The sequence below is a fragment of the Vibrio sp. SCSIO 43133 genome (assembly GCF_023716845.1).
Classification (GTDB): Bacteria; Pseudomonadota; Gammaproteobacteria; order Enterobacterales; family Vibrionaceae; genus Vibrio; species Vibrio mediterranei.
This window is the reverse complement of record NZ_CP068025.1, coordinates 517,488-575,158: the sequence shown is the minus strand read 5'-3', so window position 1 is coordinate 575,158 and position 57,671 is coordinate 517,488. Positions and strand designations below refer to the sequence as shown.

General features: G+C 42.5%; 44 protein-coding genes and 2 pseudogenes (2 of these 46 cut by a window edge). 35 read left to right on the top strand and 11 right to left on the bottom strand.

The window, feature by feature from the left end; translation table 11 throughout:
• The 6 genes from JKJ11_RS19405 to JKJ11_RS19380 all read left to right on the top strand — a co-directional run.
• Window positions 1-48, top strand: partial view of an ABC transporter permease gene (locus JKJ11_RS19405; RefSeq protein WP_124942139.1) — the end only. 2,385 nt of this gene lie to the left of the window's left edge; the window shows 48 of its 2,433 coding nt (coding positions 2,386-2,433); its start codon lies off the left edge, out of view; it ends in the stop codon at window positions 46-48.
• Between the two features lie 253 nt (window positions 49-301).
• Entirely contained in the window at window positions 302-1,717 is a 1,416-nt protein-coding gene (locus tag JKJ11_RS19400; RefSeq protein WP_252039815.1) for an FAD-dependent oxidoreductase, read from the top strand.
• 101 nt (window positions 1,718-1,818) lie between these two features.
• Window positions 1,819-2,832 (top strand): UDP-glucose 4-epimerase GalE, encoded by a 1,014-nt coding sequence (gene galE / locus JKJ11_RS19395; RefSeq protein ID WP_236111628.1) that lies wholly within the window; start codon window positions 1,819-1,821, stop codon window positions 2,830-2,832.
• A gap of 492 nt (window positions 2,833-3,324) precedes the next feature.
• Complete coding sequence (rimK, locus tag JKJ11_RS19390; RefSeq protein ID WP_038226968.1) at window positions 3,325-4,230, top strand: 30S ribosomal protein S6--L-glutamate ligase; 906 nt, start codon at window positions 3,325-3,327, stop codon at window positions 4,228-4,230.
• Complete coding sequence (locus JKJ11_RS19385) at window positions 4,231-5,250, top strand: succinylglutamate desuccinylase/aspartoacylase family protein (protein WP_038226967.1); 1,020 nt, start codon at window positions 4,231-4,233, stop codon at window positions 5,248-5,250.
• 4 nt (window positions 5,251-5,254) lie between these two features.
• Entirely contained in the window at window positions 5,255-5,692 is a 438-nt protein-coding gene (locus tag JKJ11_RS19380) for an ATP-dependent zinc protease family protein (RefSeq protein WP_031495458.1), read from the top strand.
• Between the two features lie 120 nt (window positions 5,693-5,812).
• Here the strand turns inward: JKJ11_RS19380 and JKJ11_RS19375 are convergent, their stop codons facing one another.
• Window positions 5,813-6,181, bottom strand: coding sequence for a MaoP family protein (locus JKJ11_RS19375; RefSeq protein WP_031495460.1), 369 nt, complete (start codon window positions 6,179-6,181; stop codon window positions 5,813-5,815).
• A gap of 258 nt (window positions 6,182-6,439) precedes the next feature.
• Here JKJ11_RS19375 and JKJ11_RS19370 point away from each other — a divergent pair, with 258 nt between their 5' ends.
• Window positions 6,440-7,327, top strand: a complete 888-nt coding sequence (locus tag JKJ11_RS19370; RefSeq protein WP_252039814.1) for a LysR family transcriptional regulator — start codon at window positions 6,440-6,442, stop codon at window positions 7,325-7,327.
• Between the two features lie 80 nt (window positions 7,328-7,407).
• Here the strand turns inward: JKJ11_RS19370 and JKJ11_RS19365 are convergent, their stop codons facing one another.
• Window positions 7,408-8,790 carry an MATE family efflux transporter gene (locus tag JKJ11_RS19365; protein ID WP_252039813.1) on the bottom strand — a complete coding sequence of 461 codons (1,383 nt, stop codon included), beginning with the start codon at window positions 8,788-8,790 and terminating at the stop codon, window positions 7,408-7,410.
• A 72-nt stretch (window positions 8,791-8,862) separates the two neighbouring features.
• Between JKJ11_RS19365 and JKJ11_RS19360 the strand changes: the two genes are divergently transcribed.
• Window positions 8,863-9,765: a helix-turn-helix transcriptional regulator gene (locus JKJ11_RS19360; RefSeq protein WP_171391159.1), complete on the top strand. Its 903-nt coding sequence runs from the start codon at window positions 8,863-8,865 to the stop codon at window positions 9,763-9,765.
• A gap of 23 nt (window positions 9,766-9,788) precedes the next feature.
• Here JKJ11_RS19360 and trxC read toward each other — a convergent pair whose 3' ends face one another.
• On the bottom strand, window positions 9,789-10,223 hold the full coding sequence (gene trxC / locus JKJ11_RS19355; protein ID WP_236111625.1) for a thioredoxin TrxC: 435 nt from the start codon (window positions 10,221-10,223) through the stop codon (window positions 9,789-9,791).
• 180 nt (window positions 10,224-10,403) lie between these two features.
• On the opposite strand from trxC, the gene JKJ11_RS19350 reads away from it, so the two are divergent.
• Window positions 10,404-11,492 (top strand): ketoacyl-ACP synthase III, encoded by a 1,089-nt coding sequence (locus JKJ11_RS19350; RefSeq protein WP_171392005.1) that lies wholly within the window; start codon window positions 10,404-10,406, stop codon window positions 11,490-11,492.
• Between the two features lie 87 nt (window positions 11,493-11,579).
• Here the strand turns inward: JKJ11_RS19350 and JKJ11_RS19345 are convergent, their stop codons facing one another.
• Window positions 11,580-12,782, bottom strand: coding sequence for a potassium/proton antiporter (locus JKJ11_RS19345; protein ID WP_252039812.1), 1,203 nt, complete (start codon window positions 12,780-12,782; stop codon window positions 11,580-11,582).
• A 184-nt stretch (window positions 12,783-12,966) separates the two neighbouring features.
• Between JKJ11_RS19345 and JKJ11_RS19340 the strand changes: the two genes are divergently transcribed.
• Window positions 12,967-13,308: a cupin domain-containing protein gene (locus JKJ11_RS19340; protein WP_252039811.1), complete on the top strand. Its 342-nt coding sequence runs from the start codon at window positions 12,967-12,969 to the stop codon at window positions 13,306-13,308.
• Window positions 13,309-13,470: 162 nt separating this feature from the next.
• Window positions 13,471-13,686 (top strand): DUF3820 family protein, encoded by a 216-nt coding sequence (locus JKJ11_RS19335; RefSeq protein WP_063603643.1) that lies wholly within the window; start codon window positions 13,471-13,473, stop codon window positions 13,684-13,686.
• Window positions 13,687-13,725: 39 nt separating this feature from the next.
• Here the strand turns inward: JKJ11_RS19335 and JKJ11_RS19330 are convergent, their stop codons facing one another.
• Window positions 13,726-14,373 carry a hypothetical protein gene (locus JKJ11_RS19330; protein ID WP_006073580.1) on the bottom strand — a complete coding sequence of 216 codons (648 nt, stop codon included), beginning with the start codon at window positions 14,371-14,373 and terminating at the stop codon, window positions 13,726-13,728.
• Window positions 14,374-14,635: 262 nt separating this feature from the next.
• Between JKJ11_RS19330 and JKJ11_RS19325 the strand changes: the two genes are divergently transcribed.
• From JKJ11_RS19325 to JKJ11_RS19300, 6 genes are read left to right on the top strand one after another with little or no spacing between them, the layout of a single operon-like run.
• Window positions 14,636-23,911, top strand: coding sequence for a T1SS-143 repeat domain-containing protein (locus JKJ11_RS19325; RefSeq protein ID WP_252039810.1), 9,276 nt, complete (start codon window positions 14,636-14,638; stop codon window positions 23,909-23,911).
• A gap of 26 nt (window positions 23,912-23,937) precedes the next feature.
• The gene (locus tag JKJ11_RS19320; RefSeq protein WP_031493106.1) at window positions 23,938-26,082 is read left to right on the top strand and encodes a type I secretion system permease/ATPase; all 2,145 of its coding nucleotides are present in this window, start codon (window positions 23,938-23,940) and stop codon (window positions 26,080-26,082) included.
• The gene (locus tag JKJ11_RS19315) at window positions 26,072-27,400 is read left to right on the top strand and encodes an HlyD family type I secretion periplasmic adaptor subunit (RefSeq protein WP_124942130.1); all 1,329 of its coding nucleotides are present in this window, start codon (window positions 26,072-26,074) and stop codon (window positions 27,398-27,400) included. Before JKJ11_RS19320 ends, JKJ11_RS19315 begins: the two co-directional genes overlap by 11 nt.
• Window positions 27,401-27,418: 18 nt before the next feature.
• A complete protein-coding gene (locus JKJ11_RS19310) occupies window positions 27,419-28,738 on the top strand; it encodes a TolC family outer membrane protein (RefSeq protein WP_006073589.1) in 1,320 nt (439 codons plus the stop codon).
• The gene (locus tag JKJ11_RS19305; RefSeq protein ID WP_252039809.1) at window positions 28,735-29,352 is read left to right on the top strand and encodes an OmpA family protein; all 618 of its coding nucleotides are present in this window, start codon (window positions 28,735-28,737) and stop codon (window positions 29,350-29,352) included. Before JKJ11_RS19310 ends, JKJ11_RS19305 begins: the two co-directional genes overlap by 4 nt.
• Window positions 29,345-30,259, top strand: coding sequence for a PstS family phosphate ABC transporter substrate-binding protein (locus JKJ11_RS19300; protein WP_252039807.1), 915 nt, complete (start codon window positions 29,345-29,347; stop codon window positions 30,257-30,259). Before JKJ11_RS19305 ends, JKJ11_RS19300 begins: the two co-directional genes overlap by 8 nt.
• A 49-nt stretch (window positions 30,260-30,308) precedes the next feature.
• Here the strand turns inward: JKJ11_RS19300 and JKJ11_RS19295 are convergent, their stop codons facing one another.
• Window positions 30,309-32,363 (bottom strand): alpha-amylase, encoded by a 2,055-nt coding sequence (locus tag JKJ11_RS19295; protein WP_252039806.1) that lies wholly within the window; start codon window positions 32,361-32,363, stop codon window positions 30,309-30,311.
• Between the two features lie 170 nt (window positions 32,364-32,533).
• On the opposite strand from JKJ11_RS19295, the gene JKJ11_RS19290 reads away from it, so the two are divergent.
• The 9 genes from JKJ11_RS19290 (at window position 32,534) to JKJ11_RS19250 (ending at window position 44,322) form a co-directional block, all read left to right on the top strand.
• On the top strand, window positions 32,534-33,109 hold the full coding sequence (locus JKJ11_RS19290; protein WP_031494935.1) for a hypothetical protein: 576 nt from the start codon (window positions 32,534-32,536) through the stop codon (window positions 33,107-33,109).
• A gap of 468 nt (window positions 33,110-33,577) precedes the next feature.
• A complete protein-coding gene (locus tag JKJ11_RS19285) occupies window positions 33,578-34,531 on the top strand; it encodes a TerC/Alx family metal homeostasis membrane protein (RefSeq protein WP_006073600.1) in 954 nt (317 codons plus the stop codon).
• Between the two features lie 286 nt (window positions 34,532-34,817).
• Complete coding sequence (locus JKJ11_RS19280; protein WP_006073603.1) at window positions 34,818-35,006, top strand: hypothetical protein; 189 nt, start codon at window positions 34,818-34,820, stop codon at window positions 35,004-35,006.
• 448 nt (window positions 35,007-35,454) lie between these two features.
• Window positions 35,455-36,684, top strand: coding sequence for a peptidase T (gene pepT / locus JKJ11_RS19275; RefSeq protein WP_006073607.1), 1,230 nt, complete (start codon window positions 35,455-35,457; stop codon window positions 36,682-36,684).
• Between the two features lie 28 nt (window positions 36,685-36,712).
• Window positions 36,713-37,567, top strand: a complete 855-nt coding sequence (locus JKJ11_RS19270) for a mechanosensitive ion channel family protein (RefSeq protein WP_006073609.1) — start codon at window positions 36,713-36,715, stop codon at window positions 37,565-37,567.
• Window positions 37,568-37,691: 124 nt separating this feature from the next.
• Window positions 37,692-38,825 carry an efflux RND transporter periplasmic adaptor subunit gene (locus JKJ11_RS19265; RefSeq protein ID WP_006073611.1) on the top strand — a complete coding sequence of 378 codons (1,134 nt, stop codon included), beginning with the start codon at window positions 37,692-37,694 and terminating at the stop codon, window positions 38,823-38,825.
• Between the two features lie 3 nt (window positions 38,826-38,828).
• Entirely contained in the window at window positions 38,829-41,984 is a 3,156-nt protein-coding gene (locus JKJ11_RS19260) for an efflux RND transporter permease subunit (protein ID WP_006073612.1), read from the top strand.
• Between the two features lie 326 nt (window positions 41,985-42,310).
• Window positions 42,311-43,018, top strand: a complete 708-nt coding sequence (locus tag JKJ11_RS19255; protein WP_503061275.1) for a response regulator — start codon at window positions 42,311-42,313, stop codon at window positions 43,016-43,018.
• Between the two features lie 11 nt (window positions 43,019-43,029).
• On the top strand, window positions 43,030-44,322 hold the full coding sequence (locus JKJ11_RS19250; RefSeq protein WP_006073615.1) for an ATP-binding protein: 1,293 nt from the start codon (window positions 43,030-43,032) through the stop codon (window positions 44,320-44,322).
• Window positions 44,323-44,352: 30 nt separating this feature from the next.
• Here JKJ11_RS19250 and JKJ11_RS19245 read toward each other — a convergent pair whose 3' ends face one another.
• A complete protein-coding gene (locus JKJ11_RS19245) occupies window positions 44,353-44,649 on the bottom strand; it encodes a hypothetical protein (protein ID WP_006073617.1) in 297 nt (98 codons plus the stop codon).
• 442 nt (window positions 44,650-45,091) lie between these two features.
• Between JKJ11_RS19245 and JKJ11_RS19240 the strand changes: the two genes are divergently transcribed.
• The 4 genes and pseudogenes from JKJ11_RS19240 to yqfB all read left to right on the top strand — a co-directional run bounded on the left by JKJ11_RS19240 (window position 45,092) and on the right by yqfB (window position 49,606).
• The gene (locus tag JKJ11_RS19240; RefSeq protein ID WP_006073619.1) at window positions 45,092-46,237 is read left to right on the top strand and encodes an exonuclease SbcCD subunit D; all 1,146 of its coding nucleotides are present in this window, start codon (window positions 45,092-45,094) and stop codon (window positions 46,235-46,237) included.
• A 6-nt stretch (window positions 46,238-46,243) separates the two neighbouring features.
• A pseudogene (locus JKJ11_RS26200) lies at window positions 46,244-46,966 on the top strand (AAA family ATPase); the annotation flags it as partial.
• 726 nt (window positions 46,967-47,692) lie between these two features.
• Window positions 47,693-49,288, top strand: a pseudogene (locus JKJ11_RS26195) (SbcC/MukB-like Walker B domain-containing protein); the annotation flags it as partial.
• Between the two features lie 9 nt (window positions 49,289-49,297).
• On the top strand, window positions 49,298-49,606 hold the full coding sequence (gene yqfB, locus JKJ11_RS19230) for a N(4)-acetylcytidine aminohydrolase (RefSeq protein WP_031494371.1): 309 nt from the start codon (window positions 49,298-49,300) through the stop codon (window positions 49,604-49,606).
• Window positions 49,607-49,640: 34 nt separating this feature from the next.
• Here yqfB and JKJ11_RS19225 read toward each other — a convergent pair whose 3' ends face one another.
• Window positions 49,641-50,510, bottom strand: a complete 870-nt coding sequence (locus JKJ11_RS19225) for a patatin-like phospholipase family protein (RefSeq protein ID WP_252039802.1) — start codon at window positions 50,508-50,510, stop codon at window positions 49,641-49,643.
• A 234-nt stretch (window positions 50,511-50,744) separates the two neighbouring features.
• Between JKJ11_RS19225 and JKJ11_RS19220 the strand changes: the two genes are divergently transcribed.
• The gene (locus JKJ11_RS19220) at window positions 50,745-52,013 is read left to right on the top strand and encodes an O-acetylhomoserine aminocarboxypropyltransferase/cysteine synthase family protein (RefSeq protein WP_006073626.1); all 1,269 of its coding nucleotides are present in this window, start codon (window positions 50,745-50,747) and stop codon (window positions 52,011-52,013) included.
• Between the two features lie 47 nt (window positions 52,014-52,060).
• On the opposite strand, the gene JKJ11_RS19215 is transcribed toward JKJ11_RS19220, so the two are convergent.
• From JKJ11_RS19215 to JKJ11_RS19205, 3 genes are all read right to left on the bottom strand, one after another.
• On the bottom strand, window positions 52,061-53,077 hold the full coding sequence (locus JKJ11_RS19215; RefSeq protein WP_124942119.1) for an OmpA family protein: 1,017 nt from the start codon (window positions 53,075-53,077) through the stop codon (window positions 52,061-52,063).
• A gap of 176 nt (window positions 53,078-53,253) precedes the next feature.
• On the bottom strand, window positions 53,254-54,072 hold the full coding sequence (locus JKJ11_RS19210; RefSeq protein WP_006073630.1) for a LysR family transcriptional regulator: 819 nt from the start codon (window positions 54,070-54,072) through the stop codon (window positions 53,254-53,256).
• A gap of 66 nt (window positions 54,073-54,138) precedes the next feature.
• Window positions 54,139-54,531, bottom strand: coding sequence for a glycine zipper family protein (locus JKJ11_RS19205; protein WP_006073632.1), 393 nt, complete (start codon window positions 54,529-54,531; stop codon window positions 54,139-54,141).
• Between the two features lie 494 nt (window positions 54,532-55,025).
• Between JKJ11_RS19205 and JKJ11_RS19200 the strand changes: the two genes are divergently transcribed.
• The 4 genes from JKJ11_RS19200 to JKJ11_RS19185 all read left to right on the top strand — a co-directional run.
• Window positions 55,026-56,012 (top strand): cytochrome-c peroxidase, encoded by a 987-nt coding sequence (locus tag JKJ11_RS19200; protein WP_252039801.1) that lies wholly within the window; start codon window positions 55,026-55,028, stop codon window positions 56,010-56,012.
• A gap of 108 nt (window positions 56,013-56,120) precedes the next feature.
• Window positions 56,121-57,017, top strand: coding sequence for a DUF6279 family lipoprotein (locus JKJ11_RS19195; protein ID WP_252039799.1), 897 nt, complete (start codon window positions 56,121-56,123; stop codon window positions 57,015-57,017).
• Window positions 57,018-57,053: 36 nt separating this feature from the next.
• Entirely contained in the window at window positions 57,054-57,296 is a 243-nt protein-coding gene (locus tag JKJ11_RS19190; protein ID WP_252039798.1) for a hypothetical protein, read from the top strand.
• Window positions 57,297-57,434: 138 nt separating this feature from the next.
• Window positions 57,435-57,671, top strand: partial view of an NAD(P)H-hydrate dehydratase gene (locus JKJ11_RS19185; protein WP_252039797.1) — the 5' end (the start) only. The gene runs 1,296 nt beyond the window's last position; only the first 237 of its 1,533 coding nucleotides appear in the window; the start codon lies at window positions 57,435-57,437; its stop codon lies beyond the right edge, outside the window.

Here is a 57,671-nt window from a genome sequence, read left to right as displayed (position 1 = left end):
TCATTGATACGACAAATGCTTACTACAAGTCAGAAGCAGTTTGCTTAATACTTAGCCACCGATTTTGATGAGTTATCCACAAAATCGGTGGATAAAGTCTTGGATAACTCGATAGTAAAATTACTGGCATAAAACTGTAACCATTGATTTATCGGTAATGGAAAGGAATTTCAATCAAAATCTACATTGGTTTGAGTTATGCACTGAATTACTGTCAAGAAAAACATCACAAAAATAGTGATTTTTTTTAATAAATTAAAAGGCTAAAATTGACCTCCTTTATAACGCCCATAACTAAGCGATGAACAGAGATTTAGCGGTGGCAACCAGCGGTAAAAGAGTTGCAATCATTGGTGGAGGTGTAGCTGGTTCTACGGTGGCACTTTATCTAGCAAAACAAGGGCTAAGCGTTTCGCTGTTTGAAAAAAACGACAATCTAGTTAGCGGCCCACCAATCTGTCATCTACATGCTGGCGGCAATCTGTATCGTGAGCTTTCCCAGCAACAATGTCTCGATTTGCTAGTACAGTCGATAGACTTCGTGAAGTTCTTTCCCGCTACCGTCAATAAGCGTCCCACCGTTATAGCCGTCCCGAAGAATGATGATGGTACACCGGAGTCCTTGTTACCTCGTTTAGAACTGCTCCGAGAAAGCTATCTACAATTAGTTAAAGCAAATCCAGCTAACCAAGTTTTGGGTAGTCCCGAAGACTATTTTCATGAGTTTAGCTTCGCACAATTGAAAGCCTTGGCATCACTTGAAGCCCCAACAAAACCTTCCACGATCGATGAGTGGTTAATACCTTTCGCAAAGCATGCTGATTTGAACAAGCTTAAGTATCCGGTTTACGTAGTACAGGAATACGGCCTAAGTCTATTTCGCGTGGCGGCGTCAGTAGAGCTCTCTTCTGATAATCTAGAAAACCTGGACATTCAAACGGGTCGCTGCATTCAGTGTGTTTCTCAATTGGGTGATGGGTATAGACTACAATTTGAAAATGGCCATGAAGCTCATTTTGATTTTGTCATCAATGCCTGCGGCTTTAGAACAGGTATAATTGATGATCAACTGAAATTATCACGAAAACGTCTTGTAGAGTTTAAAGCCGCCTATGTCACTCAATGGCAAAGTCATAAGAACGAAAAATGGCCAGAAATTATCTTTCATGGCAAGCGTGGTACGCCACAAGGCATGGCTCAGTTGACACCTTATCCCGGCGGTTACTTTCAGCTTCACGGTATGACTAAGAACATTACTTTATTTAATGAAGGGCTTGTTCAGTCGACCTCAGAGAGTGCGCAGCCTCAATTACCGCAAAACCTAATTAACAAAGTCGACAAAGGCTGGTCTTTGGAAGTTCAAACACAGCGAGCTTGCAACGCGATACAACACCTTAGTCAATATATTCCTTGCTTTGAGACAGCTCAGCCAGCTGGAACACCTTTGTACGGTGCGCAGCAAATTCCGGGCAACGACCCAAGCCTTCGAGCTGCAGATGTAAGCTTCGAAGGAGAACGTTACGCTCGACTAGAAATTGTGAAAGCTTCTTCTGCGCTACTTGCCGGTAAGAAGATCGCTGAAAAATGGTTTGGTATCCCAGCCGCTACAGGCAATGACGTGGACTCAATAATTGAGGACGTTGACGCTATTGAAGATCGGGCGAAACAAATCGCGATGAGTAGAGGGTACCCTGAAGAGTTGGCAATCGCCTATTAATCAATCAACTAAAGAAAAAATTGAGTAATTCTCACCATTGATAGTCGTAATTCAGTTTTGATTGCATATAATCCTTTGTAGATTAGACATGGAGTTGGCACATGAATGTTTTGGTTACTGGCGGCGCTGGTTACATAGGTAGCCACACCTGTGTACAGTTAATAAATGCAGGTATGACGCCTGTCATTTTCGATAACTTATACAATGCAAAAGCAGCTGTGTTAGACAGAATAGAAAAAGTGTCTGGTACACGACCTGCATTTATCCAAGGTGACGTACGCGATAAATCATCGCTATTGGAAGTTCTGAAAGCGCACAATATCAATTCAGTTATTCATTTTGCTGGATTAAAAGCGGTTGGTGAATCTGTTGAAAAGCCACTTGAGTATTACGACAACAACGTTAACGGAACGTTAGTTTTAGTAGACGCGATGAGAGAAGCCGGAGTTAAGCACTTAGTGTTCAGTTCATCTGCAACGGTTTATGGTGATCCAGCTTCTGTTCCTATTACAGAGAGTTTCCCAACAAGTGCTACTAACCCTTACGGCCGAAGTAAGTTAATGGTTGAAGAATGTTTAACAGACTTTCAGCAAGCCAACCCAGACTGGACGATAACTTTGCTACGTTATTTCAACCCAGTAGGGGCACATCCAACCGGAGAAATGGGTGAAGATCCTCAAGGGATCCCTAACAATTTAATGCCATTCGTCTCGCAGGTTGCTGTTGGACGTCGTGAATTTCTTTCGGTATTCGGCAATGACTATCCGACGCCAGATGGTACCGGTGTTCGTGACTACATTCATGTTATGGATTTAGCAGATGGCCATATTGCGGCTCTCAAGACGCTGAATAATCAAAAAGGCTTGCACGTCTATAACCTTGGGACGGGTAATGGTTCGAGTGTTTTAGATATGGTTAAGGCGTTTGAGTTAGCTTCAGGAAAACAAGTTCCTTACAAGATTGTAGAGCGTCGCCCTGGTGATATTGCGGAGTGCTGGGCAGACCCAAGTAAGGCTAATAAAGATTTAGGTTGGGTGGCTACACGATCATTGCAAGATATGACAACTGACGGTTGGAAGTGGCAATCGCAAAACCCAGAAGGGTATCCGGAATAATGTTTTATTAACATTTAATTACCATTAATAACAACTGAGCGCATAATGCGCTCTTTTTTGATCTAGATCTCCTTAAGCAGTGAATAAAAAGTATGAAATTGTTGTAATTTTGATAAAATGGTATCAGTACTTAATTTTATGTATGAAATAACTTTTTAATCTAAGGGGAACTCAATGGAGTTAGCACTCATCATTACTTTCGTAGTTGCAGCAGTAGTAATGGTTAAGAAAGAAATGGCTAATAAGTAATATTCATTCTAACACTTTGATTACATACCTTTTATCTGAATGAATTTATTAACAAAAACCGGCGAAAGCCGGTTTTTTTATGCCCAAAATTTGCGTAATTAACGATAAAAATAAATTGTCGTAACGGTCAAAAACAATCGTTGTATTTTTATCGACTAAACTCTTAAGGTGCACGCTCTTTCCGGTCGTCCGATACCGGGGTTTCACACTCATAAAACTAAACATCTATAAGAGGATACTGCCATGCGCATTGCGATTCTATCTCGCAACGAAAACTTGTACTCAACTCGCCGCCTAAAAGAAGCAGGGGAAGCGAGGGGACATCAAGTGGATATCATTGATACCCTGCATTGCTATATGGATATTACTAGTAGTAACTCTAAAGTCCGTTATATGGGTGAGGAATTACCTCAATACGATGCAGTCATTCCACGAATTGGGTCATCTATTACGTTCTATGGAACAGCAGTAGTACGTCAGTTTGAGATGATGGGTACATTTTGTGTAAACGAGTCGGTTGCGATAAGCCGCTCACGTGACAAGCTGCGCTCATTGCAACTGCTATCACGCAAAGGTATCGGTCTGCCAAGAACTGGTTTCGCTAGTAAGCCAGATGATATTCCAGATCTTATCAAGAATGTTGGTGGCGCACCGCTTGTCATTAAGCTGTTAGAGGGTACTCAAGGTATCGGTGTGGTGCTTGCAGAAACTCACAAAGCTGCTGAGAGTGTTATCGAAGCCTTCATGGGTCTTAAAGCTAACATCTTGGTACAAGAGTTCATTGAAGAAGCTAATGGCGCTGATATTCGTTGTTTTGTCGTTGGTGGCAAAGTGATTGCGGCGATGAAACGTCAAGCGGCAGAAGGTGAGTTTCGTTCAAATCTACATCGCGGTGGTAGTGCTCAGCTTATTAAGCTTTCTAAAGAGGAACGCGCAACTGCTGTAGCTGCGGCTAAAGCGATGGGACTGAACCTGTGTGGTGTTGATATTCTGCAATCAAAAAATGGTCCAGTAGTGATGGAAGTTAACTCATCACCAGGTCTTGAGGGAATTGAAAACGCGACAGGTAAAGATGTGGCGGGCTTAATTTACGAGTTTATCGAGAAAAATGCCAAGCCTAACAACAACAAAACAAAAGGACGTGGTTAAATGGCAAAAGAGCTTGTCATTGCGGGCGTAGAAATACGCCCGGGAGAGCGTAAAGAAATAGATATACCAGTAGCTAAGCTGTATACCGATGCAGAAGTATCAATACCAGTACAGGTCATTCGTTCTAAAAAAGAAGGCCCAGTGGTGTTTGTCAGTGCAGCGGTACATGGTGACGAGTTGAATGGTATTGAAATCATCAGTCGTCTTATCGCAGAGAACCTAAAACTCCAGAATGGTACGTTAATTTATGTACCTATGGTGAATGTCTACGGCGTATTAAACCAAAGCCGTTACATGCCAGATCGCAGAGACCTCAATCGCTGTTTTCCTGGCTCGAAGAAAGGTTCTCTTGCTGGTCGACTAGCTCATACTTTCTTAGAAAGCATTGTCGCACATTGTGATTATGGTATTGACTTACACACAGGCGCGATTCATCGATCTAATTTGCCACAAATTCGTGCCAACCTTGAAGATGAAGAAACTAAGCGTCTCGCGGAAGCATTTGCAGTACCAGTATTGTTGAATGCAAACATCCGTGATGGCTCTCTACGCGAAGCTGCTGTAAATCATGGTGCTCGAGTGTTGCTTTATGAAGCTGGTGAAGCGTTACGTTTTGACGAACTATCGATTCAGACTGGCGTTAAAGGCGTTTTGAGAGTGCTCAAAGCACTTGGCATGATTCGTAAGCGTGTTTCTAAAGCGAAAACTGAACCGTTTATCGCTAACCGCAGTGATTGGACTCGTGCAGATGCGAGTGGATTTGTTAAAGAGTACGTACAACTTGGTTCTATGGTTGAGAAAGGCGAAACATTGGCAGATATCAATGGCCCGCTAGGAAATAATATCAGCCAAGTAAAATCAAACCGTACGGGTATCATCATTGGTAAGCAGAACATTCCTTTAGTACAGGAAGGTGAGGCTATGTATCACATTGCGTATTTTGGAGATAGCGCAGAAGAGGTATTTGAACATATCGAAATCATGCAAGAGTCGATTGTTCCTGTAGAACCGAGCATGTAACACTATGCCAAACACATATAATGACAGAATGATAATTGGTAACTTGGAAGTGTGCAGTCTTCCTGAGTTGGGAATCTTCGATCTCGAAGTTCGTATTGATACTGGGGCTAAAACCTCATCTCTTCATGTGGACAACCTTGAACGCTTCAAACGTGACGGGCGCATGTACGTTCAATACGATCTTCATCCAGATATCTATCATTTGGAAGAAATCGTACACTGTGAGTCACTTATCCACGACTCAAGGCGCATCAAATCATCCAACGGTGACTCAGAGCAACGTTGTGTGATTCAAACGCTATTCCGATTGGGGGATAGAGAGTGGCCAATTGAAATTACATTAAGTAATCGTCAGGATATGTCATATATGATGTTATTAGGACGTGAAGCGATGGCCGACAAAGTCTATGTAGACCCAAGCAGAGCGTTTCTGATTGACTAATTAAACCGCCTTCGGGCGGTTTTTTGTGATTCGGTTAGGAAGAATATACGAGCTTTTTCTGGGCAAAAAAAAGTAGAGCACTTGGCTCTACTTTGCGTTTAGGAGGAAAGATCACAATACTTATGCTGGCTCTAGAACGTCATCGTTATCCATATCATAATCATAGTCTTTCGAAGCTTCGTGATACTTCGATTTACTATTTAAAGTGTGGAACGCTCGTCTTCCGCGTGCTAAGCGAACGTATTTAAGCCAAGTATGTTCCAGTTTAGATTTCGCCTTACTCGGGTTAACGATCACTTTAGTGAAGTGTTTCTCTTCAGCGTTCTCTGGTGAAATATCACCGCGCTCAAGCGCAAGCATAGTTTCACCATAAGTTACTAAGATGTCCTCTTCCAAAAGTGTAAAATCTCCCGATTTAGCGAATCCGCGTGGAAACTTTACTGCATCATAAAAACGTTTCTTGCCGTGGCGAAATTGAGTTTCAGTCATAGAGACCTCAAAGCAAATAGGTAGTAAAGCAAGGTAATTCAGGTGGCTCCGCAACAATCCAAAGAAAAGTCGACTAAACCGTTGAATCCCGTGTTGGTTCGATGCTGAAAATAGTGTGAAAACGGAAAGAAAGGAAACGAATTGTTTTTGTCGAAATCACAAAATTTCTTTATGCTTAATACAGCATAACTGTGTAAGAATACTGAGCTAACTTTTTCGTTAGCTCAACTACTTAGAATCTGTTTAAGAGTCATTTTTATGGACGTAAAAGTATTTCAAACTTTCCTCGAAGTCGCGAAGGAAAAGCACTTTGGCCGCGCATCAGAAAATCTCTATATAACTCAGGCCGCTGTGAGTGCTCGCATTAAACAACTAGAGGAATACTTTGATACTCGACTGTTTACAAGACACAGAAACAACATCCAACTAACGTCGGCTGGCCAAAGGCTAATAGGGTACGCAGAAGTAATGGTATCGACGCTCAAGCAAGCGACGTTTGACTTATCACTAGAGAGCAACAAAGCGTTGCAATTGACGATTGGTGGTACACCTAACATTTGGGATGCCTATCTGCAAAACTGTTTAAGTGTCGTCACTGACTCATTAACCGGCTATGGCTTTGTTGCTGAGTCTCTGGGTCGTGAGCAGCTAAATAGGAAACTACTTGAGCGCACATTAGATCTTGCATTCTCTTTCGACCCATTTAAAGTCGAGGAATTTAAAAGCCATCAGATTGCTGAATTGACACTAGTACTGGTTTCAACAGAGCAACGTGTGCTTGATGATGCTTTTAAAGATAAATATGTATACGTGGATTGGGGTACACAATTTGCTTTTGGGCATGCGGACAGACACCCAAATATTCCAGCACCATATCTACGTACTTCAACAGGTCGAATTGCGTTGGACTTTATTCTTGAGAAGGGTGGTTGTGCGTATTTGCCATCTTCACTTGTTGAGCCTTTCTTAGACTCTGGACAGCTCTATCAAGTCGACGAGTCTGAGGTTTGGTCTCGTCCTTTATTTATCAGTTACCGCAAAAACAGCACGTCTATAGAGGCGATACTCCAAGTAGAGAAACTGATTAATACTATTGAACCAACGACAAGTTATTTGATGCAGCAGGCTGGGGAAAATACGGATTAAGTAACAACTTTACGTACTCTAGTAACATATAGCAAAAGGCTTCACCTAAACAAGTGAAGCCTTTTTGATTTTGCAGATTACTATGCATTAACCACGGTTAAATTATTCATCCAATAACGTTTTAAATAGCGATGGAAACACAAAGCAAACTTAACGACTTCTTCAAAAAGCATACAGGCATAGACAACCTGAAATTCAAGTCCGAATACAAACGCTGCGGATGCGGTTAGCGGAAGTCCCACAGTCCACATTGCGATGAAGTCCATTCTTAAACAAAACTTATTATCTCCTCCGGCTCGCAGAATACCGTTGATGATAATAAGGTTCAGCATGCGTAACCATATCGCACAACACAGAATGAACATAGCGGGTGCAGCAAGCGGATAAAGTTCATTGGTGGTTAAGTTCAGCCACTCAAGAATGACTTCACGACCAAGTAGTAGAATTGCTCCTGTGACGATTCCAAACAAGAATACCGCTTTAATAAAGAATTTAGACATACTGAATGCCTGTTCAAATTCGTCTCTGCCTAAGGATTGACCAAGTAGCACAGAGCAGGCTACCGAAATACCAAAAAACAGCGAATAACACAGCGACTCAAATGGTCCCATCATGCTGAAAACAGCGAGCTCGGTAGTGCCCATATGACCAAATATCACTTGGTACATAAGTGTACCCATTGCCCATAAAATAGCGTTAAGCGTGGTCGGCACCGCGAGTTTTTTATAAGAACCCCAGAGTCGTTCGGTATTCTCAAGTTTCGCTTCTGTAAGAAGCCAATGGTTACGATAGTTGAGATATACCCAGATAAAAACCACTTGAAGTAATCTTGATATGGTTGTCGCTAATGCAGCGCCGGCTACGCCCATTGGAGGGACACCCATACCGCCTTTAATTAACCAGAAGTTGAGGGCAATGTTGATAAAGATTGTCATAGCCCCGAGAATTAAAGGTGTGACAGCGTCACCGGATGAGCGCATTGCTGATTCCGCTACAATCACTACGTGAGTCAATATAAGTACCGGAAACGCATACCATAAATAGGTTGCACCAAGCTCAATAACGGTAGCGTCGTTGGTTTGCAACATCATAATAAAACTGGAGAAGAGCGTGATGCCTAAAGTCACGGGTACTAGCAGTTTTGCTCCGAACTCCATCGACAGCTGAGTGATTGTTTTGGCACTACGTTTGTCGTTACGCCCCCAATACTGAGCAACGAGTACACCGTTGGCTGAAGCCATTCCGGCCATGATCATAATAGCGACAAAGTGCCATTTAGAGGCAATGCCCACTGCAGCAGTTGCTTCCTTACCAAAATCACTAACCATCAGTACGTCCGCCAGTGCCAAAATTGCAACAAGTGCACTTTGAATTGCGACGGGGAAACCAAGCTTTACCACAGAAGAGAGAAGATGGTTTTGAGAAGCCTTGTTAGATGACTTAAGATAGGTTTTAGTTGTCATAGCTGCCCTCCTGAAAGTGTGATTTGAATCATATAAACGGTGGTAATATAAGAAAATTGGGACATCAAAACCATGTTCAAAAATAGACAAAACCTGTGCGAATCCGTCATTGATGAATTTAACATCAAGTCTGAGTGGATAGATGAAGTCTTTTTATCGGAGGCATGTGAAGAACGCTTTCTTTCGTCTAATGATATCCCCGAGTTCATTCCTGAAGATATCTTCATGGCTGGAATGGCAAACTTGATTGAAGGCTACCATGTGGAGCGTAAGGGCATTGATGTACACACAGTCTTATTCACAATCGAAGGTGGTGGCGTGTTGATGACGGAGGATTTTGTTGCTCCTATCGAGCCGTACTCGATAGTCGTATTACCTGCACACACACCATATCGATTTGAGATCAACCCTCAATATAAACATTGGCGCATGATCTGGTTTCTACCTAAAGACCGACCACGTTGGCAAGCGTTATCTGATTTAGGACAGAAAGTACTGCCATTTCATGGTTGTGAACGGATTTGGGCCTTAATGACACTCCTGTATTTGGAAATTGGTGGCAGAGCAAGTTATCGAAAACTGCTAGTAGGGGAAGTGTGCCGTATTATTACTGGATTTGAGTCGCAACCTACTGACTCGACCGTTCGAGTACAAGCTTTGTTCAGTCAAATTGAAGGTCAGCTTCATCTACCATGGACTGTTAAGACGATGGCGAATAGAACATTTTTAAGCGAAGAGCAGCTCGCACGAATATGTAAGCGACTTTACAACGTGTCACCACGAGCAAGACTCATTAATCTACGTATGGAAAAAGCGTGTGATTTGCTAAGAAATAACGATTGGTCAATTGCCATGATTGCGGAGCGATTAGGATATCGTGATCCGTTCAATTTTACCCATAGGTTCACAAAACATATGGGTAGTTCGCCAAGTGCATATCGTAAACAAGTGATGCAATCGAATGAAGAAAGATAGAGCGCTCCTGCGCTCTATGGCGGTTATTTTGCAATAGCTTGCTCTAACCATTGGTCGAATTGACCTTTTGGCAGGGCGCCATTGATTACGTCTACGCGCTGACCATTTTTAAACACCATAATGGTCGGAATACTTCTGATTTGAAATTGAGCTGCCAGTTGTTGCTGTTGCTCTGTATCAATTTTCACGAATCGTACTTGTCCTTTGCGTTCTTCGGCGGTTTGTTGGAAGACGGGCGCAAAACCAACACAAGGATTGCACCACGTGGCCCAAAAATCGACAACAACAGGTTGGTTACTGTTCAAAAGTGCGGAGAAGTTGTCTACCGTCCCTTCAACTGGTTGGCCATCAAGAAGCGGTGCTTTACAACGACCACAATTAGGTGACTCGGTGATTCTTTCTGCGGGTAAACGATTAAGTCCATTGCATGATGGGCAACGGGTATTGATAGTCGACATGGTCTCTCCCAACCGTGTATTGAATTTATGAAATTAGGCTTCTGTGAGCCTTAGATTATGAGTATACTCGAAGCTCTTAGAGTCGGGATAGACAAGTTATTATTGAAACTTATCACAGTGAGCTGATTGATATTATTTGTCTATCTCGATTGACGAAAACTATAAAAAAATAGGTACAGAATGACAACATTTTACGCCGAAATTACTGGTTGGGGTAAGTGCCTTCCACCAGCGATCTTATCTAACCACGATCTTAGCACTGTAATGGAAACATCCGATGAGTGGATTAGAACCCGTACTGGTATAGAAAATCGTCGCATTAGCCATGTGAACACTTCTGAAATGGCAACCGTTGCTGCTAAACATGCAATGGCATGTGCTGGAATCACGGCAGATGAAGTTGATTTGATTATCGTTGCTACGTGTTCTCCAGATTCTTTGATTCCCAATACAGCATCACGAGTTCAGCAAAACTTAGGTGTTCCAGCAGCCGCTGCGTTTGATCTAAATGCGGCTTGTACAGGTTTCGTTTATGGGCTCGAAACGGCCACAAAACTGATTCAATCAGGCAATTATCGTAACGCCATCGTTATTGGTGCTGAGCGACTTTCGTTCTTTATTGACTGGAGTGAGCGTGATACCGCCGTACTATTTGGTGACGGGGCAGGTGCTGCAGTGCTCTCTCGTACTGAAAGTAAAGTCGGTCTTCAAGATGCACAAATTGGTTGTGATGCAAAAGGTCGCGATATTCTCGCTGTGCCAAAATTTGGCACTTCTATGGAGAGATTCGCAGCAGATAACGGTTACTTTGAGTTCAACTTCATTGGTAAAGAGATCTTCAAACGAGCGGTAAAAGGAATGGGGGCGGCAGCGAATACTGTTTTGACTCGTTCTAACCTTACTAAAGAAGATATTGATGTTGTGATTCCGCATCAGGCTAATATCCGTATCATTCAAACCTTGTGTGATTTATCTGGAATCGACCAAGATAAAGCATTCGTCAATATTCAAAAATATGGCAACACTTCCGCTGCGACTGTGCCAATCGCTCTTTGTGAAGCAATGGAGCAAGGAAGAGTTAAGCCAGGAGATAACTTGTTGCTAGCCGCATTTGGTGCGGGTCTGACGTGGGGCGCTAGCTACATCAAATGGGGCGAAAGAGTCGAGCCAATTGGCACTAGCGATGCTGCATTGCCACCGTGTGACAAGTCTGCGTTAGAGCTGATGAAAACGGCGATTGAGCATTGTCACAATAAACCGGCTAAATAAGGTTTTTGTGAACTAAAAGAGCCAGAGTTTCTCTGGCTCTTTTGTTTTATAGACTCTTAAACAATCGTGTGTATATAGAATAAGTGTTTAGTCCTCTGGTGTATTAACTTCTTTAAGGTTGAGTTTGTTTGCCAACACTTCAATCGCCCCACCTTGTACGAACACAGAAATGACAACAATAAAGAACACCATATGAACCATAGTAACCGCGTTTTCAACTCCTGCAGCCGCAGGAATTAGTGCAAATACAATAGGTGTTGCTCCTTTCAACCCGATAGAAGATATAAATAAACGCTTTTGCCAACTGGCTTTTCTGAAAGGTAGGTAACATAACTGTACTGCTATCGGTCTTGCTACAAGAATCAACAAGAAAGCAGGCAGCAAGGATTGCCAGAACACCTTAAAGAGTTCTTGAGGGAAGATCTGTAACCCTAAAGCAACAAACAATATTGCTTGAGCTAACCACGAAAGACTATTAAAAAAGTGGCGACTGACTTCCATACCACGTTTTACGCCGTTGCCAATGACCACTCCAACGACATAGGAAGCGAGTAGAATATTGCCACCGAGCAAATCACTTCCATACATTGCTAGCACTGCGGAAGCTAAAATGAAAACCGGGATTAGCCCATATTCTTCAAGTTTGATGCTGTTTAACAGGTGAGTACATAGCTTACCGATAGAAATGGCTATAGCTAGCGCGACAAAGATCTGTAGTAATAACTCGATTCCGATACTTGTAACTGAAGGAACCGTATCGGGAGTAAGTGCAAGATTGGTCAGCAATACGACTAGTATCAAAGCGACAGGGTCATTAGTTGCTGATTCGAATTCTAAGATAGTGTCAGTGTCTTCTTTGAGTTTTAGTTTCTTGGATTCAAGGATAGAGAAGACCGCAGCTGCATCTGTTGAGGAAACTATTGCCCCAAATAGTAAACAATGCACCGGCGGGAGGCCAAAGAGAACATAGATAATACCCGCGAAGACAACAGTGGAAAATACAACTCCAAGAGAGGAAAGTACGCCACCTTCTTTGTAAGCAACTTTGATGCTTTGTGTCGAAGTACTCAAACCTCCGACAAAGACAATAATATTTAATGCAATCGCCCCGATTGCAGAAGTAAGTGTAAAGTTGTCATAGACGAAACCAAATTCACCGTTACCTATGACCAGACCTACCGCCATAAAGATCAAAAGAGAAGGTAAGCCAAGAGTACGAGAAGGGTGATGTAACAGAATGCCTACGCAAATTAACGCCGCAAAACCTACGAGTCCAAACTCAAAGTTCATGTATGTCCTATTATCGTTGTTGTTCCAAATGACATAAATCAGAAACCAAAATGGAAAATGATTCGTAAACTCTATGTTTCTATTTGTTTAGATTATAGTATCTTATTAACGATAGAGCTTTAACTTACAAGCAAAAATTTTGTAAGTATTTTAGTTGGTTACATAACTAGAGTGAAATAGATAAATGGGATTGAAGAGAGGAAATATATTTGGTGAAATTCCAAAAGATTTAACCAATGAAGTATTTGAAGACATCATTGCTTCTGAGGGAGTGAGAATTGAACGTATCGTTTCAGATGGCCACTTTACACCAATTGGTGATTGGTATGATCAAACCGAAAATGAATGGGTGACTGTTTTGAAAGGAGAAGGTGTTATTGAGTACTATGACGGTACTTTTGTGACCTTAGGTGTTGGTGATTACATTGATATACCAGCACACGTCAAGCATCGAGTGAAGTCCACCTCAGAGTCCTCATTGACAATTTGGTTGGCTGTGTTCTATCCGAAAGATGAGAGTGAGTAGAAATTCCGAACTTAAACCCTAGAGAAGTGTTTGACCTTGAGGTCTGCGATTCGCTGCTTAGTTTTTAACTATTGTCTTCTTCCTCTTTGTTTATATTGCTATTTGGTTGAACATCTTTAAGATTACTCACCATAAAAGAACCTGATTAGTCCCAAGAATAAAATGTTAGATAAAGAAAATTTAGTAAAGCTCGCTAGGGTTCAAATGCCGTTCGGTAAGTATGCGGGCAGGGTATTGATCGATTTACCTGAAGAGTACTTATTGTGGTTTGACAAAAAAGGTTGGCCTAATGGTGAGTTGGGGGAGTTACTTAAGCTGTGCTTGGCACTGAAAATTGAAGGGCTAGATAGTGTTGTAAAACCATTAAAGCGAATGTAGTAAAAAGCGACGTTTTTTTGCGTCGCTTATTTGTATTCGTTAACCCGATAAAGACTCCCATTGAGTTGGGTTAAGAGCCTGAGGTTTTATCTGTACCCGACCATCTCTAGCCCTGCAAATACCCTGATTTACATCCCATGCTCCTTCGCGAATGTACTTGTGTATGCCTTGCGTACCCTGTTTATAGTACGAATCTAGTTTTCCTCTATAACCGTAGTAAGTACATTTGTCATAACCCCAGCCATACATGTAATCCGCCAGTGCTTGTGCGAAACTGCGTTTTCCGTTGAGCCACGAGCCACTATTGCAGTTATAGCACTTTATCTTTCCTCTAAAAGATTTGGGCAAACCGTTTTCTCTAAGTCTATCAACAACAAATCGGTGGCCTAGTTCCTTACCGCCTTTCGAGGTTTTAATATACTCGCTACCAGGTTCGCCGTGTCCTCTAATATAGATTTGGTCATCGTTAGAAATGGTTTTTAATTCGTTTATAACGGTTTTTGGTTCATACCAAATCTGGATAGCCTCTTTATTCTTGGTGTTTAGCAGGTATTCAATCCATTGATGGTTTTTTCGGTGACCAGCGAATGTAGATAAACCGCCGCTATCGGTGGGCTGATCACCATATTCTATGTATGACAATAAGTCTGTTGTTGGTGTTGGCATATACAATATTATTTTCGCCATGAAAATTCCTTTTTATCCATTTAAAACATGTGGTTAAAAGGTGATTTGACCACAAACATATCCTAGTAAATGACAGCAAATGTTCTGATCTTAGATTAAGAAATGCGACCTTGTACCCAAATCCTGATGTCAATATTGCAACGAATAAGCACTAATGCTGTTTAAAAACTGAGAACTGAATGCATTTTTAGCAACATTTCAAGCAGCGGTCTCAAGAAATACTAATCTTAATGAATAAGTTAGTGTGGTTTGGGGTTTGAGTATGGTACCAGTTCTTTACATGCAGCTAGGCGATGTTGTGTGGAAAGTATTTGCCGATGGATCGTGGGAACGCGTATCGAATGACGAAGTATTGTTAAAAGGGGTCCAGTTTGTAAAGCAAGAAGTTCAAGAACTCGGCGAAGATGTTCAATTGTCTGAGACACAAATTGCTGATACGGAGCGCGTGTTATCTCAGACGATAAATAACCTATCTAATAACATTACAAATGCAAATGGGACTGTTGATGAGACCAATTCAGGCTCTAGCGACAGTGCAGGGTTTGTCATTGCCTTAAAAGCAACTTTGGATGAAACGATCGCCCAAGCAGGATTTGATACCAGGCCAGGAATATTTGACTCTCAAGAAACTCGACCAGAGTTATTAGCACTCGATATCCTCTCAGAGCAAGCTCAAATCACGGTAGATATTTTAGATGGTGGGGATGGTTACGAGAACCAGTTCGAGGTACCAAATGTCACAATTGTCGGAACAACAACCGACGTTCGTGACGGCCGAATAGTTCAGATAACGATTTCCGATCAACAAGGTAATATTGTAGAAGCTCAAGCAATCACTCAGGACAATGCATACTCTGTCACTGGAGTTGTTCTAACAGAACTAATGGAAGGACCGTTGAGTGTTAATGCCGCTGTTTCTGACGACTTTGGTAATAGCATTTCTGCTAATGACGAAACGATAAAAGATACACTGGCGAACATTACCGTTGAAGCAGATGGTTTTGGTGACGACTACCTTAATGCCATAGAGGTTAGTACAAGTGCTTATTTGGGTAGCGTCGCAAATGTTGAATCTGGACAGCCTATCAATTGGGTAATTACCGATGAACAAGGTAACTCGATTACAGGCTCATCTACGGTTGATGAAGTCGGAGTGTGGAATGTCAACACTCTGGATGTAACGACTCTAGAAGATGGAGTCTTGACCATTGAAGCTTCCACCATCGATATTGCAGGTAATCCTGCAAACTCCACCGATACCATTATTAAAGATACTCAAGCCCTTATTACGGTATCGATCGATGACATGGATGGGGTCATCAATGAAAACGAGATAACTAACTCAACGATCTCAGGAACTGTGACTGATGTTGAAGACGGTCAGATCGTTGAGATTGTTATTACAGGCCAAAACGGATCGCCGCTTAATCTAAGTGCAACGGTAACGAATAGTGCTTGGAGCGTATCTGGTGTTGATCTATCTTCGTTTAGTAATGGACCACTAAATGTGGTTGCTTCCACCGTTGACGTAGCCGGAAACCCAGCGTCAGCGGCTGATACGTCTACGATTGATGTCGTAAAGCCAACTATTGATATTGATACTCTGCAAGGGTTCAATATCCTTTCGTTTCGTGCTGGCAACCTGACTACTCTGCAAGGAACGACAGGACTCGTAGAAGAAGGGTTACCTGTTACAGTCATTGTGAGTGATGGCGTAACGACATTGGAGTTTCAGGGTAATGTCGATAACTCTGGCAACTGGATGGTCAATGGTATAGACATTGGTTTACTCGATAAGGGTGTTGAGTGGACACTAGACGCAAAAGTTTCAAACGCGGTCGGGAACACTGCTATCGACGACATGCCGACCATTATATTACCGGAATCGCTGGCATTTTCTGACACCGTAGTGGGGATCTTTGGTTCCCAAGATAAAGAATCGGATATACGCATTCAAAATGCAGACTTTAAATTTTATGAAGAACAAGACTTAATTGATCAGCTCACGTCCAATGGTTTGAGCATAACGGTAACGGTGACAAATCGAGTCATAACTGGCGTTCGTAGTGACGGTGAAACGGTATTTATTGCTACATTAGCCGGTGATTCGGTGAACATCGCTTTTAAAGAAGTGATCGATCAAGATGCGCCATTAAACTCCATTCAAACGGCTCTTTTAGTACAAGGAACTCAAACTGACGCAGACGGCACCACGGAAGTGGTTATTGGGCATTTACCGATAAACATCGTTGATATCGCTCCGGTATTGTTTAATGATTTCTCTTTTGTTACCGAGGGAGAGGTTCGATCAGGTAACGTTCTGAATAATGATATCGATCTCGATGGCGCATTAACCATAAACAAAATAATCGTTGATAATGTGGAGTACGCGGTCAGCGGCAGTACTCCAACGGTGGTAACTTTATCTGAAGGGCAGCTCAGTGTGTTTGCCAACGGACACTACAACTTCGCTGCGAACCGAAATCAAGACGCTTCGACTAATCCTAAAATTCAATTCGATTATTTTGCTAGTGACCAAGAAAATGATTTTGGTCAGGCTACTGCGACCATCTTTATTCGTGACGGTGATGCCGGTGAGGTGTTAGAAGGTTCTACGTCTTTTATTGAAGCTGATGCCGATTTGCGTCCCCAAACCATCAATGCCCAGTTCTCAGTTGCTCCAGGTTCAGATAATCCAGATCCGAACAGTCTGTTTTTTGAAGCTTCGACTATCAACTTGCTAGATAACCTTGCCCTGACCAGTGGTGCCAATCTAATGGACCTGAGTTATAGCCTAAATAACGATTCGACAGTCATTACTGCCACGTCGGGCAGTCAAACAGTCTTTACCATTACCTTATCAGGCGCAGTATCTTCCGGTGACTCTACGTATGTAACGGGTAATGTGAAGATAATCCTTGAGCGCCCTTTAAACCATCCGAATAAAAACGATCTGCTGAAACTACCTTTGCTTATAGGAGGGAAAGACACAGATGGCACCGATTTAGAATCTGGTGAGTTTACTTTGTTAATTGAGGATGGTTCGGATCCCGTATTAACGTCAATTAGTGATGCTTCCGTATCAGAAAGCGATGTCAGTACTGATTCTGCGTCGGGGGCTGGTCAATTTGATGTTGCACTCGGTGCTGATGATCTTGATACAAACATCTCCAATAATGCCTCAGTATACTTTGAGATTGGCGAACAGCCCTTAGTGTATAGCAATGGAGAAGAAGTGCTTTACACCGTAAGCCCGACAGGTTCAATTTTGACAGGGTACATTGGTGATATTTCGAATGTGGTTTTTATTATTTCCTTTACTTCACCGGATGCAAGTACAGGAGGTTTGGTTGATTACACGTTCGAGCTAAAACAGCAAATAGATAATACTTCTGATCCGATGCAGCTTCCCTTTATTGTTACCGCAAGAGATTCTGACAAAGATGTCACCAAACTAACCTTGAATGTTACCGTTAATGATTCAGGCGAAGCATCTTTAGGTACAACTGCGCTTGACGTCACTGAATTACCAAAAGGCACAGCGCCAGATGAAATAACAACGAGCGATAGCAGCGCAATATTTATTACCGCGTCGGAAGACAATATCGTCGAAGTGGATCTGGGTATTACAAGCGGTAATGCGGTTGTTGATTCGTTAGGAAATCCAATTACCACTAATGGGCTAAACATCGTTTGGCGCGACAACGGTGACAAAACGTTTGATGGTGTTGATGAAAACGGCGTAGTTGTGTTTCGAGTGGGCTTGCCAAATGATTACGAGGTCGAATCTGGACTCACATCGAGTTTCCAATTGTCGTTTCGAGTATTTAAAGAGGTAGACCATGGCAATGATGGTAGTTTAAATGAGTTATCTATTAACTTACCCGTAGTGGCAAGAGATGTTGACGGGACTGAAACAACGGCAGTATCTACAGTAAAAATCTATGATGGTGGTGACCCCTCTTTAGTTACTCATGACCTTGCGATTGATGAAGCGCTTCTCGCTGATTCTCCTGAAGTGGATATTGTTCTATCAAATGCGCTTGAATTTGTGCGAGGTTCCGATGCGATAGTGGCAATAGATATCGACCTATCGACCTTTAACGCTGCTGGTTATTCCAGTGGCGGCGACAATATCATGCTCACAGCGAGTAACATTGATGATTGGTATATTGCTAGTCAGGCGATATCTGGTGAAGAGGTTTTTCGAATTCGATTGAACCTTGATGGATCTGCAGAGTTTGTTCTTACAAAGCCGCTCGATCACCCTTTAGGTAATGGAACCAATACATTGGATATCGATTTCCCTGTTTATGCGACAGATGCAGATGGGGACATATCGGTAGTAACAAACCTGACGGTAGTCGTAACAGACGATGTGCCCTCAGTGACAAGTGAAACTCTAGAATTGACAGAAGGTGAAACCTTTTCAGGCAACTTACTCAGTACATCTGCTATGGGCGTAGATGGCGCCACGATTACATCGTTTAAATACGAGTCAACAGAATATGATTTCTTAACGAATGACCCTGAAGTCATTACGCTTACTAACCAAAATAATGCTAACTCGAGTTATGGCACACTTACATTGCATTCTGATGGTAGATATACCATTGCAACTGATACAAATGTAGATGCAAGCCCAGCGTTGGTTGACGATATCGAATTCACCGTCACTGACTTTGATGGCGATACGGTGACAAGTACTGCTTCATTGATTCTAGATGACTCAACAGGAGTCATACGAGTTACCAACACTGAGATTCGAGAGGATGAAACGGCCACATTAGATATCAAAGTCTATGTGGGTGATTTCGACCAAAATGAAAATGTCAGTGCAATAACGTTGAGTGACCTTCAAGGCGGGACGCTTTATCTTGATAGTGTGGCTTTAGTTCCCGATGGAAGCGGTGTCGTTACCTTGACAGATGCACAGATCTCTAAAGGTGCAGGAGACTATTTTGTTCCTGATGGTGTGTTGACTTATGTCCCTAAGCAGAATGAATCGAATACCACCCTCACTGGGAATGTCGTTGCTTTAGTTATTGGGGCAACGATAACTAGGACTGGTGTGGCGGACGAAGATGTTAATAGTGAAAATCTAGATATTTCTGTGTTGCCAGTGGCAGACGCTCCTGACTGGGCAAGCTCGCAGTTTGAATATGCCTTGACGGAAGATATCGACAGAACATTCCCACTAAATATTGATGCCCAGTTAGCCGACACTGATACCTCAGAAAAACTCTCCTATCAGATCTCTAATATTCCTAACGGTATAACGATTAAGCTTGATGGCAGTAAGATCGTCGAAGGTAAAAGCTATACTCAGAGTCAGTTGGACCAGATGACGATCACGGTACATAAAGATCTAGCAGGTGAGTTTAGTTTCGATATCAAAGCTATCGCGACAGAAAAAGGCAACAGTTTTTCGAGCCCTGACGATAAGACTGAAGAAATAGCCAATGTCGTGGTGATTAAAGTCTCTCCCGATGCAGATCAGCCAGAGCTTACGGTTAAAGATATCAGAGGGCTAGAAGATCAAACGATAGACCTAAAAGCAGCCATTTTCGGTAATTTAACGGACACTGACGGTTCAGAGACTCTTAAATATGACATTGTAGTTCAAGATGGTTGGTCATTTACAGGTAGTGGTTATCAATTAATTTCAGCAAATACGTATCGTGTGGACTCTGAGGCGATATTGAACTCACAAGCGTTACTAGTCCCAAAACAGGATATCAGCTCGGTAACTGAATCCCTATCGATTCAAGTGACTGCGGTAGCAATCGAGTCAACCATCGACGGTTTAGCACCGGTGAATGATGAAGCCTACAGTGATTCAAAGACTATCAATATTCATCTTAAAGGTGTTGTAGATCCGCCCATCGCACAAGATGGAGGTAATGGTAATTGGGACTTCGATAGCAATACCAATACAATTCAGTCGATAGGGAGCTTTCTTGAAGATGGCCTCGTGCCATTAGACTTCGAGTTCATCACAAGTGATGATGATGTGTCTGAAACGCTGAATATTTTGATCACTAATATACCGGATGATATTTCTTTGGTAGATAGCGCTGGTAATCCAGTAGCACTTACCATCGCAGAAATTGACCCTATTACAGGTAATATCTACCAGGTCAGTAATAGTGAGCTTGCTGCTCTTTATATAAAACCGCTCGAAGATTTCAGTGGACGAATGACCTTTGATGCAACGGTCGTGTCGACAGAGCCAGACGGCGATTCAGGTTCCTTTGACTATACAGTACAGATCGATTTGTTACCGGTCGTTGACCAGAGCGATGGGTTATCTGTAGTGACCACAGGTGTAGAAGATGCACAGATATCATTGAACCTAGAGCCAAGAATTAGTGGTGACAACGATAAAAGTGAAACTTTGACAGGTTATATTATCGATTCAGTGCCTTCGGATCTTACGCTCTACTTTGATGGTACAGTTATCAGCGTTCCGTCTTCAGGTTTGGATTTGGAAACACTACTCGACGCTACAACACCGACATTAGATAGCTTGCTAAATAGTGGGCGTCTTAGCGTCGTACCTAAGGAAGATCTCAGTGATACGTTTAGCATACCAATCCGTTACGAAGTAACTGATACGTCTGGATTAGGAGTTACGAGTGAAAAAACGATAATTGGTGAACTGACTATTGCTGTCGCTGCTAAAGTTGAAATAGATACTCGTTTAGAAACATCCATTGATTTGTTTGTTAGCGATGACGGCTCGCCTGTTGATGTCTCTTCAGCGGTTAAGTTTATCGATGAGGACATAGATGGCTCAGAGTATCTTGATTATATCATTTTAGAGATTCCCACTGGTTATGAACTTTTTGTGACTAGCACAGGCAATGAGCCTCAGCAAACACCAGATGGTAATTGGTTGATATCAGCGCAAGGATTAACGAGTGACTCGATCCAAGAGTTGGGTAAATTGATTCTCGATGGCATTTCAATTGAGAGTAAAACAGACACGCCTATTTTAGATATTGTTGTAAAAGCGCGAGTCGTTGACGGAGATGACGCTCGTTATATTGATGGTGTCTTTCAAATTCAAGTAACGGGACACAGTGGTGGAGGTCAACCCTGTGATCCGATCGGACCGCCAGAGCCTATCGAAACTGGCGATGATATAGAATTCGATGAAGGGACAGAGGTCCTAGACTTATCAGGGTTGCTTGAGCCTGATATTGCCAGTGATCCAGACAATGAGATTTCGTTTTATGTTCCTACCTCGTCTCTACCGGACGGTGTAGAGCTTCAAGGGAATGGCGTGATTCCTGTTTACGATAATGATGGCGAACTCATTGGGTATTCGATCAGTCAAACAGGACTGAGTAATTTGCAGATTACAGGGTTAGATGAAGACTTCGCTGGCTGCTTATCTTTTTCAATAGAAACGACGGAAACTTCAAGCTGTGATGGCTCTTCACTGACGACAACCCAAACCATTAACATTGACATTAAACCCGTGGTGGATGAGATCATTTTGTCGACAGCGTTTACCGATATCGATGAAGACGTCACTACTGATCTAGACCTAACGTTAGTGTTGGGTGATTCAATTGAATTAGGACAAACCGTCATCGGCGAAGGTGACTCTGCAACCGGAAAGGAAACGGTCAATTCCTTCACTATCGCAGTTTCTGGTGGTGCTCAGCTCTCTGCAGATGGGGATCCTAGCTGGTTAGTTGATAATGGTGACGGTTCTTGGACATTAACTGATGTGACTAAACTACCGGAAGTAAAACTCGTCCCTCCAGAGAATTTCAGTGGTGATTTATCGTTAACAGCAACCGTTTCAATTACCGATAAGACAGATTGTCTTGCTGAGACAGATACTCAAATTAAAACCGTCACCAAAATCGTCACTATTAATCCTATCGTTGACCCTGCAGATCTAGTAACAACTGATATTTTGGGCGATGAGGATAGCTACATTTCACTTGCGACGCTAAGTGCGGACCTGATCGATAAAGATGGCTCTGAAAATATGTCTATCAGTCTGTCAGGGGTTCCCGAAGGTGCGGTCGTTGTGATTAAGTCGGGGTCTAGTTATCAATTAGTACCTAATAATGGCCCAGATGGCGGGACGTTTAATGGTTCACCTACCTATGAATGGCAGTTGGATGTCGCCACGCTGAATGACACCTTTATTCTGCCACCTCTGGACTTCAGTGGTGATATTCCACTTGAGTTAAGAGCCATTACCCAAGAACTTGCCACAGGTGATACTCGAATTACTGAATCCAACTTTACTCTTGGGGTAAAACCTATCGGTGATGACATCGAGTTTTTTGGATTGCCAGATTCGGTATCGGGGGATGAAGATGCAGTGATTGATATCCCCGTTGAGATTACCAGTTTAGAAACGAATAGCGATGAGTCTCTAACGATAGTCGTCACGGTTAAAGGAACTGACGACCCTAATGCTATTGATGGTATAGAAAGTATTAGGATCGACGGCAAAACAGCGAAATTTGTTCAAGTGGGTAATATTGCAACCGCCACTCTTATTTTGAGCACTAGTTCGATTAATAGTATTGAACTGTTCGCAGGTAATGCGTTTGGTGAAATAGATATGACTATCACTGCCGATACTCTGGATCAGAATACAGTGCTTGGCAATCGAGTTTATGATGTAGGTCCATTCAAACAAGATACGGTTCACCTTTCAATAACGCCGGAGCCAGACGAGCCAATTCTTACCCTTGAATATGATGCCATATACTCGATTGCAGAAGGAAATATACCGTTAGGGCTCGAACTGTCATTAGTGAATCCTGCGGATAGCGAGACGGGAAAGCTGACCATTATTGGATTGCCATCAGATATCACGTTATCCAAAGGACAAGCAAGTGGGAGCGATTGGGTTGTGGACTTAGCTGATGTTGCCGATCTGGCTATAACAGGATATCCAGTCATCCCTAGTGATAGTCCACTGGAATTTACTTTAACCTTAGAACCAAGTGCTGAACTCAATGGCAATAGCGCCGATGGGCTCAGCACTGAGCTTCAAATAACGCTCTACGATACGGATACCGCGATTCATGACAGTGCAACTTCGGCATTCGAAGACGACCGCTTTTTGGGTACCAGTAAATCCGATACATTTGACGGTAGAGGTGGTGATGATTTTATCGATGGTGGTAACGGCAGTGACACTTTAACTGGAGGGGCTGGGGCTGACACGTTTTATTTTGGTGCTGATGAGCTAGGGCTTATCACTCATACCGACACCATCAGTGATTACGATACGGGTGCTAACACTGACTCTATTGATTTGAGTGACATCCTAGCGGGCGTGTCGACGGCTGCTGAGGCAGATCAACAAATGGATCTGGTCCAAGAAGGATCGAACGTCAGGATTGACCTTAAACCTGATGGAACAACGGTTAAGCATCACATAGTTTTAGAAAACACAACACTGGAACAGTTATACGGAGGGAACAGCACCAGTGGAGTGGCTGAAGTTGACATTATTCAAAAAATGATCGACGACCAAAACCTAATTTTGTCTTAAACCAATCTAAGTAGTAGGGAAACGCAGTGGATAAAACAGACAAGGATTATTGGTTACAGGCTATACAGTGGTTATGTAGGCACTTTGAAGTGCGTTGTCATCCAGTCAAAATAAAATCTGGACTTCCTTTAGATGAAGGAAAACTGTCCGAGGGGATATTTTCTAGAGCTTTGGAACGGCTTGGTATCGATATTATGGAGTTGTCGATTGCAGATATCACGAAAGCAGCATTACCATTGGTCGTTGTTGAGTCGGTGACACGTAATCCATTGATTGTGATAGGAGTGGATGGACAACAGATTACATACCTTAATGTTGAACAAGAGTTTAAACAAAGTACGGTCGATATTTCTGAATTTAGAGCACAAATAGACACCGCGTTATGGCAAATCAATGCCAACAGCATAATAGATGAGAGAGTCGATGACCTAAAACAGCATACTCCAGCACATTGGCTATTAATGGCAATCAAGGAAGTACGCCCTTGGTACCGTGACTTGCTGGTGGCCTCGTTTGTAATAAACGTGCTCGCACTCGTTGTCCCTTTATTTACTATGAATGTTTATGACCGAGTGGTGCCCAATCAAGCCTTTAACACACTGTGGGTTCTGTCGATTGGTGTGGCTATAGTGATTGTATTTGACTGGATACTCAAAGAGTCACGAAGTTCGGTTACGGATATGGCCAGCCGCTACGTTGACAACAAACTCTCATCACAGCTGTTTAGTAAAACAATGGGGATGAGGTTAGAAAACCGACCTCAATCTGTTGGTGCATTTTCAAGACAGCTGCAAGACTTCGATTCGGTCAAAGAGTTTTTGACCTCTGTAACGTTAGTCACACTTGTGGATCTGCCTTTTACGTTTCTATTTTTGGTGTTAATAGGCTGGTTAGGTGGGGCGATGATGCTAATTCCTATGGGGGTCATGCTACTTTTAGTAGTCATCAGTGTTGCTATGAAAAGGAAAGTAGAAGGGACGTTAGAGGAAACCTCCCGTCTTTCTACTCAACGCCAGGCGCAGCTCATTGAAAGCCTCAACGCACTGTCTGAAATCAAACAGAACAATGCTCAAGGTTTACTACAAAAACGTTGGGAACAGGTCGTCTCATCTCTTTCTACGTGGCAAAGCCGTTCACGAACCTACACAAATATTGTTTCGCATTGCATTCAATCTAGCCAACAGATAGTGACGGTGTCACTCATTGTCTTCGGCGTTTATCAGATCGCAGAAGGTCTGCTCACTATGGGAGGCTTAATAGCGATAGTGATGCTAAGTGGACGTGCTGGAAGCTCGATTAATCAGCTGTCGATGCTAATGCTGAGATACCAACAATCAAAAACAGCAATGGAAGGGCTAAATCAAATCATGAGCTTGCCTCAAGAAGATACCAACCATCAGGTGTTGGAACGAGGTAGCTTTAATGGTCATATCAAACTCGATAATGTAGGTTTTGTCTATCCCGAGATGCACGCTGAAGTGTTATCAGGAATCGATATCGAGATTAAAGCAGGCGAAAGGATTGGCATTGTAGGGGCCGCTGGGGCCGGTAAGTCTACGTTAATGTCTTTGCTGTTGAAGCAATATGAGCCGAGTAGTGGTCAAGTCTATTTTGAAGGTTTGGATTCAAAATTATGGCCTCACAGTGTGTTGCGTGAAAACACGGGTTGGGTTGCTCAGCATAGTGTGCTGTTTTTCGGTTCTGTTTTCGAAAATATTACCTTTGGTGATACTCAGTTTGATGAACAAAGATTGGCGTACGCAATTCAATACTCTGGGTTGAACGATTATATGCCTCGCCTAGTCAATGGGTTAGAAACTCAAGTTGGAGAAGGTGGGCGAAATTTATCTGGAGGGCAACGACAAGCTGTGGCGTTAGCGCGAGCGTTGTATCGTCAACCAAAGCTACTTGCATTAGATGAGCCAACCAGTGCTTTAGATAGTCAAGCTGAACAGCGTTTCTATCAGGCTCTATTAAGAATGCCTAAAAATATCACCATGGTCATTAGTTCTCATAGGCAGTCATTCCTAGCTTTATGCGACCGTGTAATAGTCCTTGAACGGGGGAAAATTGCGCTAGAAGGATCGCCCAAGGATATTTTCGAACGTCGATCTAGTAAACACAAAGTCAAAAATATCTCCGTCATAAAAGGAGGTAGCCATGAGCACTAGTCACATCGAATGGAACAATCGTCAATTGGCTTATCGCTCCAGAAAGCTAATTTGGATTATTGCAGCTTTAGTCACGGTTATTATTGGTTGGGCATCATGGGCAACGCTTGATGAAGTTGTCGTCGGAGAGGGGTCAGTCGTTCCAAGTCAGTCTGTGCAAACCATTCAGTCTCTAGAGGGCGGGTTGATAGAGAACATACTAGTGAGACAGGGTGACTCGGTCATAAAAGGGCAGCCATTAGCGATTTTGGATGACACACGATTTAGAGCGTCATTCCAAGAGTCGGGTAAGCAGTTTGATAGCCTTGCCGCACAAAGAATCCGCTTAGAGGCGGAGCTGGCATCAGTTAAAGTCGACAACCAACAAAGTGATTGGCAAAAACAGGTAACAGTGACGCCTTTCGATATTGTTACCAACGATACCTCTAGTGCGGCGCTATTTAATGCAAAGGCTAACTATTATGAACGGCTAGAGCAAGTCATCTCAGAGCTAGAAGAATCAAAACTTAGAATCGAGCAACAAGCACAAGCGGTTAGTGATACTCAATCTAGCATTCGTACTCTGCAAAGTAGTTTAGCGATAGTTAAGAAAGAACGTGATTTACTCAAATCTGTCGTTGAAAGTGGTGCGGTGGCTGAAGTGGAGTTACTTAAACTGAATCGCGATGTCATCAGACTGGAAGGCGATTTATCGAGTGCAAAGGTTTCTGCTCAAAAACAGCGAGCCGCTTACGCTGAAGCAATAGCTGATCACAGAGGTATTGCGCTCAATTATCGAACTAAGGCTCAAGGTCAACTCAATGAAATCTCCGCGACGATAGCGCAATTGAAAGAGAGCCGACAAGCCATTGCCGACCAACTACGCCGAACTCAGATTGAGTCACCAGTAGACGCCACCGTTAAAGAAGTGTTCGTTCGAACCATTGGCGGTGTCGTTCGACCTGGTGAACCGATTATGGAGTTGGTACCCAAAAATTCGGGTTTGATCGTAGAAGCCAAGATTGCTCCCAAAGATATTGCTTTTATTTCAGTAGGTTTGGAGGCAACAGTCAAATTTTCGGCCTATGATTTTGTTATATATGGTGGACAAAAAGGCAAAGTGACGTATGTCAGTGCCGATGCGTTGCAAACTGAGGATGGTGCGGCTTACTATCGAGCTCACATTGAACTGGATCAGCAAGCACTCGAAGAAAAATCCTTTACAGTCATTCCTGGAATGCAGGCAGCAGTGGACATCTTAACTGGAGAAAAAACAGTTTTGAGTTATTGGTTAAAACCAATACTGAGAGCGAAACAGAACTCTTTACGAGAACGATAATAACGACAAGGAAAAAGTATGCGTTGTTCAAAGCTCATGCTGTCTATGTGTGTGGCGTTTGCATCTCAAGCTCACGCGATCTCACTAGAAGAGTCAGTAGCATTTGCAATCGATTATAGTCCAGAAGTACTTGCGCAGTATTCTAGATATCAATCGGTAGTTAGAGATGGTGATGCCGCGGGTGGTTATCGCTTACCGCAAGTAAATTTGTATGCTGCGGCAGGCGTAGAAGAAACTCGCTATAACAACGGCAATTATATTGACCCTGATGATAGACGATTAAACCGAACCGAATTAGGCGTTCGTGTATCACAGCTCTTATTTGATGGATTCGGTACTAGTGCGAATGTAAAACGCCTAGGTTACGAAGCAGAAGCTGAGCGTCTAACCCTGATTTCAAGGGCAGAAAATGTATCGCTTGATGTTGTCAGAATATATTTAGAGCTATTAGAAGCAGAAACGTTACTGCAATTGGCTAATAGGAATGTGCTCGAGCACCAAGAAATCTATCAAGACGTTTTAGACAAAAAACAGAAAGGGTTGGCAAGTAACTCCGATCTAGCACAGATCTCAGCACGTGTTGCGACCGCTCAGTCATCTCAAATATCGGCCCAAAACAACCTCTATGATTTGAAAACACAGTTTTTGCGCTTAGTAGGCAAGCCTGGCAGCGAATTGGTCTTTCCAAAATTCGACAGCGGCTTGCTCCCGAGTACCCTTGATACGGCAGTTCAACAAGCGGTTGATAACCATCCTGAGATTCAAGCTGCAATGATTGATATGGACGCCGCAAGGCAAGAGATTAGACGTGAAAAAGGCGATTATTATCCGGAAGTTAAATTGGAGTTGCACGCAAACAAAAATCGTAACGTAGGTAACGTAGTGGGCCCAGACGAAGATATGCGCGCCATGGTGACGCTGGATTACGATATTTTCAGTGGCTTTTCAACCAATGCACGAGTGGAGTCTTCGGCGTGGCGTTTGGAGGAGGCACGTGCCATAAGAGTACGAACTGAACGTGAAGTAAGAGAGGGTACTGAACTTGCGTGGAATGCGTACTCAATGTTGGAACAACAAATTCGCTTGCTTCAACAAAATGTCGATGCGGCAAAAATTGCTGAACTTGGTTACATCCAGCAATTCAATGTAGGACGACGCAGTCTGCTTGATGTCTTGGATGCCAAAGTTGAGGTCTTTCTTGCTAGACAAAACTATATCCGAAGTAAATACGACCGTACCTTCGCTGCATATCGACTGCTAAACGCGATGGGCGTGCTGACGTATGCATTACGTGTTGAACATCCAGACGAGTGGCAAAAAGAAGGAGAGTCGTCATGAAGCGATTATTTATCATGGGGCTCCTTCCTTTTGTACTTCTTGGCTGCGCTGAATCTCCTAACGTTAAAACCAATAGACATCAAATTGATGATTTACGTGATCAAGACCAAGATGGTGTTATTAATCAAAGAGATCGATGCCTTGATACCCCCAAGCATGTTGCGGTCGACAATACTGGCTGCGCAGATTGGCAAATTTCTGACAAACCAGTGGTTGTAAGTATTGATTTTGATTTCGATAAATCAAAATTACGTTCCGACCAAACGTCTAAAGTAAAGCGACTTGTCGATATGTTGGAGCAATACCCCAACTCAAATGTGGTTCTGATAGGGGATACTAGCTCAGAAGGAACCGACACTTACAACAAAGCGCTGGCTAAGCGCCGTACTGGTGCGATCCGTAATGAGCTTGAGCGAATGGGTATTGAATCAGAACGCATTTCGGAGCAGGAGTTCACGCAAACAACGTATTACACAGAACAGCTTCATAAACGTGAGCGTCGAACGATAGCGGTTTTTTATCGGCCTGAAATGAAAGTAACCGAGGAGTGGGATATCTTTACTTCGGAAAAAAACTTAAGCAGTGCGACTAAGGTGGAGGCTCCCAGTGAATAAACTGAGTACGGTAATTATCGGTAGCATGGCAGTTTCTCCGCTCGCCCTAGCAGACCAGCAAATGACACCGCCTTCTATTGTTGCTGTTGAGCACAACTTAGTCCCGTTAATGCAGGCATTGGTTGATGCAAAGCAATTAGATATCACTGTTAAAGGCAGTACTGATGTTCCTTATAGCATCACTAACAACAAACTTGCCATGGGAATTAGCTCTCGTAAATGGAAAGACAGGGAAGTGGCAAAATTTGTTCAAGTACATGGTTATAAGCCAACGGAGTTGTTCTTTACGGCTGATGTGATAGCAATTGTCGCCAATAAAAGCAATCAAACCCAATCTATTTCTGTGGCGGAGCTAAAACGAGTCTTTGGCTGCCATCCACAACCAGATGTGGTGAGGTGGGCGGACGGTAATGGACAGAGCACTATTCCTATGGTTCCTTTTGCTATCGACAATCAATTAGTAATGCACAAGGAGTTTTCAAGTTGGGTTACATGTAAAGATGACGAATACGCTGCGACGCACTTTGTGTCTGACAAACCAACATTTTTAAATGAAATTTCCGGTGAGGAAGGGGCGCTCGGTTATACCGTGTATAGTGATGAGCTGAAAGATACCAATATTTTAAAAGTCACCAACCGTTTTGGTGAGTCTTATGATGTGAATAAAGAAACGATATTGTCTGGACGTTATCCTCTGGCTAGCGTTTACTACATGTATCTAAATCTACCTCCGAATCGAGAGTATTTTAATGAGCAAGAAGAGTTCTTTATTGGCTTAACGTTGTCAGAAGAGCAGAAACCAGTGCTCAATCGATATGGATTCATCAGTTTGCCGCCAGAGGCTATTCAACGTAATCGAATTAGACTAAGGCTAGATGAACCCATGATAGAAGGGGGATATAAATGAGTTCTTAAGCATTCTAGCCTAAGAACTCTTGATTGAATGGCTCTAGCTGTTAGTTTCCAAAATAGGCGATGACGACTTTGTCGTCGCCTAATTCTCTTGAAAATACGTAAGCGTTATCATTCGACAATACTCTATGTTTTCCTGCACCGATGGCTGGGTGTCGATCTCTAAATTGTCCAACTGTTTCCCAGTGCTTCAACAGCTTTTGCTTATCATTTGAAAGCTCCCAAATCATGTCCGAGCGAGTACCTTGATGGAAGTCATCTGCATAAGGACCGATGTTTCTTCCCACCTCATCGCCGTAGTAGACTTGAATCGCACCAGGGCTTAGTAGCAGGGCGTTGGCCGCATTTCGTTGCATGTCATAGTCTTTAAAGCGGCTAAAAAACAGTTCTGTGTCATGAGAAGACATGTAGCTTACGGGATTAAAATCAGGTGAACTTTGAATGGTGTCAGCGTAATGCTGATAAGTGTCTGCCATTTGGCTAAAGCATGCAGCGCCTTTGTCGAGCTTCTTTTGCATATCAAAGTTAATTAAAGCATCAAACCCATCATCAAAGTAGGGGCTTCTGTAGGCGCTGTGCCCCCAAACTTCACCCATCATCCAGAAAGGCTGTCCTTCAACGTTATTTTCTGAACGCCACAACTCAAGACTAGACGTCGCTTCAGCTTTGAGTCTTTTCCAGACCTCGCCTTCAACGTGCTTGACGGTATCAACTCGATATCCATCTATACCAAAGCGTTTAACCCAATCAGTTTGCCATTCGATTAAGTAGTCGGCCACGGTATAATTGTCTCTTGCGACTACTCGTGTGCCTGGGTTATTTAGTAGAAACTCTGGTGGTTGAACGGTTTTATTTGATTCTGTTTTGAAATCTGGCAGACCTGCAAGGGACAAAGTTGTATCACTAGAGCCTGGCTTATCATAGCTAGGTAGCCCAGTTCTTACCCAATCAGGTCCCCACCAATCAGCCCAATTGTGTGAGTTGTAATTTATATTGATGTGATAACTGTGCCAATTTTCACCTTTCTTAGGTGCCCAGTGTGCCCAGGTCTTTGGAAGTATATCGGTAGTTTTGGCAACATCAATGTGGTCGAATTGTAGGTCGGCAAGTGTTGAATAGCCTGGATGATTAATGACTGCGTCCAACAAGACCTTTATCCCTCGCTTATGGGCTTCAGAAACAAGCTGCATCAAATCATTGTCATTACCAAAGCTCTGGTCAATTTTGGTGAAGTCACGAGCCCAGTAACCATGATAGGCATAAAATGGAAACGATCCACTATCGCCACCCCCAACAAAACCATGTACCTGCTCTACGATGGGAGAAAGCCAGATCACGTTGGTACCAAGCGCTTTAATATAATCTAGCTTCTCTGTGACGCCTTTTAAGTCGCCACCATGAAATGTCCCGATCTCATCTTTACCATCTTTTTGACGTCCGTAAGGTTGTATTGCCTCCGGGTTAGAATCTTTAAAACGATCGACCATGACGAAATAGATGTTGGCGTTTCTATAGTCGAACTTGGTGTTCGATTGGACTGATTTAACTGGCTCTAACAAGGTTAGACCGCCACTCGATGCGTTTGGTTGTAGTGAGACTTGACCATTTTGAACAGTGACTACTGAACCTGAAAACACATCTTTCAACTGTGTCCCATCGGGGTAAGAGCTTCCTAGATCAATAGTCTGGAGCTGGTTAGGGAGCCTTTCGCACTTAACATCTGGTATTGGACGTTTAAACTCAGTTTTAGCCACTTTTTTAGGCTGTCGTTTAAAGGTTAATGTGTGAAGTTTTTCATCGTAGCTAAAGGCGTAGTCTCCGGTGAACCTAATATTCAAAGGCAAAGTAGATGTTTTACCGCACAGGAGAGGAATTGGAGTGTTGAACTTGACCTTATTGGGCAACTCATTATTGCAGAGCGTATCTGTAGCGCTGATCTCGAGCTGATACTTATCTTTATTAAGAGTGACGACTAATGGCGTTGTAGGGTCGAGTGGATAGTCTCTGCTCGTTGTAGAGGTAGAGATGGTTAAGTAGGGTGATGCAAATAGCGATGGCGAAGCCAACAGCATATAAGCAAGTAGGGTCTTATGTTTCATGCTCATTCCGTTGTTCTAATAATCCGAGGTTACTATAAGTTGCCTCAAACGGTCTCACATCATTCTCATGCTCTACGCCTCAAAGTCAGAGTAAGCTCACATAACAGATTCTTAAGGATGAGTTAGAGGGGGATGAGTTCGTAGAAAGAAATAAAAGGTACTATAGAGAGATGAAATTAAGAATACTGTTGCTATCACTTCTGATTCCCTCTATCTCCTTTGCTATGACTACATGGCCATCTCGTTATGTGATGGGAGAGTTGCCGTTAAGTACCTTAAATCAGGTTAGGTCTCTGTCTGATGTATATGACTGTGGTGAAATAGAACATCAGCGTTTTTGTGGTTTTGATACAAAATACCGTGGCATTCCAATGGTGGCTGAGATCGATGTTGTGAATCAGTCAGTAGCGCGAGTGTCTTTTTTCATACCAATGACGGTTACAAATTACACAAGGCTTCAGACGTTACTGCGTTCTGACGGCTATCAATTAAAAAGCGTTAAAATAGCGGGTAAGGAATTGATTGTTGAAGATTTAATCAATCAGGATTTACCTCATATAGCCGATAAGAAACTCATAGAATTTTTGAACTTATATCCCATTTCTGAGTCCAAACTATTTACCTGGATCCGTAAAAATGAGATTCAGAATACGTTAGCAACAGAAACGCTTTTAATGACAAGTGACAAAGAGCAAATCATGCTCACTTGGGACTTTCCCCAGCTTTCTAACACTGTCACACAATAGTCTTACGACTGTCATTTCAATGTTACATTCAAAAAGTAACTTGAATTGCGTAAAGTATAGAAGGAGTTAACCATGAAAAAGATGAGACGTGCACAGCTTCATCGTTGTCGTATTCAATACTGGAAAGAAACAAACCAGAAAACAACGGATAAAGTAAAAGCGTAATCAAGCTTTACAAACCAAAACGTGAAACCAGCATAAAAAGAAAGTGCTGGTTTTTTCGTTTTTAGCTCACAAAAAAGATAGACAACCTCAAATTTGAGGCATACAATCCGCTCGTTTTGGGGAGTAGTCACCCGTTTATTTGTCGTCATCTCGTTAAGTCTAGAGCTTATCCGGCAAATAAGAGCGCAGACAGCGCTTTGACGAGACCAACGCAATCAAATGCTCAGTATTTTGTTACTGAGTGAAGTATTTGTTTGTGGAAGGTCGACACCCATACTCTTCGTCCTTCCGCCTGGAGGACTTATGAGCCCATCTATTTATGTTTCTTTCTTTGTACTAACGCTAGCTCTGGTTGCGTTGGACATATATCAAACTCGCGGTGGTCAAATCTCTATTCGCAAAGCAGCGATATGGAGTGTATTTTGGTTTCTACTAGCGTTTGCTTTTTCTGCAACGATTTACTTATTCTGGGACTTTTACGCTCCAGCAAGTGATTACACTGCGGAAAAGGCGACGGTGTCTTTCTTAACAGGGTACCTATTAGAGAAATCGCTGAGCGTGGATAACTTGTTTGTGTTTGCAATTATCTTCCACCAGTACGCAGTACCTGAACATTTGCGACCAAGAGCTCTGCTTTGGGGTGTTATAGGTGCATTGGTTTTAAGAGCAATAATGATCAGTGTTGGAGCTCAGTTACTTGCTGAGTTCCATTGGGTAATGTACTTGTTCGCGGCGTTCTTGATCTGGACAGGTATTAAGCTTGCAAAAGACTCAGGTGAGGATGAAGTAAACCCATTACCTGAACGTGTAATTAGAAAGCTAGTGCCCGTTACAGATGATTTTCATGGTAACAAGTTATCTATTATCGAAAACGGCAAACGTGTATTTACGCCAATGTTAGTCGTAATCGGTGTGATTGCGTTTATGGATATTATGTTTGCTCTAGACTCAATTCCTGCGATTTTTGCAGTTACTAGAGAACCGTTCTTAGTACTAGCGGCTAACGTATTTGCTCTGCTTGGGTTACGTTCTTTGTACTTTGTACTAGAGGGGATGATGAATCGTTTTGTTTACTTAAAACCAGCGTTGTCATTCATTATGATTTTCATCGGTGTGAAAATGGCATTAGTAGGTTCAGCTTGGGAAATTCCAACCTGGGTGTCGTTAAGTGTGATTCTTGTGACTATGACCGTAGCAACGGTTGCATCGCTCTATCGAGAAAAGCGCGAACCTCACATGGTGGATAAGAATAGCTAACGACAAATAGCAAAAAACCTCTTAATTATAAGAGGTTTTTTGTTTAACAAGAATACAACAACTATATTGTTGTTACGTATATGGCATGCTATTTATGCATTTATTTAAGCATATTGTGATTATTTAGTCACCATTTTGGGATAACATTAACTGGCTGTTGTTAATGTCTTGTTTTATTAGAATAACTAATGCGAATGCCTAAATTTTGTCATTTTTTAAACAGCGTTTTTTTGCCTAATATTGTCACCAACAACAACGAGTTACCCAGTTTTTAAGAGAGGCAATCATGGCACAAGCAATGAACATCGAAACTATCGCTGTACCCTCTATGGAAAAGAAAACCTACGCGGTTAACTTCAAAGGATTGATTGCACATTTACTAGACATTATGTTCGGTAAAGGCGAAGTAGAGAACACTTACTACGCAAACGAATTATCTGGTCATATGCAGCGTGATATCGGTATAAACCGATAAACACAAAGAATTTGAAAAAGAGCACCTAGTTATCTAGGTGCTCTTTTTTTTGCTCGTTTTAATAATCTTAACCCTATCAGTGTTCTTCAAAACCACCTTTTTTCTGTAACGTTTTTACTAACTCAACTCTTTCTGATTCCCGAGATGTGTTTTCTGTAACTACTTCAGTAGCCTCACTAAGATCCTCTGGAGAAAACACGTAATGTTTATTGACCGTCATAAGATAAGCCCACATTTAGATTGGTAAACGTAATTTATAAACTCATTATTTATCTAATGTCTCTAATCGTCATCAGCCCAAACTATCAAATTTAGGGCGTAGGGTAATAGGCGTATATTAATTGGCGTTTTTCTCACTCAATCTATATAAAACTGATTCATCGCAATTTACTGACAATGAGTTTACGTATGATGAGTACCAATATTCATAAGAACGTAAGGTGAAAAAATGACAAGTCTTATCGACCGGTTTCTCAATTATGTCACGTTTGACACGCAATCAGACCCGTCACAAGGTTGTTGTCCAAGTTCAAAAGGTCAAACGACATTCGCTGCGTTTCTCAGAGACGAACTTCTATCACTAGGTCTGCATGAAGTTGTTCTAGATGACAACGGATATGTAATGGCAACACTTCGTTCCAATGTTGACTACAACGTTCCAGCCATCGGTTTTGTTGCACATATGGACACAGCCCCTGATGCTTCAGGAGCTAACGTAAAACCTCAACTAGTAGAAAATTATCAAGGTGGTGATATTGCTTTGGGTAAGGGCGAGGAAGTCTTGTCTCCGATACAGTATCCAGATCTTCATGAGTTACATGGGCATGACATCATAACCACCGATGGCACGACGCTATTAGGTGCAGATAATAAAGCAGGTATTGCAGAGATCATTTCTGCAGTAGAGTATCTGATCGAAAATGCAGATATCCCTCACGGCGACATCAAAATTGCCTTCACCCCAGATGAAGAGATAGGGCGTGGCGCAGACCTGTTTAATGTTGAGAGGTTCGGGGCACAGTGGGCCTACACGATAGATGGTGGACCTGTCGGAGAGCTTGAATACGAGAACTTTAATGCAGCCGCGGCAATGGTGACGTTTCATGGTAACAATGTTCACCCTGGCACTGCGAAAGGCAAGATGGTGAACTCCATGACTTTCGCATCGCGATTCCAAGCAGAAATGCCTTCAGAAGAGACGCCTGAAATGACAGAAGGCTATGAAGGCTTCTTCCACCTGACAACTGCAGAAATGTCAGTACCGAAATCTACGCTACATTATATTTTGCGAGACTTTGAGCAAGAAGGTCTGGAGAGACGAAAAGCTTACCTGGAGGATAAGGTCGCGACATTTAACCAAGGTAGCAAACAGAAACTCGTCACTTTAACGATCACTGATAACTACTCTAATATGAAGGAAATGGTTGAACCACATCCACATATTATCGATATTGCTAAACAAGCGATGATAGCTTGCGATGTTAAGCCAAACATCAAACCGATTCGTGGTGGTACGGATGGAGCACGATTATCGTTTATGGGCCTACCATGTCCAAACATCTTCACTGGTGGTTATAATTTCCACGGTATTCATGAATTTATTACCGTTCAAGGAATGGAATTAGCATTAAACGTGATTGTGCAAATTGCGAAAGACACTGCAATTCGTTATCGTTAGGGAAAACAAAGTTATGCAGTAGGCGACCATGGAAGATTTTCAAAAAGTAATAGCGTTCTTATTAGAAAACAAACTGTTATTAAGCTTTCTGGTCGTCCTTGTTATCTTAGTCATTCGCCGAGTGACCCTTTCTGGTATCCGAGGGGATGTCGCTTTCTTATCTGAAGATCAGCGTAAATGGATGTCGAGAACTAAAAATGGTTCTTTTGCTATTATCGTTATCACGTTGTTTTTGGTTTGGAAGTCTGAAATCAGTGAGTTTGCACTGTCGGTTACGGCTATTGCCGTCGCTATTGTCGTTGCCTCCAAAGAAATTATCCTGTGCTTTACTGGTTCTATCCAAAGAGCGAGCTCTCGTTCATTTAGAATCGGAGATTGGATTGAGGTTGGCAAAACGAGTGGTGAGGTAATAGAGCACAACTTAATGGCGACTGTTATTCAAGAGATAGACTTGTATCACGGCCAATATCACTTCACTGGCAAAACGATCACTTTGCCAAACAGCATGTTCTTCACTTACGCGGTAAAAAACCTAAACTTTATGAAAAGGTATGTCTACCATAGCTTTTCTATTATTGTTCCTGGGTTTGACAACTTATTCCCGTTATTACCTGAACTTACGAGTAAAATTGAACACCATAGTGAGAGCTTTATCGATGTTGCGCGGCGCTATAACAGTGTTATAGAGAAACATGCCGGCGTCGATCTCCCTGGTTCAGAGCCACATATCCACATTTCTAGTGGCGCTACGGGGGAACAAATTCTACATGTAATGATATTTTGCCCAACAGAATTAGCGACACATCTAGAGCAAGAAATTCGCGCTGATTTTATGAATATCTACCACCATGCATTTCCAAGAGATATAGAAAAAACTACGTAAAAACAGTTCGTTATATTTTGAAACACTTTCAATATAACTATTAATACTTCTCGGACATTCAGCTGACTTGTAATTTGCTAGTCTGCCAAAGCTTGTTCCAATTAGAAGATAAAATGGTGTTTCAATGCCTAAAAAACTACTCGTTGCTAGCCTAGTCTCTGCTGTTCTTTTAGCAGGGTGCGGTGAAACAACTAATACCCAACAAAACGCGCCAGCGCCTCTAGTACAAACCCAAGCGGTGGAGGTGGTTCCTCATCAACAAAGTAAAATTTACATCGGACGCATGGATGCGGTAGAAGACACGGCTATTACAGCTCAAGTCTCAGGCTACTTACTGGAACGTCATTTCCAAGAAGGGCAAATTGTAGAAAAAGGACAGTTGCTCTATACCATCGAGCCATCAACGTTTGAAGCTCAAGTAGCGAGCGCAAAAGCTATGGTTTCAGAAGCTCGCTCCTCGTTAAAGAAAGCAGAACTGGACTTCGAGCGTGGTAAGAACCTAGTTAAATCAAACAATATTTCTCAGGCCGAATTTGATGCGTTAACTGCTTCACTAATGAGCGCTCGTGCGCAATTAGAAGCTGGAATTGCACAAGAGAAAGTTGCTGAAGTAAACCTATCGCATACTACGATCAGAGCACCATTCACGGGTCGAATCTCTGACAGTAAAGTGAGTACGGGTGACTTGTTATCTCCGTCTTCAGGTGTGCTTACTACTCTAGTGAGTATGGACCCTATCTATGCCTCATTCAGCATATCAGAGCGAGAACGACTTGCCTTAGGCATGGACCAAATCGAAGGTGATGGTTCTGATGAGTCCAATGGCGTAGCAGTCAACGTTATCCTAGAAGATGGTCGTGTCTATGAGCAACAAGGGAAAATCGACTTTTTAGGCAACCGAATTAATCTTAATACTGGCACATTAGCGATGCGTGCCGTGGTTGAAAACCCAAGTCAAAGGCTGTTACCAGGTCAACATGTTCGCGTTGAGCTTATGGAAAAAGAGGCGAGCGACGTAGTTACTGTGCCAAGACGAGCAGTACAAACTGACCTAGAAGGTGACTTTGTCATGATCGTTTCTGAAGGAAATGTGGCGGAGCGCCGCAATGTTGCGCTAGGACCTCAGGTGGAAACGGGTGTTGTGATTCGCTCTGGTCTTAAAACTACTGATGTTGTTATCACTCAAGGTCTACAACGTGTAAGAAATGGAATCCCTGTACGTATTCAAGAGCCTAAGTCACAAGAACAGGGTGCCTAATACATGTTAAGTCGTTTCTTTATTCAAAGACCAAAGTTCGCTTTGGTTATTTCGATAATACTCACACTCGCCGGTGCTATTTCTTTGATGGTTCTACCGGTTGCTGAGTATCCTAAAATCAGTCCGCCATCGGTAAGTGTTACCGCTTATTATACAGGTGCAAGTGCGGAAGTCGTTGAAGAAGCTGTCGCAGACCCAATAGAGACGTCGGTGAATGGTGTAGAGAACATGATTTACATGTCCTCAAAGAGTGCTAACGATGGTTCATATAACCTAAACGTAACCTTTGACATCGGTACTGATCCGGACATGGCTCAGGTTAACGTTCAAAACCGCGTATCGCAGATAGAATCAAAACTTCCGCAAGAAGTTCGTATGGTCGGCGTAACAGTTAAAAAACGCTCGCCTGATCTGTTGATGGTTCTAAACTTCTATTCTCCAGATGGTCGTTACGATGACCAGTTCTTGATTAACTACATTAATCTCAACGTTAAAGATCAGCTGGCTCGTGTTAAAGGCATTAGTGAAGTTAACGTTATTGGTGGCGGTGAATACGCGATGCGCGTATGGTTAGACCCCGATAAGCTAGCGAATCTCAAAATGACTACCAGCGATGTCTATGCCGCGCTAGCAGAACAGAATGTTCAAGTTGCTGCGGGTAGGGTCGGTGCTGCGCCTTATGCTGATCCACAAGAGGTACAATTTAACTTAGTAACTAAAGGTCGTCTTGAGTCAGTCAGCGAGTTTGAAAACGTCGTTCTTCGAGCAAACTCTGATGGTTCAACGGTCTACTTAAAAGATGTCGCTCGTGTTGAATTGGGTAAGAAGTTCTATGACGGTAGTGGTCAATTCCGTGGTGAGGACGCATCAATCGTTGCGCTAAACCTACAATCTGATGCTAATGCATTAGAAAGTGGACAGGCAGTGATGGATTTACTTGAGCGTCTAAGTGTCAATTTCCCTGAGGGAATGGCATATGAAACCAGTTATGACACGACGGTGTTCGTTGCAGAATCGATCAAGGGCGTAGTTAAAACACTGGTGGAAGCTATTTTACTGGTAATCGCAGTAACGTATCTGTTTCTAGGTAGTGCGCGAGCAACATTAATTCCGGTTGTTGCTATCCCGGTATCTCTAATTGGTACGTTTGCCGTGATGAACATGACCGGCTTTACGATCAATACAGTAACCTTATTCGGGATCATTCTTGCAATTGGTATCGTAGTGGATGACGCTATCTTGGTTATCGAGAATGTGGATACCATCATGAAGCGCAATCCTCATATCTCGCCAAGAAAAGCAACCTTGATGGCGATGAAAGAGGTAACAGGGCCGATTATTACCTCGACGCTGGTTCTATTGGCTGTATTCATTCCTGTGACGTTGCTCCCAGGGATCACAGGAATCATGTACCGCCAGTTTGCGCTGACTATTTGTATCTCGGTAATCATCTCGTCGATAAACGCGTTAACACTATCACCAGCACTTTGTTCATTAGTATTGAAACAGGGCGGAGGAAACACAGCTCGTTGGTTCCAAACGTTTAACGGACTGTTAGAACGTATCACGATGCGATATGGCCAAGTTGCAGGATTTTTGGTTAAAAAAGCCTTGCTGCTAATGACATTCTTTATTATTGCGGTAGGCGCAGTAACTTTCCTTTCGAAAAATACGTCAACAGCGTTTGTTCCTCAAGAAGATAAAGGCATTCTACTGGTAAACGTCCAACTTCCTGATTCAGCCTCGTTATCTCGTACTACTGAAACCACTGAGAAATTGGTGAATCTAGTGCAGCAGGAACCGGGAATCGATGGAATCACGGTTGCTAACGGATATGCGTTTATGACCGGAGCCGCGGCTTCCAATGGTGCTTCACTGTTTATCAAACTGAAAGACTGGAGTGAGCGAAACGGATTTGAAGGTGATCATTCTGCAAACGCGATTGCAGCACGAGTTAATGGAATGGCGGCTCAGCAGATTCCAGGAGCAGTTGTGTTTGCAATGGGGCCGCCAGCGGTTCCGGGTATGGGAGCAGCTTCGGGTTTCGAGTTTGTTCTAGAAGATACCTTAGGACGAAGCCGAACTGACCTTGCTCTAGTAATGCAAGATGTGATTCAGACGGCTAATCAACAACCGGAAATAGCCTATACGTTCAGTACTTTCCGAGCAAATGTTCCACATTACTATGTCGATATCGACCGTGAGAAAGCTCAACAGTTAGGGATCCCTCTCTCATCGATATTTCAAACGCTACAGGGTAACTTAGGTTCATTGTACGTGAATGACTTCACGATGTTTGGTAAGAACTTCCGTGTGACGGTACAAGCTGATGCCCAGTATCGAAGTGGAATGGAAGATTTACAATTGTTCCACGTGCGCTCTTCAAACGGTGAGATGATTCCATTAAGCACATTGGTTTCTTACGAACAAGTGTTTGAACCAGACGTCGCGTGGCGATACAACATGTACCGAAGTGCTGTTATCCAAGGACAACCAGCTCCTGGTTATTCGAGTGGTGATGCGATTGCTGCGATGGAAAGGGTAGCTGCTGAGGTACTCCCAATGGGTTACCAGTATGAATGGACAGGAATGGCCTACCAAGAAGTACTAGCGGGTAACCAAGCGATTTACGCGTTTGCGTTAGCGTTAATATTTATTTATCTGTTCATGGTGGCTCAATATGAGAGTTGGACGATTCCTTTAGCCATCATACTCGTTGTTCCGGTCGCGACATTGGGGTCGTTTATAGCTCTGAATCTGACTGGTACGCCTCTTAACCTCTATGCGCAAATAGGTCTCGTCTTGCTCATAGCGTTGGCGGCGAAGAATGCGATATTGATAGTAGAATTCGCCAAACTAGAGCGTGAAGATAAAGATGTGGCTATCGATGATGCAGCTGTTAGAGGAGGGATGCTGAGATTCCGAGCGGTGAATATGACGTCTTGGTCGTTTATCTTGGGTATATTCCCTTTGATTTTTGCATCTGGTGCCGGTCACGTAAGTCAAAATTCGTTAGGTATTTCATTAGTTGGTGGATTGTTATGTGTGTTGCTAGCCGGTACGTTCTTGATTCCGGGCTTTTACGCCATGATTCAACATCGACGTGAGAAAATACGTGGTGGAAGTACTAAGTTAGTACCTCTAGAAGACGACGAATAATCTAAAAAAAAGCTAAATTCTAATCTAAAGCCCCTCTATATAGAGGGGCTTTTTTATAAAATGTAATGTTCTGTCTCATGGATTCTGACAAACCCATACAGTAGGATCTAAAAAAGAGACTAGGGCTGTATTTTGTACGGCGTTCAATTAACGCGGACTAAGATGGTGGTATAAGTTATTGTATTATAGAGTTAATTTGTATAAATATAGTTATATGCACCAACAGGCGTGCTAGGAATAATCTGACGCACCTGTAAACAGGTCTGATTGTAGTATTATGTAAATTTATGTATTGTTGCGATCAATATAGAGAAGAGTTGGACTCAATCATGGTAAATCAAAAATTGTTAATTGTAGAAGATGACACGAAGCTCAACGTGATGTTAGGCGATTACTTTAAAGCTCAGGGTTTTGAGGTAAAGACAGTTTTCGAAGGCAATGAAGCAGCTGAGCTAATTACCGAGTTCAATCCTGACATTACAATTTTAGACCTTATGCTTCCAGGCCAAGACGGATTATCTATATGTAGAGAGGTTCGCGATAGTTATCAGGGAAAAATATTAATGCTGACGGCCAGTGATGACGATTTTGACCATGTTGCTGCCTTAGAAACAGGGGCTGATGATTTTGTATCTAAACCGATTAAGCCTCGTGTATTACTAGCTCGTGTCCGTAATTTATTGAGACGTCCTACTGACGACCACGTACAAATAGACGGAAATTCCATGTCCTTTGGCACTTTAGTTATCTGCCAAAAAAGCAGAAGCTGTAAGTATGACAGTGTTGATGTCGCACTAACTGATAGTGAGTTTGACCTATTGTGGTTACTTGGAAAATCAGCCGGGGAAGTTCTTTCAAGAGACTACCTTACTCGCCAATTACGCGGTATAGACTATGATGGTATAGATCGTACTATCGACAACCGAATAGTGACATTACGTAAAAAGCTTTCTGATGACGCGACAAATCCTAAAGGTATTATCACTGTGCGTGGAAAAGGCTATCTATTCGTTGCCGATGGTTGGAAACACTAAGGTAGCTTATTGTGTGGCGTATATTTGTAGAGTCTCTAGTAGGTTTGATCTTACTATTCGCAGCCAGTATCTATGGTTATGAATACCTAATTTACGGAAAGACTGACCCTGATTTAGTTGACGCCAACCTTCGTGTGGAAGCGTTTCGCGACATCATGAATCATGTGTCGACCAATGAAAGTGATGAGCAAGCCATTGAACTTATGGAGCTTTTCGCAAATAAAACACACCGTCTGTTAGAGCAGTATCCGCAAGATAAGCTTCCAGAGCCAATTAGTGAGTATTTTAAAGAAAACCAGGATACGCATTTTTTGTTAAACGATGACAGTCATTTATGGTTGAAGTTTGATAATAACCCTAATTACTTCGAGCTCTCTGATGACCCAGACTCTGAACTGATTAAAGCTATTGAGTTTGGGAATCAAGTGGTGTGGCTGTTTTTCTTAGCAAGCTTTGTTGCATTCAGCTTTGTACTCATTTGGTTCTTGAGCCGTCGTCTCCGAGTTTTGGAGAAAACAGCAATGGAATTTGCCAGTGGTAATTTTGCAGCGAGAGCCTCAGAACGTCATTGGGTGAGGTTAGGTAAGTTGAATCGGACCTTTAACAGAATGGCGACCAAGATTGCTGATCTTATGATCAGCAATAAAGCGTTAACTAATGCTGTTGCTCATGAGTTGCGAACGCCAATATTTAGGATTCAATGGCAAAGCGAAATACTGTTAGAGCAAATACAAGACCCAGAAGCGAAAAAGCAGCTAACCAGCATCATCGAAGATACTGAAGACATGGAAAAGTTAGTTGATGAGTTGCTCTATTATGCTCGAGTAGAACGACCAGATGCTGCAATTAACCTAGAGAGTGTAAACCTAGTAGAGTGGCTTAAGGAGAATCATGCTAAGTGGGAACATCACATAGGGCAAAAGTTTCTTCTGCAAACCTATCAGACTGAGCTACCAGCACAGATAGATGGTTTTCTTCTATGCAGAGCCCTAGTGAACTTGATTGGTAATGCCAAACGTTATGCAAAAGATGCCATTGTTGTAAAAGTGGTTCCTGATTCTGATCATATCGCGATCGAAGTTCATGATGATGGCATCGGTATAGAGCCAGAACACTGGAGTATGCTGTTTGAGCCGTTTTATCGTGTAGATAAAGCGAGGGACAGGGCGTCTGGCGGTTATGGGCTCGGTCTTGCTATTGTAAAACACATTATGCTTCGTCATGGTGGAAACGTGGAAGTCAGTCACAGTGAGTTGGGGGGAGCATGTTTTAGTTTGATTCTGCCAATAAGAAAGGAGCCGTAAGGCTCCTTTCTTATTAATGGTTATTGAAGGTCAGTGCACAAAGGTGCGACTTCGATAAGTAACACGGGAACCCACTTTTTTATATTCTACTTTACCTTGGTCTTGTAACTTTCTCATAATGACGCTAAACACCCAGCTTTTGGGCGTGTCGTTTGAGCATCCAATGGGATTACAATGGTGCTTTAACCCAAGCTGCTTTTGAATTGTCACGGAAGAAACCCAGCCATCGGAAGTTGAACGTCCGCATTCGTGAAGGTAGGCATGCACTTCTTTAGCGACCCCTTGTAGAAGATCTTCAATTCTATCTTTTCGCTGTGGAGCTTTCATTTTCGTCTCCTTTATTATTGTTCTAGACATTGTTTGTCTGACGTATCGTTGAGTGGATTAAAAGTGCGGCCAGCCATCCATGAGCAGACCGCGATAAGAGAAATTCAACCAATTGTAATATCAGCTAAGTTACAAAACGCAGAGCCGATAACGTGATCATGGAATGCTGAAACACACATGACCAACAACGCGAGTAATTACAGTTAAATCAACTGTGGTTGACTCTCATAAACCCTTTTACCCGTTTTTATTTTTGTCGGGGAGTAGTGGTATTTATAACTAAACTGATATCAAAATTCATAAAACCCCCATTTTTTGGCGGATATTGCTAAGAATATGGCAATTAAGGCTAAGTGATCTGAACGAGAAGTTTTTCGCAGGAATCTGAAGCGCTGATGATATACTTTGCTAAAAGGAAATTATCGATAACAAATTGAACCGCATGAAATTTATCCATACCTCTGATTGGCATTTAGGGAGACAGTTTCACAATGTCTCTTTGCTTGAAGATCAAAAGCAAGTCTTGAACCAAATCACTCGATACGTTACTGAAAATCATATTGATGCGCTAATCATTGCTGGTGACATCTATGATCGTTCAGTACCACCAACCGCAGCTATTGAAGTTCTCGACGGTTTTTTGAATCATATAGTTCAAGATTTGAACGTGCCGGTAATTATGATTTCTGGTAACCACGACGGGGCAAAGAGGTTGGGGTTCGGGTCAAAGCAATTCGATAAAGCAGGCCTGCACATCATTAGTTCACTTGAACAACTCTGTACTCCGGTCGAGATTGTGTCCGCTCAGGATAGCGTAGTCCATTTTTATGGTATGCCTTATAGCGACCCTGAAACGGTAAGGCACCATTATGATATTCAAATCAATAATCATGATGACGCACATGCTTACCTTGCCTCCCAGATCGGTAATGTCTTAGATAAAGATGTACATAATGTAGTTATTAGCCATTGTTTTATTGATGGTGCTGAGACTTGTGAATCAGAGAGAACATTATCAATAGGGGGAGCCGATCGTGTCAGCTATGAACATTTTAAGTCGTTTGATTACGTCGCGTTAGGGCACCTTCATCAAGCTCAAAAACGAGGACTAGAAACCATTCGCTATTCCGGCTCGATCATGAAGTATTCATTTTCAGAACAGCATCATAGAAAAAGTGTGACGTTAGTGGAAATCTGTGATGAGAGTGGCGAGATAACCACAAGAGCTTTGCCTTTAAACGCTCCGCACGATATGCGAGTGCTTGAAGGAGAGTTAGAGAACTTACTTGAACTAGGTCGAAGCGATGCAAATTTTGATGATTATCTATTGGTAAGACTGACGGATAAGCACGCGATTCTCGATCCAATGGCGAAGTTAAGAGAGGTCTACCCAAACGTACTTCATTTAGAAAAGCCTGGAATGTTGGTCGGTGTGGATAAAGAAATATCACAAGCCCGTTTAGGTCGTTCTGAAGTGGATATGTTCAGGGACTTTTTCCTGGAAGTCCAAGGTGACGAAATGACAGACAATCAAAAGGACATGTTATCAGAAGTTGTGATGTCGTTGAAAAAGCAGTCTGAGGAGTAATCAATAGTGAAACCTTTAAAACTGACTCTGCAGGCGTTTGGTCCATTCTCTGGTAAAGAGAGTATTGATTTTTCTCAGCTAGGTGATTGTCCACTTTTTCTTATCAATGGCCCCACGGGATCTGGAAAAAGCTCAATACTGGATGCGATTTGCTACGCGCTTTATGGCGAGACCACTGGAAGCGAGCGTACTGGCGATCAAATGCGTTGTGATTATGCTGATAGTAAAACGCTGACCACCTTGGTATTTGAGTTTGAACTGTCGGGTGAGAAGTATGAGGTTACTCGTAGTCCCGATCAGGAAGTTCCAAAACAGCGTGGAGAAGGTACAACAAAACGAAGCCATAGTGCTACATTACTTAAGCTTAGCAACAACACGCTTATTGCTAATAAACCTAAACAAGTAGGTGTCGCGATACAAGAACTGCTAGGACTTGACGTTAAGCAGTTTCGACAAGTGATGGTGATTCCTCAAGGAAAGTTTAGAGAGTTGCTAACCGCAAGTTCTAAAGAGAGGGAATCTATCTTTGGTCAGTTATTTCAAACACAAGTCTATGCGGCGATAGAACGTACTCTTTTTGATAAAGCAGCAGGTATTCGCAAAGCGAAAGAGGAATTTGATAACCAAATTAAAGGCGCATTAGATGTAGCTTCTCTTGAATCTTTACAGCAGCTCAATGACTCTTTAGATATGTTATCTCCCAATGTTGAGCGCGCAAAGCAAGAATTACAGGTCGTTGAAAAGAGAAAAAAACAAGCTCAGCAAATATATGATCAAGCGCAGTCACTAGAAAAGAGATTCCAAGCTAAGAGCAACGTAGAGGCTGAGGCGAAAACGCTAAACGACAAACGCGGAGAAATTGCACTAAACAAGCAAATTATGACGAGTCACAAGCAGGCAATAAAAATTAGACCTACTTTTGATGAAACCATAAAGCTTGAACAAAACATGTCAACTTTATCGGAACGTATTGATATTGGACGTGGAAAAATACAACAAGCGGAGAAGGAACGAGATGCTTCTATTACTGCTTTGGAACAACAAAAACTGGTTCATAAAAGGAGTGAAGCGCTCAATGAAGAAAGTTACTCCTTAAAGCAGTTAGAAAAAACTCTGAACCAACTTGATGATAAAAGGCGAGAAGCTCAACATGCTGACAGTCAATTCAACACATATGTAGAGCAGCATAAACAAGTATCCGATGAAGTCGAACGACTTCAGGCGCAGACTCTAACGTTTGAAAAATCTTTGAGTGACGCAAGGAAAGAGAAGCAGAAACTTGGTGAAGTGACAATGTCACTCAGTGAGCGGCGGAAACAATGGCAAGGTATTGAAACACTTAAAACAATAGCCGCGAATATTGTAGCGTTGCAGAAACAGCTAAATGACACTCAATCTACGGTTAAAAACTTGTCGGCTTCGGCTCAAGCCGCTACTCGCAAGCGTACAGAATGTGAAATAGCCTGGCATTCTAGTCAAGCCTCGATACTGGCCGCGACTCTTGAAGAAGGTACCGCTTGTCCAGTTTGTGGTAGTGTTGAACACCCTAAACTAGCGGCACCATCACAGGAAACCGTTAGCTTACAACAATTGAATGACTTTAGAGCCAATGAAACGAGCGTAAATGCAGAGCTAAACCAGCAGCAACAAGAGCTAGTAAGGCTAAATAGTGTTCTAGACAGTGCCGTATTACAGCGAAGCGACCTTATAAATTCATTAGAGTTGGATGAGGCGAAGTTAGATCAATCTGCTATTGAAACGCAAAATCAAATAACGATGCTTGAAAACAAAATCAGTGAGCTCAACAAGATTGATTTAAGCGCCATGGAATCGCGCCTTAACAAACACGTTAGCGAAACATCAGCTAAGCAAGAGTTATTAAACACGTTAACGAATTCAGTTAATAAAGCGGCAATTTCAAAAGAGCAACTGCGAGCAGTGGTTGTACAGTTGGAATCGAACAACAAGACTGGATATGCTAATGCCCAATTAGTCCTTCAGCGTCAAGCCTCAATCTCTGATGAATTAACGCAGCTTTCTCAGGCGCTTGAAGCAGCACAGCGCTATGCTAATCAGACAGCAGAAACCTTGGTTAAATATCAGTCTCATTTGGACACACTAACTAAGCAATTGAAGGACTTATCAAACGAACATGCGTCTTCAGTAGAGAGGTGGAAGACACTACTGTTGAGTAGTCATTTTTCTGACGAGGAAGCTTTCTTGTCCTCGATAGTAGACGAGCCACGTATCGCTGCACTTGAGCTTGAGCTTGAGACGTTTGTTCGAGATGAGGTTAGAGTAAGCGAGCAGCTGAAGCTGTTGACTGAAGAGTTGAAAGGTGTAGAGCACCCGAACGTCCAGGAACTGCTTGTTGCCAAAAATGAAACTGATGCATCGTATCAACATATGTTAGGTCAGTTCCAACAACAGCAATCTAAACTGGATAGCCTAAATAATGTATTAACTCGAGTGAACTCGTTGGTGTCGCAAAATGCAGAGCTTGATAAGCAATATCAAGTGGTTGGGACATTAAGTGACGTGGCTAATGGTAAAACGGGTAATAAAATTAGTCTTCATCGTTTTGTATTAGGCGTATTGCTTGACGACGTACTCATCCAAGCATCACAAAGATTGAGATTGATGAGTAAAGGTCGATATGACCTAAAACGAAAAGAAACACGAAGTAAAGGTAATGCAGGGTCTGGCTTGGATTTGATAGTAGAGGATGCATATACAGGAAAATGGCGTGATGTGGCGACGCTCTCGGGTGGTGAGTCATTTATGGCAGCGCTTTCCTTAGCACTAGGGTTGTCAGATGTTGTTCAATCCTATAGTGGCGGCATTCGATTGGATACGCTGTTTATCGATGAAGGATTCGGTAGTTTAGATCCGGAGTCACTCGACCTTGCAGTTCAGACTCTAGTTGAACTTCAACAAAGCGGACGAACAATTGGGATTATTTCCCATGTCTCAGAATTAAAAGAACAAATGCCACTTCGTCTAGATGTCCATGCATCGCGAGTTGGTAGTACAGTAAGTTTGGTTAATTAAGGGTATTGTATGCTAGACCAAATCACGTTTTTCGAAAGGTTTGAAGCTGACATTTTGTCAGGTAAGAAAACAATTACGATTCGCGACAAAACAGAAATTGATTTTGAACTAGGACGAGTTGTTCCTGTTGCGACGTTTGAAACTGGTAGAAAGTTTGGAGATTTAAACATTGTTTCTATTGAGGCGATCCAGTACGACGACATTAATGAGGCTCACGCTTATCAAGAGAACATGACTTTGCCTCAGCTAAAAGAGGTCATCCGTGACATCTATCCTAGTGAGAACGAATTGTACGTAATCACGTTTGAGCTAGCATAATCGCTTGTAAGGTCTGTTCCTAAAACACCGGTTGTTAGCAAAAAGGGCACTCTTCTTGTTGATAGACATGTTCACCTCTAAGATGGTGAACATGCTTTCTTCCTTCGTCTCGTCCCATATCGTAACCTACATCCAGCAACTCTTTTTTCATTGTTAAACGTCGCACCGGGAAATGCTCTGGTGGAGAGATGACACGAATGACGCAGTCAAGTGGCGGGTTCTTGATAAAATCCAAAGACTCATTGTAGTTTTGAGCGCGTTTAGTGAGTGCTCGGCCTACATTTGGGTGTTTGACGAACATCTTTTTCATCAGCCAACCTGATTTAGGTTTGGGCATTTCATAGCTTAACGGATGAGACAGGATAACCGTTATGTCTCTGGCTCCTCGATGATAAGCCTCACGTACGGGAATAGAATCTGCTACGCCACCATCGGTATAACACCCACCATCAAAGCAAGGTGTTTCTTTATAGGCGAGAGGTAACGAAGCGGTTGCCTCTAATGCTTTAGCGATATTGGAACGAGTGACTTCATAGTAATCCGGTAGACCTGTTGAAACATTTGTAGCTGCGGCAATAAAAGGTACGGAATTGAATACCGTGTCTTGATCGAGTGGAAACTGTCTATTGGATTCTTCATATAGCCATTTAACATCCACGAGATGTCCACCAGCTACAAACCGTCGAGGGTTGTAAAACTGCTTGCTAGTCGCGAGCTCTTTAATAACTTGGTAGCTTCGACCAGGAGCATTCCCTAAATATCCCAGTAGGTTCGATGCTCCGGCAGAAACGCCGATAACGAAGTGGTATGGCTTGTACGACTGTTCTAAAAATGCGTCCAACACACCTGCTGCAAATATGCCTCGCATTGCGCCACCTTCGACGATCAGTGCTTTATCGGTCATATGGATTTCTCTTATCTTGGGTTATGTCGCAACAATACTAGGATTGTTGAAGCACGTATAACTGGCTCTACTTATTTCATTAATTGGTAAAACCGATAAAACATCAGGTTAAAAAGCAAAAACTCATGTTGGTTTTTTGGTCTGATTCAAAGAATTCTCGATTTAGTAATGAAATACTGGAAGGCTGACGCTTAAAAACGTCCAGAAAGATAGGACTTTGTAAAAGGAAGGACAATGAAAGACGAAACACTATCGATTCATCACGGATATGAAACGGACCCTACGACAAAATCAGTCGCGACACCCATTTACCAAACGGTAGCATACGAATTTGATAGCGCACAGCACGGAGCGGATCTATTCAATTTGGAAGTACCAGGCAATATTTATACTCGCATTATGAACCCAACGAATGATGTACTCGAACAGCGCATGGCCGCTTTAGAAGGAGGAATTGCTGGGTTGGTGGTAAGTGCAGGTAGTGCCGCGATTAACTATGCAATTCTGACTCTAGCTGAAGCCGGAGATAACATTGTCTCGACGCCTCAACTTTATGGCGGAACATACACATTATTTGCTCACATGTTGCCGAAGCAAGGGATTCAAGTAAAGTTTGCTAAAGATGACAAGCCAGAATCGATTGCCGAGCTAATTGACGAAAATACCAAAGCAGTTTACTGCGAATCGATTGGTAACCCGGCAGGAAATATCGTCGATCTAGAAGGTATTTCTTCGTTGGCACATCAGCAAGGTGTTCCTGTCATTGTCGACAATACTGTTGCGACTCCGATACTTTGTAAACCCATCGAGCATGGTGCGGACATAGTGGTGCATTCTTTGACAAAGTATGTTGGCGGACATGGGACATCGCTCGGCGGTGTGATTATCGATTCTGGGAAGTTTCCATGGGACCAGCATAAAGAGCGATTCCCAGTTTTCAATCAACCAGAGCCATCTTATCATGGTGTGGTTTATACCGAGGCATTTGGTCCAGCAGCATTCATAGGTCGAGCTAGAACCGTACCTTTGCGCAATACAGGATCCGCACTGTCTCCAATGAACGCTTTTATGTTGCTACAAGGTCTAGAAACTCTTCCTTTACGTATGGAGCGTCATACTGAAAATGCCCTCAAAGTGGCGCAATATTTACAACAACACGAGAAAGTGAGTTGGGTGTCTTATGCCGGTTTAGAAGATTCGGCTCACTATGAATTGGCGTGTAAATATATGGATGGGAAACCATCCGCCATTCTGTCTTTTGGCTTGAAAGACGGTTATGAAGCTGGTGTGCGTTTTTATGACGCGTTACAGATATTTAAGAGGTTAGTGAACATTGGCGATGCGAAATCATTAGCGTGTCATCCTGCTTCTACAACTCATAGACAAATGAGTGAGTCTGAACAGTTAGAAGCGGGAGTGCGTCCTGAGATGATTAGGCTTTCAGTTGGTATTGAGCATATAGATGACATTCTGGCTGACTTGGAACAAGCACTTAAAGCATAGAAAAAGAAACCGAGCCAAGCTCGGTTTCTTTTTGTTCTTAATCATTACTATTGGGCTTTTTCTACCATTTCTTCTGTGGTGTATTCGAACTCAGGAACAGTAATTTCAACACGACGGTTTTGTGCACGACCTTCTTTCGTTGAGTTGTCGGCAATTGGGTTAGCTTCGCCCATGCCACTAACCGTCATTCTAGAGCGGTCTATGCCTTGAGATTCTAAGTAAGCGGCGATGGATTCAGCACGCTCTTCAGAAATTCGTTGATTGACCTCTTCAGGACCAGATGAATCAGTATAACCAGTGATAGTTACGGTTGAATCTGGATGATCTTGCATTAGAGCGATAAGTGGATCGTAATCAGACTTAGTATTCTCGTTCAACTTAGTGCTATTAAACTCGAAGTTTTCTTGACCAGAAACTTGTTCAAATGTTTTGGTCATAACTACCGCTTCTGCAACAGGTGGTTCTTCGGCTGAGGCCTCCTGAGTTGAACTAGCTGCAGCAGCGGTTGCAGCAGCCTCAGATGCACTACCAAATGAGTATGAAATACCGAGCCAGAAAGTATCGACATCAGTGTTGAACCAATCATCTTTAGCGTCGTTGATTCGCTGATATTCGAGTCGACCTGACCAAGCTGTTGCAAAGTCATACTCTAAACCGACTCCTCCCATCAGAGCTGTTGATTTACGGTCATCATACATTGTATATGCGGCGCCAACTTTGCCGAATATTGCCCATTCATCGTTAAATGGGTAAGAGAACTTAGGAGCAAGTGTAAGAGCACTCAAATTTGCATCTCTTCTATACTCAGCTCCATCAACAAACGAAGTTTCATAGCTGCCTAGCCAATCGTAAGCAAATTCGAGTGCAATGTAGTCATTCCAATCGTAACCAGTATAAACGCCGGCACTGAAACCACTGTCTGTACAAGGTGCTGCTGAGACATTACACGCATCGGATAGTTGAGAACCACCCAATCGACCACCCAGATAAAAACCATCGTCGGCGACAACTGGCAATGCCATCATCGTTCCAATAATTGATGCTGCTACCACTGTTTTTCTCATAATGACATCCTTTCTATCGTTAACTGTACGATGTATTACATCACTGCTAAAAATAGGTGAGGAGCTCTTTTTTATCAAAGGAATAAAACGGGTTTCATATCAAAAGAACAGCCTATTGCTCATTTATAAGAAATAACGGACGCAGATTTCCTATATATGTGAACTATGTCTTTGTATCAGTTGGGTGTGTTGCTGTAGGAAAGAGGGGTATAACGTCGCAGAATTGGTTCAACGATTTCTATGAGCCATTTTACCTTTTCTTCATTTTTACGCGACGCCTTGGTTAAGATAGCCATGTCTAAATGTAAGGGAGCTTTTTCTGGTGTTTCGGACGTGATATACCGCAATGTGTAACATTGTTCCATTAACTGTGTCATCAATGCATGGTTATCCACGAAAATGGTTGCTTGTGCGTCACTATCAAGTAGCTTGTACCAATCAATATGCTCATTTAGATCAGCAACCATATACTTAACGTATTCTCCGTCCGTGTTGCCATATAACACACCAGTACCCGTGTGAATATATTTCTGATAAATAGATTGAGGCTTGTCAGTCAGAGCATGGACTGCAAGATCGACTTCTTCCGTCAGAAGCAACGACTCTGAGCCTTTATTCCATTGCCTAATTTCAATAGGTGCTGATGTATGCGTGCGAATGGCATTAATAATTTCTTTGCCACAGCCGATTAAGTAGGGCTCGATGATGTGTAAAGTGATTTTATCGACAGATTTCGGATTGAAGGTATCTGGCTTTAAAGCATCGGTAATATCTGCAAGGGCACTTTTTAGTTTAGGCTCAATGTTTTGAGCATAACTAGTCGGAGATAAGCCTTCTGCACTGCGTACAAACAGCGGGTCCGCTAAGTCGATCCTTAATTGAGCCAGCGTTTTAGAGACGTAGGACTGAGAACGACCTAATGCTTTGGCTGTTTTTAACGTAGATTGCGTTTGCATCAAGGTTAAGAATACGCGTAGCGCATTGAGATCGTTCATCGGCAAGTCGATACCATTTAGCTAATGTAAGGCAACTATAATTGTTGGGTAGGAACTTAGCAATTATTAGTTCAGTACCACGTAACCACGGTTAGTCATACAGTTTTTAACTACTGTCTGCTTGTCTTGTTTATATTGTTCTGAGTTTTCACGATTAGCGCGGTTACGGCCAAGAACACCAGCCGCCATTCCCACTGCAGCACCTTTTTTCGCACCTTCAGTACCCGATCCACCAGCGATTGCTACGCCAGCTGAACCTAAAGCAGCCCCTTTAGCAGCGCCGCTTATTGCTCCACCTGATGATTTTTGTTTCTGTACTTGTCCAGACATCTCTTCGCACTTGTGTAGATCGTAGATGTAGTCTTTTTCATCCACACCTTGCATATCAACGATGATGTTTGCGTAGCTAGGCAAAGCAAATGTAGAGGCTAACAGTAAAGAAAATAAAGGTTTTTTCATAGGGGATACTCCGGTTGATTTGGAAGCATGTTAACGAAATCGGTGTGTCAATTTGGAATATCGGTTATTACGTATAGCGTTAGGTGAAATGCATATGGCGGACTTTTGGGAATTCACTAGAGAAATGCGATGAAGAAACAAATAGAGCTAGTGTATCGTTTCTTTTCTAACGATAAATTTCCTGGTTGATTTAAATCAATAAAGTGTGTAAACAAAATGTAGAGTTAATGTAATGACTAATTTCTCATTATTTTTCAAATCCCCATAAATAAAGGCAGATGGCAGCTTGTTAAACTTTACATTCCTTTTTTTCATAATCTTAATCTAAATTTTGCATTGTAAAAGCGATTAATATTTCCTTACTGTTTTATTGCGACGAACAAATAAGCCATAAGTTCGTTGAATTTAATAATAATTATAACCTAACGAGACGATATATATCGTCGGTATTCGCTTGTATTTAATATTTACATATTTGCGCAAAGGAATAAGCAATGAGAAATGTAATAGTAACAGCAATAGCAGTAGGTATCGCATTTAACGTTAATGCGAAAAGGCAAGATCAAGAGCCGATCAAGGTGATTGAACCCGTTGTTGGCTTGGACCAACAAAAGGTCGACTTGGGTAAAGCCCTTTGGTTTGAACCAAGGTTATCTGCATCCAATACGATCTCGTGTAATTCTTGCCACAATGTGGCGAAAGGTGGCGTTGATAACCTTCCGAGCTCTATTGGTCATAAGTGGGCAATTGGACCTATCAATTCACCGACGGTTCTTAACTCAGATTTAAACTTCGTACAGTTCTGGAACGGACGTGCGAAAGACCTTCAAGAGCAAGCCGCAGGGCCTATTGAAAACCCGATAGAAATGGCGTTTTCACATGAACTCGCTATTGGGACTTTGCAATCCATCCCTCAATACCAACAGTGGTTTGAAAGTGCGTATGGTTCAAAGAGCTTTACCATTAATGAAGTAACAGATGCCATTGCAACGTTTGAAAAAACACTTCGCACCCCCAACGCGGCGTTCGATAAGTGGCTAAAGGGGGATGATTCAGCGTTGACTGCTGAACAGGTTGAAGGTTACGCACTGTTTAAGCGAAAAGGCTGTACCGCTTGTCATAGTGGACCACTAGCAGGAGGCCAGATGTACCAAAAAATGGGCTTGGTTAAAGCATTTAAAACAGATAATCCAGACATCGGTAGAGCCGCCGTAACAGGAAAGGATTTCGATAAATATGTATTTAAAGTGCCAACACTCCGTAATATCGAACTTACCTACCCATACTTCCATGACGGGTCTGTATGGGATCTGCAAGAAGCAGTGGAAGTAATGGCAGATATTCAGTTAGGACAAAGCTTAACTAAAGATGAATCGAAGAAAATCACTGCATTCTTAAGATCGCTTACAGGCGAGCAGCCTGAGATCACTTTACCTCACCTTCCACCGTCAACACACTCAACGGCAAGACCACAAATTTAAACAAGTTAAAAAGCGCTCAAAGTTGGGCGCTTTAGTCATTTTCAATCTAATCTTATCTTAAACTTCGTATAAGTCCGCATGAACGTACATTAAGGAAGAAGTATTTAAATGAAAAAGGTTGGTTGGGTTAAGAGTTTTGGTTTATTTGTCAGCTTGTTAATTGTAACTGGGTGTACAACCAAGTTTTTATATAGCAATTTGGATTGGTTCATTGTTGATTATATTGATGGCTATGTAACGCTTGAAGACGGCCAGGAGGAAATATTAACTGAGCGTATTCTTGTTCTTGGTGATTGGCATAAGTCCAATGAATTGCCTCGTTACCTACAACAGTTGACGGACATACGAAATAAGGACCCAAAAACTGTAGATGCAGAATATGTTTCTTTGCAGATGGAACAGGTGAGGCAACATACTAAACGATTAGTCGCTCAGATTACCCCTGATCTGTATGCATTGACACAACAGATGACAGATAAACAAGTGAAAGAGTTACTTGAAAATTTAGAGCAGAAAGACGAGAAGTTCATTAAAAAGTATCAAGGCCTCCAAGACGAAGATGTTCGACTTATTTACCAACAGCGAATTGAAGAGAATTTGGAGCGTTGGTTCGGACCTCTGACGGAGCAGCAAAAAACACTTGCGAGTCGTTGGGCAAATGAAATGGATGTTACTGTATTTGATTGGCAAGCCCATCGTCAGCAGATGCAACACTTTATGCGCCAGCTGCTTAACCGGCGCTCGGACCTAGGCTACTTTCAACCAGAATTTCAGCGTTTGTTAAATGACAGTGAGAGTTTTTATAGCGAGAAACTAAAACTTAAAATCGCTAACAATCGACTAGTGGCAGAAAAATACATAGCTCTTGCGCTCAACAGTGTGACAGAAAAACAACATCAACATCTAATTGAAGAAATTGACGGTTGGCGAGACATCGCTTCAGACCTAATGACAAGTGCGCTATTAGACTATAGTTCTACAGAAAATTACGCCTTTCCATCATAAACTAGTTACGAACCAGTTTAAGGAGTGAGTTGGGTTATGATAGAGCAAGGTGTTTTTTGGACAGAGAAACTTCTGTTACTTGCCGGTGTATTGTTCATTATCACAGGTATCGTGCAATATGGTCGTCGTAGTCAAGATTGGAAGGGCGTCGTCACGATGTTCTATAAACGCGTTCCCATGAGCGTTGATGAATACAAACGTTATCGATTAGGTGTGGCTTTGATCATTTTCGCCATTGTCTTGAGGTTTGCGCTGCATATTTTCTGGCCTCCGTTTTAACTTGTAATCTCATTCACACCTTTGTAGTGCCCCGTTTGCTAACATTTGGATAAATACCAATAAAGCGAATAGCTAAAGCTTTGTCGCCCCTCACTTGTTGCCCAACAAGCTGACACTAGGGTTAAACGGGAGCACACAATGATCTCTTCGAACCAAAATATAACATCCTTGCCTGAATCGCTCTTCACTTCGCAACAAGTTCGCGAAGGAGAGAAGATCGTAGCTCAACAATTGGGTATAGAAATGTATACCTTAATGCAGCAGGCTGGTGCGTCAGTATTTGAACTTATACAAACTTACTATTCAGAGACTCGAAAACTGCTAGTTTGCTGCGGTAAGGGTAACAATGGCGGCGATGGGTATATCGTCGCTAAA

What these genes read in the sequence shown, in the direction of transcription:
- JKJ11_RS19220 (WP_006073626.1), top strand. Translation starts at nt 50,745, where the DNA reads ATGAAAGACGAAACACTATCGATTCATCACGGATATGAAACGGACCCT.
- JKJ11_RS19210 (WP_006073630.1), bottom strand. Translation starts at nt 54,072, where the DNA reads ATGAACGATCTCAATGCGCTACGCGTATTCTTAACCTTGATGCAAACG.
- trxC (WP_236111625.1), bottom strand. Translation starts at nt 10,223, where the DNA reads ATGTCGACTATCAATACCCGTTGCCCATCATGCAATGGACTTAATCGT.
- JKJ11_RS19195 (WP_252039799.1), top strand. Translation starts at nt 56,121, where the DNA reads ATGAAAAAGGTTGGTTGGGTTAAGAGTTTTGGTTTATTTGTCAGCTTG.
- JKJ11_RS19225 (WP_252039802.1), bottom strand. Translation starts at nt 50,510, where the DNA reads ATGACCGATAAAGCACTGATCGTCGAAGGTGGCGCAATGCGAGGCATA.
- rimK (WP_038226968.1), top strand. Translation starts at nt 3,325, where the DNA reads ATGCGCATTGCGATTCTATCTCGCAACGAAAACTTGTACTCAACTCGC.
- JKJ11_RS19340 (WP_252039811.1), top strand. Translation starts at nt 12,967, where the DNA reads ATGGGATTGAAGAGAGGAAATATATTTGGTGAAATTCCAAAAGATTTA.
- JKJ11_RS19200 (WP_252039801.1), top strand. Translation starts at nt 55,026, where the DNA reads ATGAGAAATGTAATAGTAACAGCAATAGCAGTAGGTATCGCATTTAAC.
- pepT (WP_006073607.1), top strand. Translation starts at nt 35,455, where the DNA reads ATGACAAGTCTTATCGACCGGTTTCTCAATTATGTCACGTTTGACACG.
- JKJ11_RS19400 (WP_252039815.1), top strand. Translation starts at nt 302, where the DNA reads ATGAACAGAGATTTAGCGGTGGCAACCAGCGGTAAAAGAGTTGCAATC.
- JKJ11_RS19270 (WP_006073609.1), top strand. Translation starts at nt 36,713, where the DNA reads ATGGAAGATTTTCAAAAAGTAATAGCGTTCTTATTAGAAAACAAACTG.
- JKJ11_RS19310 (WP_006073589.1), top strand. Translation starts at nt 27,419, where the DNA reads ATGCGTTGTTCAAAGCTCATGCTGTCTATGTGTGTGGCGTTTGCATCT.
- JKJ11_RS19285 (WP_006073600.1), top strand. Translation starts at nt 33,578, where the DNA reads ATGAGCCCATCTATTTATGTTTCTTTCTTTGTACTAACGCTAGCTCTG.
- JKJ11_RS19375 (WP_031495460.1), bottom strand. Translation starts at nt 6,181, where the DNA reads ATGACTGAAACTCAATTTCGCCACGGCAAGAAACGTTTTTATGATGCA.
- JKJ11_RS19305 (WP_252039809.1), top strand. Translation starts at nt 28,735, where the DNA reads ATGAAGCGATTATTTATCATGGGGCTCCTTCCTTTTGTACTTCTTGGC.
- JKJ11_RS19265 (WP_006073611.1), top strand. Translation starts at nt 37,692, where the DNA reads ATGCCTAAAAAACTACTCGTTGCTAGCCTAGTCTCTGCTGTTCTTTTA.
- JKJ11_RS19280 (WP_006073603.1), top strand. Translation starts at nt 34,818, where the DNA reads ATGGCACAAGCAATGAACATCGAAACTATCGCTGTACCCTCTATGGAA.
- JKJ11_RS19350 (WP_171392005.1), top strand. Translation starts at nt 10,404, where the DNA reads ATGACAACATTTTACGCCGAAATTACTGGTTGGGGTAAGTGCCTTCCA.
- JKJ11_RS19245 (WP_006073617.1), bottom strand. Translation starts at nt 44,649, where the DNA reads ATGAAAGCTCCACAGCGAAAAGATAGAATTGAAGATCTTCTACAAGGG.
- JKJ11_RS19345 (WP_252039812.1), bottom strand. Translation starts at nt 12,782, where the DNA reads ATGAACTTTGAGTTTGGACTCGTAGGTTTTGCGGCGTTAATTTGCGTA.
- JKJ11_RS19380 (WP_031495458.1), top strand. Translation starts at nt 5,255, where the DNA reads ATGCCAAACACATATAATGACAGAATGATAATTGGTAACTTGGAAGTG.
- galE (WP_236111628.1), top strand. Translation starts at nt 1,819, where the DNA reads ATGAATGTTTTGGTTACTGGCGGCGCTGGTTACATAGGTAGCCACACC.
- JKJ11_RS19260 (WP_006073612.1), top strand. Translation starts at nt 38,829, where the DNA reads ATGTTAAGTCGTTTCTTTATTCAAAGACCAAAGTTCGCTTTGGTTATT.
- JKJ11_RS19205 (WP_006073632.1), bottom strand. Translation starts at nt 54,531, where the DNA reads ATGAAAAAACCTTTATTTTCTTTACTGTTAGCCTCTACATTTGCTTTG.
- JKJ11_RS19290 (WP_031494935.1), top strand. Translation starts at nt 32,534, where the DNA reads ATGAAATTAAGAATACTGTTGCTATCACTTCTGATTCCCTCTATCTCC.
- JKJ11_RS19240 (WP_006073619.1), top strand. Translation starts at nt 45,092, where the DNA reads ATGAAATTTATCCATACCTCTGATTGGCATTTAGGGAGACAGTTTCAC.
- JKJ11_RS19360 (WP_171391159.1), top strand. Translation starts at nt 8,863, where the DNA reads ATGTTCAAAAATAGACAAAACCTGTGCGAATCCGTCATTGATGAATTT.
- JKJ11_RS19365 (WP_252039813.1), bottom strand. Translation starts at nt 8,790, where the DNA reads ATGACAACTAAAACCTATCTTAAGTCATCTAACAAGGCTTCTCAAAAC.
- JKJ11_RS19330 (WP_006073580.1), bottom strand. Translation starts at nt 14,373, where the DNA reads ATGGCGAAAATAATATTGTATATGCCAACACCAACAACAGACTTATTG.
- JKJ11_RS19325 (WP_252039810.1), top strand. Translation starts at nt 14,636, where the DNA reads ATGGTACCAGTTCTTTACATGCAGCTAGGCGATGTTGTGTGGAAAGTA.
- JKJ11_RS19335 (WP_063603643.1), top strand. Translation starts at nt 13,471, where the DNA reads ATGTTAGATAAAGAAAATTTAGTAAAGCTCGCTAGGGTTCAAATGCCG.
- JKJ11_RS19385 (WP_038226967.1), top strand. Translation starts at nt 4,231, where the DNA reads ATGGCAAAAGAGCTTGTCATTGCGGGCGTAGAAATACGCCCGGGAGAG.
- JKJ11_RS19215 (WP_124942119.1), bottom strand. Translation starts at nt 53,077, where the DNA reads ATGAGAAAAACAGTGGTAGCAGCATCAATTATTGGAACGATGATGGCA.
- yqfB (WP_031494371.1), top strand. Translation starts at nt 49,298, where the DNA reads ATGCTAGACCAAATCACGTTTTTCGAAAGGTTTGAAGCTGACATTTTG.
- JKJ11_RS19295 (WP_252039806.1), bottom strand. Translation starts at nt 32,363, where the DNA reads ATGAAACATAAGACCCTACTTGCTTATATGCTGTTGGCTTCGCCATCG.
- JKJ11_RS19370 (WP_252039814.1), top strand. Translation starts at nt 6,440, where the DNA reads ATGGACGTAAAAGTATTTCAAACTTTCCTCGAAGTCGCGAAGGAAAAG.
- JKJ11_RS19190 (WP_252039798.1), top strand. Translation starts at nt 57,054, where the DNA reads ATGATAGAGCAAGGTGTTTTTTGGACAGAGAAACTTCTGTTACTTGCC.
- JKJ11_RS19315 (WP_124942130.1), top strand. Translation starts at nt 26,072, where the DNA reads ATGAGCACTAGTCACATCGAATGGAACAATCGTCAATTGGCTTATCGC.